The sequence below is a fragment of the Streptomyces sp. NPDC028289 genome, from assembly GCF_055565975.1.
This window is the reverse complement of record NZ_JBVHTI010000001.1, coordinates 1,040,311-1,096,327: the sequence shown is the minus strand read 5'-3', so window position 1 is coordinate 1,096,327 and position 56,017 is coordinate 1,040,311. Positions and strand designations below refer to the sequence as shown.

The window sequence follows — 56,017 nt, the reverse complement described above, 5'->3', positions numbered from 1 at the left end:
CCAGCCGCCCTTCTCCTGCAGGGCCACCGGCAGGTCCCAGTGGAAGAGGGTCGGGACCGGGCGGATGCCGGCCGCGCACAGCTCGTCCACCAGGCGGTCGTAGAAGTCCAGGCCGCCCGCCGAGCGGACCCGCGGCCAGGAGATCGAGAAGCGGTACGCGTCCACGCCGAGGCCGGCCAGGAGCGCCACGTCCTCGCGGTGGCGGTGGTAGTGGTCGCAGGCCACCGCCGCCGTGGAGCCGTCCTTGATCCGGCCCGGCTCCGCCTCGAACACGTCCCACACGGACGGCTCCCGCAGGTCGGCCGCGCCCTCGATCTGATGCGCCGAGGTCGAGACGCCCCAGAGGAAGCCGTCGGGGAACCGAGGGAAGGGGTGCAGCGGATGGACCGCGTCTGTCGCCATGGCCGGGATCATCCTTACCCCCGGTAACGTAAGTCAACGCCCGCGCGTGAACTACCCGTTACCGGGCCCGGTCACGCCCCTTCCTTCAAGACCCGTGAGATCAGTTCGCGTTGGTCCTCGGACAGCCGCGGGTCGGCCGCGTACACCGTCCGTCCGTCCACGGTGATCTCGTACGCGAACCCGTCCGGCACGCCGGGCGGTGGCGTGCCCCGGCCGGCCGCGAGCGCGCGCTCGGCCAGGGCCTGCCACTCAGGGGCGTCGGGCCGGGCCGAGGTGTCCACCTCGGCCCGGCGCTCGATGCCCGCGAACCCGCCCGTGCGCCTCACCTGAATACGCATGGGTCCCTGTGTAGTACGGATCCGGGCGGTGTGCACCCCCGCCCCCGCACGGTCAGGAGGCCTGCACCCCCACCTGGGACCAGGCCTTGAGGGCCGCCTCGCTCTCCTCGCCCGTCTGGTAGCGCGCCTTGGCCGCGGCGACCGTGAGCTTCGCGAAGTCCGTGAACGTGGCGTCCGACGGCAGTTCGCCGCCGGTGAGGACGTCGTACCAGATCTGTCCGGCCCGCTCCCAGGCGTTGCCGCCGAGGGCGGTGGCGAGCAGGTAGAAGGCGTGGTTGGGGATGCCGGAGTTGATGTGTACACCGCCGTTGTCCCGGCTGGTCTTCACGTAGTGCTGCATGGTCGCCGGCTGCGGGTCCTTGCCGAGGCGCGGGTCGTCGTACGCCGTGCCCGGGGCCTTCATCGAGCGCAGCGCCACGCCGTGCACGCCCGGGGCGAGCAGGCCCTCGCCGATCAGCCAGTCGGCCTGGTCGGCGCTCTGGCCGAGGGAGTACTGCTTGATGAGGGACCCGAAGACGTCGGAGACCGACTCGTTCAGGGCGCCGGACTGGCCGTAGTACTCCAGGTTCGCGGTGTACTGGGTGACGCCGTGCGTGAGTTCGTGGCCGATGACGTCGACGGAGGTGGTGAAGTCGACGAAGATCTCGCCGTCGCCGTCGCCGAACACCATCTGGTCGCCGTTCCAGAAGGCGTTGTCGTAGTTGACGTCGTAGTGGACGCTCGCGTTCAGCGGCAGCCCGTTGCCGTCGATGGAGTTCCGCTCGTACGCCTTCAGGTACAGCTCGAAGGTGGCGCCGAGGCCGGCGTAGGCGCGGTTGACGGTGGCGTCCTGACCGGGCTCGGTCCCCTCCGCGCGGACCTCGGTGCCGGGGAGGTCGGTGCGGTGCTCGGCGTCGTAGATCGTGCGGTGCGGAGCGGTGTCGGGCGCCGCCGGGGCGGCGACGGCGGCGAGGGTGCGGACCGCGGTGACCCGGCGGCGGACGCGGGCCGCGGAGTCGTGCTGCAGGGTGCGCAGCGCCGCGTCGGAGAGTGCCTGGTCCTCGTGCTGGGCGAGGTGGTCGAGGATATGCGGCGGCACGATCCCGCAGAAGACGGGCGTGCGGCGGATGACGGGCTCAGAGCCCCCGTTGGTCGTCATGCACCGCACCTTCGCATTGAGTCACTCGACTGTCACTACCTGCAACCGTGATTGGTGAAATACCGTGACAATTGGCCACTCTCCGTGAGGGGGAGTGGTATGGCGCACGTTTTGTCCTGTTTCTCCTCACGGTCCCGCATACTGATACGGCGCCCCGCGTCCGAAGGGGCTCGGCTAGCATGCGGAGCATCATGCGTTTCGGGCTGCTTCTTCTTAGCTGCCGCGGCGAGGGCCTGTAGTCCAGGTCGACTCCCTCCCCGCGGAGCTTCGCGTTGCGTCGTCGGCCGTCCTTCCGGACACCCACTAGGAGCCCCGCAATCATGGCCAACCGCCAGCAGCCCAGCACCATGCCGATCCACAAGTACGGTCGCTACGAGCAGGTGGACATCCCGGACCGCACCTGGCCCGGGAAGCGGATCACCGAAGCCCCCCGCTGGCTCTCCACCGACCTGCGCGACGGCAACCAGGCCCTGATCGACCCGATGTCGCCCGAGCGCAAGCGCCGGATGTTCGACCAGCTGGTCAAGATGGGCTACAAGGAGATCGAGGTCGGCTTCCCCGCCTCCGGCCAGACCGACTTCGACTTCGTGCGCTCGATCATCGAGGAAGAGGGTGCGATCCCCGACGACGTGACGATCTCCGTACTGACCCAGGCCCGCGAGGACCTGATCGAGCGGACCGTCGAGTCGCTGAAGGGCGCCAGGCGGGCCACCGTCCACCTGTACAACGCCACCGCCCCGGTCTTCCGCCGGGTCGTCTTCCGCGGCTCCAAGGACGACATCAAGCAGATCGCCGTCGACGGCACCCGCCTGGTCATGGAGTACGCCGAGAAGCTGCTGGGCCCCGAGACCGAGTTCGGCTACCAGTACTCGCCGGAGATCTTCACCGACACCGAGCTGGACTTCGCGCTGGAGGTCTGCGAGGCGGTGATGGACGTCTACCAGCCCGGCCCGGGCCGCGAGATCATCCTCAACCTGCCCGCCACGGTGGAGCGTTCGACGCCGTCCACGCACGCGGACCGCTTCGAGTGGATGCACCGCAACCTGTCGCGCCGCGAGCACGTCGTGCTCTCCGTCCACCCGCACAACGACCGCGGTACGGCCGTCGCCGCCGCCGAGCTGGCGCTGATGGCCGGCGCCGACCGCGTCGAGGGCTGCCTGTTCGGGCAGGGCGAGCGCACCGGCAACGTCGACCTGGTCACCCTGGGCATGAACCTGTTCTCGCAGGGCGTCGACCCGCAGATCGACTTCTCCGACATCGACGAGATCCGTCGCGTGTGGGAGTACTGCAACCAGATGGAGGTCCACCCGCGCCACCCGTACGTGGGCGACCTGGTCTACACGTCCTTCTCCGGCTCCCACCAGGACGCCATCAAGAAGGGCTTCGACGCCATGGAGGCCGACGCGGCCGCCAAGGGCGTCACCGTCGACGACATCGAGTGGGCGGTGCCGTACCTGCCGATCGACCCGAAGGACGTCGGCCGCTCCTACGAGGCGGTCATCCGGGTCAACTCGCAGTCCGGCAAGGGCGGTATCGCCTACGTCCTGAAGAACGACCACAAGCTGGACCTGCCGCGCCGGATGCAGATCGAGTTCTCCAAGCTCATCCAGGCCAAGACGGACGCCGAGGGCGGCGAGGTCACCGGCGCCGACATCTGGGCGGTCTTCCAGGACGAGTACCTGCCGAACCCGGAGAACCCCTGGGGCCGCATCCAGGTGCGGACGGGCCAGTCGACGACGGACACGGACGGCGTGGACACCCTCACCGTCGAGGCCACCGTCGACGGCGTGGACACCGTGCTGACCGGCTCCGGCAACGGACCGATCTCCGCGTTCTTCGACGCGCTGCAGGGTCTGGGCGTCGACGTACGCCTCCTGGACTACCAGGAGCACACGATGAGCGAGGGTGCCTCCGCGCAGGCCGCCTCCTACATCGAATGCGCGATCGACGGCAAGATCCTGTGGGGTATCGGCATCGACGCGAACACGACGCGTGCGTCGCTGAAGGCGGTCGTCTCCGCCGTCAACCGCGCGACGCGATAACCTCTCTGACCGGCGGTTTCGAGGCCCTGATCAGCTCTCGTGGCGATCAGGGCCCCGTCGTTTCCCGGCCATCCCGCCGGGCAGGTCACGGACTGGTCTCGTACGGGGTACTGACTCAGGCTCCTCCATGTGGCTAACATCACGCCAGCGGTGGCGATGTTGCCACGGCGTTACGGAGGTGCGACGTGCTGCCAGTACGGGGACGAGACTGCCGAACCGCCAGGCCTGCCCGCATTCTGGGCACCCGCACCGCCTGGACACCCGTCGGCGACGGGGAGTTCTTCTGCCCCGGCTGCGGCGGTGACCGCAACTACCAGCGGCTGACCGGCCGTCGCCGCTTCACCCTGCTCGGCGTGCCCGTGCTGCCGCGCGGCACCACCGGGCCGGTCGTGGAGTGCGCCGCCTGCCGCCACCACTACGGCACCGACGTCCTCGACCACCCCACCACCTCCCGCTTCTCGGCGATGCTCCGCGACGCGGTGCACACCGTCGCCCTGGCCGTCCTGGCGGCCGGCGGCACCTGTGCCCGTACGGCCCTGGAGGCGGCGGCGGGCGCGGTCCGCGCCGCCGGTTTCGAGGAGGCCACGGAGGACCAGCTGAGCGCGCTGGTCGAGGCCCTCGTCGCCGACACCGGGCGGGTCTTCGAGCAGCCGTACCGCGCCAGCCTGGCGATAGAGCTGCACGAGGCCCTCGACCCGCTGGCCCCGCATCTCGCCCCCGCCGGACGGGAGGCGGTGCTCCTGCAGGGCGCCCGGATCGCGCTCGCCGACGGCCCCTACACCAACGCCGAACGCGAGGTACTCGGCACCGTCGGTGCGGCCCTGACCATCTGCGCCGACGACGTGAGCCGGCTGCTGGCGGCGGCGCGCATGCCGTCCTGAACCGTTCACCCGGGTGGCCGTACGGGGCCTGGCGGATCGTCACCGACCCCGCCTTTGCCCACCGTTGGCGCTCCCGGTACCGGTCGCCCTCGCGATTCACGACGTCAGCGCGGTGCGCGGGAGCTCGACATGACCCGCTCCGCGGTCTGACGGCACGCCAGACCGGCCGACCCGTTCGGTCGTTGTGGAGATGCGGTGAAGGCGGCCGGGAGCACCATGGGAAGAGTGAGTCATGTGTCTCCTGTGACCCGGGCGAGCCGGATCTCCCTCGCCGCCGCCCTGCTGGTCGGGGCGTTCACGGCCGAGCCCCGGGCCTGGGCGGCCGGCTGCGGGTCCTCCGTGCCGTACGTCTCCGGCGAGGGCGGCTACGCCCAGTTCCGCATCCCGGCCGTCGTCCGCTCCACGCACGGCACCCTGCTCGCGTTCGCCGAGGGCCGGCACACCACCACCGGGGACAGCGGTGACATCGACGTCGTACTGAGACGTTCCGGCGACGGCGGCTGCACCTGGGACCCGCTCCGGGTGGTGGCCCGCGGCGGCGGGAACACCCGCGGCAACCCGGCGCCGGTGGTGGACCCGAAGAGCGGCGAGGTCGTCCTGGTGACCTCGTACAACGACGGCTCGGTGAGCGAGGACCAGATCATGCGCGGCCGGGTCACCGAGGCGCAGAGCCGCCGGGTGTACGTGCAGCGCAGCGGCGACGACGGACGCCGCTTCACCCGCCCGCGCGAGATCACCGCCCAAGTGAAACCTTCCGGCTGGCGCTGGTACGCCACCGGCCCCGGGCACGCCGTCGCGCTCACCCGGGGACCGCACCGCGGGCGCCTGATCGTCGCCGCCGACCACTCCGCCGCCCCGCGCGCCGGCTCCGCCGACACCGGCCGGGAGGCCAGGTACTACGGCGGCCACGCGATCTACAGCGACGACGGCGGCCGCAGCTGGCACCTCGGCTTCGTCGACGACTCCTACACCGGCCACGACAACGCCAACGAGACCACGGCAGCCCAACTCCCCGACGGCCGCGTCTACTTCAGCGCCCGTGACCAGAACGGCTCCAGCCCCGGCAACCGCCTGGAGGCCTGGTCGAGCGACGGCGGCGAGACCCTGGACGCCCCCTACAGCGTCCAGCCGACGCTGTCCAAGGTCCCGGTGGTCGAGGGCTCCGTACTCCAGCTCCCGGGCCGCGACGGGCCGTTGCTCTTCTCCGCCCCCTCGGTCCCGACCGCCCGCAGGTCCATGGCCCTGTGGACCAGCACGGACCAGGGCGTCACCTTCGCCAGGTTCCGCACCCTGTCCGACCTGAAGGCCGCCTACTCCGACCTGGTAGAGGTGGACAAGGACACGGTGGGGGTGCTGTACGAGACGGGCACGAAGACGGCGTACGACACGATCGAGTTCCGCCGCATCGCGGCCCCCTGAGCGGGACCGCTTCTCCCGGCCGGGCAACCGAATCCACGGGTTAGGTGGTCTGGAGGGCGAGGGGGTGGCTGATGCAGGCCGAACTAGAGTCCCAGTTCCAGGAGTTCGTCAGAGCACGGTGGTCGCATCTGGTGCGGACCGCCTATCTGCTCACCGGTGACCCGCACCACGCGGAGGACCTGACGCAGACCGCGCTGGCGAAGGCCTACCGGTCCTGGCGGCGCGTCTCCCGGACCGACCATCCGGAGGCGTACGTCCGCCGCATGCTGGTCAGCTGCAACAGCGACCGGTTCCGCAAGCGCCGGGTCGCCGAGTCGCTGACCGACGCACCGCCGGAGCGCGCGGGGTACGACGACGCCGTGTCCCGGGCCGACGAGCGCGGCACGCTGCTCGCGGCCCTGGCCGGGCTGCCGCCGAGGCAGCGCGCGGTGGTGGTGCTGCGGTACTGGGAGGACCTGTCCGAGGGGGAGGTCGCCGAGGTGCTCGGCTGCTCCCAGGGCACGGTCAAGAGCCAGGCGTCCAAGGGCCTGGCGAAATTGCGTACGGTTCCGGGGCTCGCGCAGGCCATGAGCCACGCGGCGCCCGTGCAGGGAGGCAGCAGGTGAGCGGTCAGAAGCAGGGCGGGGCGCCCGAGCCGGAGTTCGAGGACCGGGTGCGGGTGCTGCTGGCGGGGGACGCGTCCCTGGTCCGGCCGTCACCGGTGCCGTACCCGGAGATCCGGCGCCGGGGCGTGCTGGAGCGGCGGCGGCGCCTGGCCGTGGGCGGGGCGGCGCTGGCGGCGCTGGCGGCGGTGCCGGTCGGCGCGTACGCGCTGGGCGGCGGCAGCACCACGACGAGCCCGGCCGGGCCCAGCCCCACCGTGCTGGCCAGCGAGAGCCCGGCCCCGACCCTGTCGCCCACCGCGACGGCCCCGGCACCGTCCGGGTCCCCGACGGGCCCCGCGGCACCTACGTCCCCCTCGGCCCCTTCGGCCTCGACACCGTCGGCCACCGCCACGGCGCCGGCGCGCCCGGTGTCCGCGGCGCACCAGCTGCTGGACGGGATCACCTTCGACCAGGCCGCCGCCGGACTCGGCAAGTGCCTCGACTACAACAAGGCGCAGCGCCAGGACCCGGCCTACACCGACCTCGGCAAGCCGGCCGACTACCGGATCATCCTGGCGATGCGGAGCACCGGGGACTCCAACGCCCCCGGCGACGGCTACTTCGTGGTCGCGGTGCGGGAGAAGCCGGTGGCGGCCCGGCTCATCTGCAGCGTCAAGGACGGCGCGGCATCCGGCCTGAACACCAGCATCGGGGACCCCTTCGGCGACGCGGGGACACCCGTGGTCCCGGACATCAACAGCGGCAAGCTCTACCAGCAGTCGGTCATCGACAAGGGCAACTGGAAGCTGCCGTTCCGCTGGGGGATCATCGGCGGCTACCGCGCCTCGGTGGCCGCGATGACGGTCTCCTACGGCGACAGTGCGGGCGAGGTGGTCCTCGACCACGGCTGGTTCGTCGCCACCGGCACCCTGGCCAAGCAGGTCACCGCGGCCCCGCACCTGAAGGGCTACGACGCGGCGGGCAAGCTCGTCTACGACTCCGACCAGGACGCGTCGTACGAGAAGACGCTGCCCTAGCCGACGGCTCAGCCGGTGCCGACCCCGTGCAGCAGGTTGGCCACCAGCCGGTCGGCGAACTCCTCGGTGAGGGGTTCGTCGGGCAGCAGCAGGCGGTGGTAGCAGGCCCCCCAGAGCTGGTCGACCAGGATCTGGGGGTCGGCGTCGGCGCGCAGCTGCCCGCGGTCCTGGGCGCGCCGCATCGCCGCCACGGCCAGTTCGCGGCGCGGCCCGGAGTAGCGCTGGAGGAGGGCGGCGGACAGGTCGGGGTCGGTCTGCGCCTGGCCGATGAGCCCGCCGATGACCCGCCCGGCCGGTGTCCCGGTGAGCAGCCGGACGAACGCGCGGACCTGGGCCGTCAGGTCGGCTCCGATGTCGCCGGTGTCGGGGAAGGCGAGGACGGACTCGACGGCGTGGAAGTAGCCGTCGAGTGCGAGTGTGCCGCGCGAGGGCCACCACTTGTGCAGGGTCGTCTTGCTGACCCCGGCCTCCTGGGCGACCCGCTCGAAGGTGAAGGCCGCCATGCCGTCGCGCAGGAGCAGCGCCCCGGCGGCGGCGAGCACGTCCGCCCGCACCTCGTCCGCGGGCCGCCGCCCGCGCCCCCGCCGCACCGGCGTCCCTTCCGTCCGCTGCTCCACGTGCCGCCTCCCGACCGTGTTCCCGGCCGTGTTCCCGGCCGTGTCCGTCGAGCACTCACTGTGACATATGGACGCCGCGTCCACCATTCACCGTCTGCCGTCTGCCGTCTGCCGTCTGCCGTCTGCCGTCTGCCGTCTGCCGCATGTCGTCTGTCGGCTGCGGCGCCGTCGTGGCTGGTCGCGCGGTCCCTCCCCCAGCCTTCGGCCGGGGGTGCCCCCAGCGCCCCTTCGGGCGCGTCCGCCCCAGGTGGGTGTCAACTCCCGGGCTCCCGCGGGGTCGTGGGGTTCCGGGGCGGCGTCATTGGTCCCACCTCTGGCGGTTTACGCCATTCGCGCGCCTTGCCTTGACCGCCCCCGAACCCCCTCTTATGGTCGCGCTAACACCGGACGTCCGACGTCTCCTTTCCCCCACGCTGGAGGCACCGTGCGCGACGAGGCGACCCACGGCCGCAGGACGTTCCTGAAGCACGCCGGGGCCCTGGGCGCGGCCGCCTCGCTGACGACACTGACGGCGTGCGGCCCCAAGTCCACGATCGACCTCGGCGGCAGCGGCTCCGACCGTACCCTCACCGCCGTGATCGGCTACGGCAACGACGGCAGCTGGGACCCCACCCAGACCGCGTCCGCGTTCGCGATGGCCGCCAACAACCACATCTACGAGGGCCTGGCCGACACCGACCCGATCACCCGCGCCCCCTACCCGGCGTTGGCGACCCGGCTGCCCGCCGACGCGAACGCCACCACCTGGCGGTTCACCCTGCGCCAGGGCGCCACCTTCCACGACGGGAAACCGGTCACCGCCGACGACGTGGTCTTCGTCTTCGACCGGATCCTCGACCCGGGCACCCAGACCCTCGCCCAGGGCTTCTTCGCGAGCTGGCTGAAGGAGGCCCGGAAGATCGACACCCGAACCGTCGACCTGGTGCTGAGGTTCCCCTTCCCGGACGGCGTCGCCCGCCTCACCCTCGCCAAGATCATGCCGGCGCACGTGTTCTCCCGGCCCGGCGCCTGGGACGACGCGATCAAGGGACTGGCGGTCGGCTCCGGACCGTACCGGCAGACCGGGCACCACCCGAAGTCGAACACCACCTTCGCCGCGTACGACCGCTACAACGGCCCCCGCAGACCCGCCTTCCGGCAGATGAACTGGCTGACGATCGTCGACGCCGCCTCCCGCGTGGCGCGGATCTCCGGGGCCGACGCCGGCGCCCAGATCTCCGACAACATCCCCTACGCCAACATCCCCCGCCTCGAACAGGGCGGCCTGTCGGTCGGCGGCGGCGCCGGGATGAACAACGCGTTCCTGATGTTCAACACGCAGCACAGGCCCTTCGACGACGTCCGGGTCCGCCAGGCCCTGCACTACGCCATCGACAAGGCGAAGATCGTCGAGGTCGCCCTCAAGGGCCGCGGAAAACCGGCGAGTTCGTTCCTGAACGAGACCAACCCCGCCTACCGTCCGGCGAAGACGGTCTACGACCACGACCCCGACAGGGCCAAGGCGCTCCTGAGGGCCGCCGGAGTCAGCGGCCTGCGGGTGAACATCCTCGCGGCCAACGTGAGCTGGCTCGTCGACTGCCTGCCCACCATCAAGTCGTCCTGGGACGCGATCGGCGTCGCCACGACCCTGTCCCCGCAGGAGACCACGGCCGTGTTCACCAAGATGGACCAGAAACAGGACTACCAGGTCGTCGCCGCCGTCTCGAACCCCAACCAGTTCGGCCTCGACGCCGACCTGATCATGCACTACAACTACGGCCCCCGGAACCTGTGGATGGGCTACGCCCGCTGGGCCGACAACGCTGTCGCGAAGCAGCTCTTCAAGGACATGGACGCGGCCACCCGCGAACCGGACCCGGACAAGAAGAGGACGATGATCCAGGAGTACATCGACGTCGTCGCCGAACAGGCCGTCCTCTACCCGGTAGTCCACAACGAGCTGATCACCGCCTGGGACCCGCGCAGGCTCACCGGCATAAGGGCCCAGCCCTACCCGGGCATCAACGTCCTCACCGCCAAGTGGGCCTGACCGCATGACCGCCGTCCTGCGCATCCTGCTGCGCCGTACCGCCCTGCTGGTGCCGCTGCTGCTCGGCATCGCCCTGTTCGTGTTCCTGGTGATGCGGTTCTCCGACGTCGACCCGGCGTCCGCGTTCTTCCAGGGCGCCAACCCCACCCCGCAGCAGCTCCACGACTTCCGTGAACGCAACGGCCTCCTCGACCCCCTGCCCCTGCGCTACGTCCACTTCGTCGGCGGCCTGCTCCACGGCGATCTCGGCACCAGCGCCCTCACCCGCACCCCGGTCCTCGACCAGGTCCTCACCGCCCTGCCGCTCACCCTCCAGCTGACCTTCCTGGGCCTTGGCATCGCCGTCGTCCTGGCCCTCGCCGGAGGCGTCACCGCGGCCATCCACCGCGACCGCTGGCCGGACCAGACCATCCGCGTGCTCTCCCTGGTCGGCGTCGCCGCCCCCGCCTTCTGGCTGGCCCTGCTGATGATCCAGTACCTAGCCGTCGACCGCGGCTGGTTCCCGTCCGGCGGCTACATCAACCCCGAGGACTCCGTCACCGGCTGGCTGAGGACCATGGCCCTGCCCGCCCTCGCGCTCTCCCTCCCGGTGGCGGCCCAGCTCACCCGGATCGTCCGCACCTCGGTGGTCGAGGAACTCGACAAGGACTACGTCCGCACCGCGATCGGCAGCGGCCTGCCACCCCACGTCGTCGTCGGCCGCAACGTCCTGCGCAACGCCCTGGTCAACCCCCTGACCGTGCTGGGCCTGCGGGTCGGCTACCTGCTCGGCGGCGCCGTCGTCATCGAGACCGTCTTCGCCCTGCCCGGCATGGGCAAGCTGATGATCGACGCCGTCCAGAACGGCGACCCCGCCGTCGTCCAGGGCGTCGTCCTCACCACCGCGACCGGCTTCGTCGTCGTCAACCTCGTCATCGACATCCTCTACCTGCTGGTCAACCCACGGCTGAGGGAGGCCACATGACGACGTTCACCCGCGCGGCCCTCACCACCGCCCTCGCCCGCCCCGGCGTACGACTGCGCAGACTGCCACCGCTGTCGAAGGCGGCCCTCGCCTTCCTGACCGTGATCGTCCTGGTGGCGGTGTTCGCCCCCCTCCTGGCACCCGACGACCCGCTCGCCCAGCAGGCCCCCGCCGACGGCACCGGCCACCCCTCCGCCGGCCACTGGATGGGCCAGGACAGCCTCGGCCGGGACATCCTCAGCCGGCTGATGTACGGCGCCCGCTGGTCCCTCGCCATCGGCCTCGGCGCGACCGGCCTCGCCCTGGTCGCCGGCGCCCTCCTCGGGGCCCTCGCGGCCACCTCACGCAAGGCCGTCGACGAGACCCTGATGCGCTGCCTGGACGTGGTGATGGCGTTCCCCGGCATCGCCCTCGCCGCCGTCCTGGTAGCCGTATTCGGCGGCGGCATCACGGTCCTGATCTGCGCGATCGCCTTCCTCTTCACCCCGCCGGTGGCCCGGGTCGTCCGCGCGAACGTCCTCGACCAGTACGGCGAGGACTACGTCACCGCGGAACGCGTGATCGGCGCCCGCACCCCGCACATCGTCGTCCGCCACGTGGCGGTCAACTGCCTCGCCCCCGTCCTCGTCTTCTGCACCGTCCAGGTCGCCGAGGCCATCGTCTTCGAGGCGTCCCTGTCCTTCATCGGCGCGGGCGTACGGCCCCCCGACCCGTCCTGGGGCAGCGTCATCGCCGACGGCAAGAACATGGTCCTGACCGGCGGCTGGTGGGCCACCCTCTTCCCCGGCCTGCTCATCCTCCTCACCGTCCTCTCCCTCAACATGCTCTCCGAGGGCGTCTCGGACGCGTGGGCGTCACCGTCGGGGAGGGAGCCGGAGCCGGCCCCGGACCCCGTAGAGGCTCCCGAGCCGGGCGAGGCCCCGGAGCTGCCGTCCCTGACCGAGGCGGCCGACCGGCTACGACGGCGTGCCCGTCCCCTCCCCTCCCGAGAGGGCCCGCCGGTCCTGTCCGTGGAGAACCTCACGATCGCCTTCCCGGACCGCCACCGGGGCGTGAACATCGTGAACGGCATCAGCTTCGACATCCACCCGGGCGAAGTCCTGGGCCTGGTGGGGGAGTCGGGCTGCGGAAAGTCCCTGACGGCCCTGACGATCATGGGTCTGCAGCCGAAGACGGCAAGGGCGACAGGCCGGATCCTCTTCAGCGCCGTCGGCCGAAGCGCCCCGTCAGGGGCGCGGGGCCGTACCGAATATGCGGCTACCGCCGCGCGGGCGCGACCAGCCACAGACCACCCGCACCCGCCCGTCGACCTCACCACCCCCCACCGCCGCCTCCTCGGCCACGAGATCGCGATGGTCTACCAGGACGCGCTGTCCTCCCTGAACCCCTCCATGACGGTCAACGCCCAGCTCAGGCAACTCACCCGGCGCGGCGGCCACCGCCCACCCGCCGAACTCCTCACCCTCGTCGGCCTGGACCCCACCCGCACCCTGCGGAGCTATCCCCACGAACTCTCCGGCGGTCAGCGCCAACGCGTCCTCATCGCGATGGCCCTCTCCCGCGACCCCCGCCTGATCATCGCCGACGAACCGACCACCGCCCTCGACGTCACCGTCCAGGCCCAGGTGATGGAACTCCTCCTCCGCCTCCGCGAGGAACTCGGCTTCGCGCTGATCCTCGTCTCCCACGACCTCGCCCTCGTCGCCGACGTCACCGACCGGGTGGTGGTGATGTACGGCGGCCAGATCGCCGAGAGCGGCGTCACCGCCGAACTGGTCGGCGCCCCCACCCACCACTACACGCGCGGCCTGCTCGGCAGCGTGCTGTCGCTGGAGTCCGGGGCCGAGCGGCTCACCCAGATCAGGGGCGTGGTGCCGTCGCCCGCCGACTTCCCCGCAGGGTGCCGCTTCAGCGACCGCTGCCCGGCCGCGAGCGAGATCTGCCGTACGACACCACCCGGCCTCACCGGCACCCCCACCCACACCGCGGCCTGCCACCACCCGGCCGTCGACCTGGCGGCGAGCACGGAGGCGGTGACGTGAGCGCGGTGCAGCTGACCGGCGTCCACGTGGTCCACCGGGCCCGCGGCGGAGGCGTGTTCGGCCGGGACCGGGTGTACGCGCTGACCGGCGCCGACCTCACCGTGGCACCCGGCGAGACGGTCGGCGTGGTCGGCGAGTCCGGGTGTGGGAAGTCGACGCTGGCGAAGGTGCTGGTCGGCATCCAGCGGCCGACGGCCGGCACGGTCACCTTCCACGGCCGCGACCTGTGGGCGATGCCGCCGGGCGAACGCCGGACGACCGTCGGCGCGAGCACCGGCATGGTCTTCCAGGACCCGTCGACGGCCCTCAACCGCCGCCTGCCGGTACGCCGCATCCTGCGCGACCCGCTGGACGTCCACGACCGCGGCAGCAAGGCCGAACGGGAGGACAGGGTGCGGGAGCTGATGGGCCTCGTCGGCCTGCCCCGGGCGCTCGCCGAGGCGCTGCCCGGCCAGCTCTCCGGCGGCCAGCGCCAGCGCGTCGCGATCGCCCGCGCCCTCGCCCTGGACCCCGACCTGGTGGTGGCGGACGAACCGACCAGCGCCCTGGACGTCTCGGTCCGCGCCCAGATCCTCAACCTCCTGCTCGACCTGCGCGAACGCCTCGGCCTCGCCATGGTCTTCGTCTCCCACGACATCCAGACGGTACGGCGGATGAGCGACCGGGTGATCACCATGTACCTGGGCCGGATCGTCGAGGACGCCCCGGCCGCCGACGTCACCGACCACGCCCGGCACCCGTACACCCGGGCCCTGTTCTCGGCCACCCCGGGCCTGCTGAACCCGATCGACCCCATCCCGCTCACGGGGCCGGTGCCCTCGGCGACCCGGCCGCCGTCCGGGTGCCCGTTCCGCACCCGCTGCTGGCGGGCGGACGACGAGTGTGCCGTCCGCATGCCTGACTTCTCGGCCGCGCCACGGCCCGGTCACCGCTACCGCTGTCACCACCCGATGGATCCTGTGGAGGAGGACCAGCCGAGCCACAGCCTGCCCAGGGAGCCCTGATGACGCTGCCCACCCCGCTCACCGGTGTCGTACCGCCCGTCTGCACGCCCCTGACACCGGACCGCGAGGTGGACGTCGCCTCCCTGCGCAGGCTCGTCGACCATCTGGCGGCGGCCGGGGTGGACGGGCTGTTCGTGCTGGGGTCGACGTCGGAGGTGGCGTACCTGACGGACCGGCAGCGCAGGCTGGTCACCGAGACGGTGCTCGCCCACGTGGCCGGCCGGCTCCCGGTCCTGGCGGGCGTCATCGACATGACGACCCCCCGGGTCCTGGACCACGTCGCGTCCGTCACCGCGGCCGGCGCGGACGCGGTCGTCGTCACCGCCCCCTTCTACACCCGCACCCACCCCGCCGAGATCGCCCGCCACTACCGCCTGGTGGCCGGCCGGTCGCCGGTACCGGTGATCGCGTACGACATCCCGGTCGCCGTCCACAGCAAGCTCCCCGCCGGCCTGGTGCTCGAACTGGCCGCCGAGGGGGTGCTGGCCGGGCTGAAGGACTCCAGCGGCGACCTGGCGGGCTTCCGCGAGGTCGTCACGGGCAGCAGGGGCCTGGCCGGCTTCAGCGCGCTGACGGGGTCCGAGCTGACCGTCGACTCGGCCCTCGCGCTGGGCGCCGACGGGGCGGTGCCGGGGCTCGCCAACGTCGACCCGGACGGCTACGTCCGCCTGGACCGGCTCTGCCGGGCGGGCGGCTGGGAGCGGGCGCGGGCCGAGCAGGAGCGGCTGTGCGGCCTCTTCCGGATGACCGGCGTCGGCGACCCGGCCCGGATGGGCGGCAGCTCGGCGGGGCTGGGGGCGTTCAAGGCGGCGCTGCACCTGCGCGGGGTGATCGACTGCCCGGCCACCGCCGAGCCGCAGGTGCCGCTGTCGCAGGAGGAGACCGAGTGCGTGGCGAAGTACCTCGCGGGCGCGGGACTGATGTAGGAGCCGCCCCGGCCCTCCGCGCGTGACGTGACAGACTCCGGCCGAGTCTAGGCACGCAGCGCCACACCGGTGATGCGAAGCGTGAAATTCCCAGGGGCGGGGGAGCCAGGTGAGGTGAACGCGATGAACCTCCCCATCGGCTCCTGCGCCGTCGACACCCGTACCGGACGGCTGGGCATCGTCATGGGCCACGAGGGCCCCTACGTGCAGTTGCGGCCGTACGGGGGAGGACGGGAGTGGGACGCGCACCCGGACGCCGTACGCGTCGCCACCCAGGCCGAACGGCTCGGCGCGGCCACCGCCCACGCCAACGCCCGCAGCCGCGGCGAGGCGTCCTGAAGACCGCCTTGCCCGACGCCTCCTTCCGGCGGCAGGGCAGAATGGGCCCATGAGCCTGTTCCGCGACGACGGCATCGTGCTGCGCACCCAGAAGCTGGGTGAGGCGGACCGGATCATCACGCTGCTCACCCGTGGGCACGGCCGGGTGCGGGCGGTGGCCCGTGGGGTTCGGCGGACGAAGTCGAAGTTCGGGGCCCGCCTGGAGCCCTTCTCCCATGTCGACGTGCAGTTCTTCGCCCGCGGCAGCGAGCTGGTGGGGCGCGGGCTGCCGCTGTGCACGCAGAGCGAGACCATCGCGCCGTACGGCGGCGGGATCGTCACCGACTACGCGCGGTACACCGCCGGGACGGCGATGCTGGAGACCGCCGAGCGGTTCACCGACCACGAGGGCGAGCCGGCCGTGCAGCAGTACCTGCTGCTGGTGGGGGGCCTGCGGACGCTCGCCCGCGGGGAGCACGCCCCGCACCTCGTCCTCGACGCCTTCCTGCTGCGCTCCCTCGCCGTCAACGGCTACGCGCCCAGCTTCGAGGCCTGTGCCAAGTGCGGCATGCCCGGACCGAACCGCTTCTTCTCGGTCGCCTCCGGCGGCAGCGTCTGCGTCGACTGCCGGGTGCCCGGCAGCGTCGTACCCTCGCCGCAGACCCTGGTTCTGCTCGGCGCGCTGCTTACGGGAGACTGGGAGACCGCGGACGCGGCCGAGGCCCGGCACGTCCGGGAGGGCAGTGGGCTGGTGTCCGCCTATCTGCACTGGCATCTGGAGCGCGGGCTGCGCTCGCTCAGGTACGTAGAGAAAAGCTAGCGGGAAAAGCCAGAGGGAGACGAGAAGCACATGGTCGTACGCGGGATCCTGGGGCGTCAGCGCCGCGAGTACCAGGCGCCGGAACCGCACCCGTCCGGTGCCCGTCCGCCGAAGCTCCCGGGCGAACTGGTCCCCGGCCATGTGGCGATCGTCATGGACGGGAACGGCCGCTGGGCGAAGGAACGCGGCCTGCCGCGCACCGAGGGCCACAAGGTCGGCGCCGAGCAGGTCCTCGACGTGCTCCAGGGCGCGATCGAGATGGGCGTGCGCAACATCTCGCTGTACGCGTTCTCCACCGAGAACTGGAAGCGCTCGCCCGAAGAGGTCCGCTTCCTGATGAACTTCAACCGCGACTTCATCCGCAAGTCCCGCGACCAGCTCGACTCGCTCGGTGTCCGGGTGCGCTGGGCGGGCCGGATGCCCCGGCTGTGGAAGTCGGTCGCCAAGGAGCTCCAGGTCGCCCAGGAGCAGACCAAGGACAACGACCTGCTCACCCTGTACTTCTGCATGAACTACGGCGGCCGGGCCGAGATCACCGACGCGGTGCAGGCGATCGCCGAGGAGGTGAAGGCGGGCCGGCTCGACCCGTCGAAGATCACCGAGAAGACCATCCAGAAGCACATGTACTACGCCGACATGCCGGACGTGGACATGTTCCTGCGGCCCAGCGGCGAGCAGCGCACCTCCAACTACCTGATCTGGCAGAGCGCTTACGCCGAGATGGTCTTCCAGGACGTGCTGTGGCCCGACTTCGACCGCCGCGACCTGTGGCGGGCGTGCGTCGAATTCGCCTCCCGCGACCGGCGGTTCGGCGGGGCCATCCCCAACGAGGAGCTGCTGGCGATGGAGGGCCGCACGGAGGAGAACCCGTCGGGCATCTGACGGTCATCCCTGGTTCATGAGGGCCGTCGAGGATGCGGGGAAGATCCATCGTCGGCCACCCCCCGGTCTCCCGCCTCTGGAACGGTCCTCATGAAGCGCGTCATCCCCGTCCTCTCCCTCGGCGCCCTGCTCCTGACCGCGCTGCCCGCGCACGCCGCGGACACCGGGCTCACCCACCGCGACAGCTACGGCACCAAGGCCGTCTACGCCCCTGGCCAGAGCCCGCGCAGCTACCAGCAGCCGCCGGCCGGCTACACCGCCGTCTTCACCGAGAACGTCTCCCGGCACGGCTCCCGCTCCGCGACGGACGGCGAGGACGGCGACATCGTCCTCGCGCTCTGGAACCAGGCCGAGGCCGACGGCCAGCTCACCGCGCGGGGCAAGAAGTTCGGCCCGGACGTCCAGGCGCTCGAAGCGGCCATGAGCGCGGTCGGGTACGGCAATCTCAGCGGCCGCGGCAAGGACGAACTCCGCGCCACCGCCGTCCGCCTGGAGAAGCGCCTGCCGTCCCTCTTCTCCTCGATCGCCGAGAACGGCGAGAAGATCGACGTCGTCAGCTCCGGCCAGGGCCGCGCGGTCGACAGCGGTACGGTCTTCTCCACCGCCCTCACCGACGCCGACCCGGCGCTGAAGTCCTCCCTCGGCGCCGCCCGCGTCGACAAGAACCTCCTCTACTTCCACAAGTCCTCCGGCGGCGCCGACTACCAGAAGTGGCTGGCGAGCGACGAGCGCCTCGCCTCGACCCTGAAGTCGATCACCGACCAGCCGGCCACGCACCGGGCGGCCGCCCGGGTCCTCGGCAGGATCTTCAAGCCGGCGTTCGTCCAGCGCATCGTCGACGGCGAGTTCGCCTCCACCGCCGACGACATCACCGCCGCCACCGCGGTCTACAACCTCTACGCCATCGCGCCCGCCATGAGCGAGGAGAGTCCGGACGGCAAGGGCTGGGACTTCGACCGCTACATCGCCCCGCGCGACGCGGCCTGGTTCGGCTACCTCGGCGACGCCGAGGACTTCTACGAGAAGGGCCCGAGCTTCTCCGACAGCGACATCACCTACAAGATGGCCCAGCCCCTCCTCGACGACCTCTTCAAGCAGGTCGAGGCCAAGCGGGACGGCACCAGCACGCTGGGCGCGGAGCTCCGCTTCACCCACGCCGAGGAGATCATTCCGCTGGCCGCGCTGATGCGGCTGCCCGGCAGCGAGGAGGCCGCCACTCCGGGCGCCGACTACACCTACGCCGACAACCCGTGGCGCGGCGCCGAGGTCGCCCCCCTGGCCTCCAACATCCAGTGGGACGTCTTCAAGAAGGGCGACGACTACCTGGTGCGGATGCTCTACAACGAGAAGGAGATCGCCTTCAAGGCGGGCTGCAAGCCCATTTCCAAGGGCAGCAGGTTCTACGACCTGAACGAGCTGGAGAAGTGCTTCGACCGTAGCTGACCCGCGTCGCTACGATCCGCCCCATGGCCATGGACATGGGGCGGGACGCCGGACCGGGCGTGGTGGAGCTGGCTTACCAGCCGGTCGTGGAAGATTTCCTGGGGGCGCTGCGGGAACGCGAGCGGTTCCGGCGGCAGAGGTGGAGGCGGCACTGGGCCACCGGTGCCATGGTGTTCGCGTTCGTGCTGAACGCCTGGCTCACGGCGGCGGGGAGCGAGAAGCCCAACTGGTTCCTGCTGGTCTGGACGCCCTTGGGTGCGGCCCTGCTGTTCTTCGCGCCCTGGTTCCAGGCCCACGCCTGCCTCCGGGTCGCCGCCCGCAACGGCAGGTTCCGCGCGACCGTCGCCGACGCCGGGCTGACGATGGTCACCGACAACAGCACGACGTCTGTCAACTGGGCGGCGCAGCCCCGTTATCGGGAGACGAAGCACGCCTTCATCACCTACAGCGACGACAAGAACGCCTCGTGCTTCACAGTGCTGCCCAAGCGCGCCCTTCCGGACCCCGCCGACGCCGACCGGCTGCGCGCGATCCTCGACCGGCAGCTCACGCGCGCGTAGCTCAGCAGCCCTGCGCCGCGGCTCCGGCGCAGTCCGCGCACGTCCCGAAGATCTCGACGGTGTGGGCGACGTTGACGTACCCGTGCTCGGCGGCGATGGCCTCGGCCCACTTCTCCACCGCCGGGCCCTCGACCTCGACCGCCTTGCCGCACACGCGGCAGACCAGGTGGTGGTGGTGTTCCCCGGTGGAGCAGCGGCGGTACACCGACTCGCCGTCGGACGTGCGCAGGACGTCGACCTCGCCGGCGTCGGCGAGGTTCTGGAGCGTGCGGTAGACCGTGGTGAGGCCGACCGAGTCGCCCTTGTGCTTGAGCATGTCGTGCAGTTCCTGCGCGCTGCGGAACTCCTCGACCTCGTCCAGGCACGCCGCCACGGCTGCCCGCTGACGGGTCGAGCGGCCCTTCACGGGCGGTCCAGCGGTCGTCACCGGTTGCCTCCTCACATCACTGCTTCTGCCGGGCCATTGTGCCAGCCCGGGCTGAGGACGGTCAGACGCCGGCCTCGTCCGCGGCCCCCCTGGTGGCCGGAATCGCGCACTCCGCCGGGTCGCCGGCGGGCCGTCGCGCGGCGGCCGCGCGGGCGCGTCGCCTGGCCAGCGGCGCGGCCAGCACGCTCAGCACGATGAAGGCGGCGATGGTCAGCAGGACGATCGTCGCGCCCGGCGGGACGTACTGGTAGTACGACGTGATCGTGCCCCCGATCGTCACCGTCACACCGATCGCGACGGCGATCGCGAACGTGGCGGCGAAGCTGCGGCTCAGCTGCTGGGCCGCGGCCACCGGGACGACCATGAGCGCGGAGACCAGCAGCAGGCCCACCACGCGCATCGCGACCGTCACGGTCACCGCCGCCGTGATCGCGGTGAGCAGGTTGAGCGCCCGCACCGGCAGGCCCGTCACCCGCGCGAACTCCTCGTCCTGGCTCACCGCGAACAGCTGTCGGCGCAGGCCGAGGGTGACCAGGAGGACGAAGGCCGCCAGCAGGCAGATCGCGGTCACGTCCGACTCCGACACCGTCGACAGCGAGCCGAAGAGGTACGACATCAGGTTGGCGTTGGAGCCTCCCGGCGCGAGGTTGATCAGCATCACCCCGCCGGCCATCCCGCCGTAGAAGAGCATCGCGAGGGCGATGTCGCCGCGGGTGCGGCCGTACCAGCGGATCAGCTCCATCACGATCGCGCCCAGCACCGAGACCGCGGTCGCCATCCAGACGGGGGAGGTCGAGAGCAGGAAGCCGAGGCCGACGCCGGTCATCGCGACGTGGCCGATGCCGTCGCCCATCAGGGCCTGGCGGCGCTGGACCAGGTAGATGCCGACGGCGGGGGCGGTGATGCCGACCAGGACGGCGGCGAGCAGGGCCCGCTGCATGAAGGCGTAGTTCAGGAAGTCCATCAGCTCAGCAGTCCCGTGCGCAGTGGCGTGTGCTCGTCGTGGGGGTGGACGTGGTCGTGGCCGGGCAGCGCGTGCTGGCCGAGGGCCCGCGGGGGCGGGCCGTCGTGCAGGACGCAGCCGTCGCGGAGGACGACCGCGCGGTCGATCAGCGGCTCCAGCGGACCCAGTTCATGCAGGACGAGGAGGACCGTGGTGCCCTGCGCGACCTGCTCGCGGAGGGTCCCCGCGAGGATCTCCTGGCTGGCCAGGTCGACGCCCGCCATCGGCTCGTCCATGATCAGCAGCTCGGGCTCGGTGACCAGCGCGCGGGCGATCAGCACCCGCTGGTGCTGGCCGCCGGAGAGCGCCTCCACGTTGTCCTTGGCCCGGTCCGCCATGCCGACGAGATCCAGGGCGTGCCGTACGGCCGCGTGGTCGGCCCTGCGGAAGAGGCCGAAGCGGGTGCGGGAGAGGCGGCCGGCGGAGACGACCTCGGTGACCGTCGCCGGGACGCCGCCCGCCGCGGTGGTGCGCTGCGGGACGTAGCCGACCCGCGACCAGTCCCGGAAGGCACGGCGGGGGGTGCCGAACAGGGCGATCTCGCCGCCGCTCGCCGGCACCTGGCCGATGATCGTGCGGATCGCGGTCGACTTGCCGGAGCCGTTCGCGCCGAGCAGCGCGACGACCTCACCGCGGTGCACGGTGAGGTCGATGCCGCGCAGGACGGGGCGCGAGCCCAGCTCGGCGGTCACACCGCGCAGGGATATGACGGGCTCGCCGCTCATCTCGTCGTCTCCTGTCCCGTGGCGTGTCACTCGGCGCCCAGTGCCTGCTGGAGCGCCTTGAGGTTGGCTTCCTGGACCGCGAAGTAGTCCCTTCCGCGGGACTTGGCGGTGATGCCCTCGATCGGGTCGAGGACGTCCGTTTTCAGTCCGGCGTCGGCGGCGATGGTCTTCGCGGTCTTGTCGCTGACGAGCGTCTCGTAGAACACGGTGGTGACGCCGTCGGCCTTGGCCATGGTCTCCAGGTCCCGGACGCGGGCCGCGCTCGGCTCCGACTCGGGGTCGAGGCCGTTGATGGCCTCCTCGGTCAGGCCGTAGCGCTCGGCGAGGTAGCCGAAGGCCGCGTGGGTGGTGATGAAGACCTTGGACCTCGTGTGCGCGAGGCCGTTCTTGAACTGCGTGTTCAGGTCGTCCAGCTTCTTCACCAGGGCCGCGGTGTTCTTCCGGTAGTCGGCCGCGTGGTCCGGGTCGGCCTTCTCGAAGGCCTTGCCGACGCCCTCGGCGACCTGGGCGTAGCGCACCGGGTCGAGCCAGATGTGCGGGTCGAGGCCGGACAGCTCCTCGTTCTTCGAGGTGTCGTGCGAGGCCGCGTGCCCGCCGACCTCGTTGCCGTGCTTCTCCAGCGTGGTCAGGGAGGCCGCGTCGATCTTCGTCCCGACCGACGACTGGGCGACCGCGTCGTCGACGGAGGGCTGGAGGTTCTTCAGGTAGAGGACCGCGTCGGACTTCTCGATCCCGATGATCTGCTTGGGGCTGATCTCCAGGTCGTGCGGCTCCTGGCCGGGCTGGGTGAGACTGGTGACGTGGACGTGGCTGCCGCCGATCCGGTCGGCGAGGAAGGCCATCGGATAGAACGACGCGACGACGTCGAACTTCCCGGTCTGGGCCGCCGTGGCGTCGCCGCCGCAGGCAGTGAGGGTCGCTATGCCGAGTGCGGTGACGGTGGTCGCGGCGGCCGCGGGTATGAGGCGGCGTCGTACGTTCATGAGAGTCATTTTCAACAAACATGGAAACCGTTGTCAACAAGCCTGGTGAGGGGAACCGATTTGGTTGAGGGGGAGGCCCCGCCGGTACCCTGAAGCATTCGCTCTGAAGCGTCTTTGCTTCGTCGCCCGTCGTCGTAATGAAGAGAGCACCGTGGCCGCCGACAAGATCGACACCATCGTCAGCCTGAGCAAGCGCCGTGGCTTCGTATTCCCGTGCAGTGAGATCTACGGCGGCCAGAAGGCCGCCTGGGACTACGGACCGCTGGGTGTCGAGCTCAAGGAGAACCTGAAGCGCCAGTGGTGGCGCTACATGGTGACGTCGCGCGAGGACGTGGTCGGTCTCGACTCGTCCGTCATCCTGGCCCCCGAGGTCTGGGTGGCCTCCGGTCACGTCGCCACCTTCACGGACCCGCTGACCGAGTGCACCGCGTGCCACAAGCGGTTCCGCGCGGACCACCTGGAGGAGCACTACGAGGCCAAGCACGGCCGCCTCCCGGAGAACGGCCTGGCGGACGTGAACTGCCCGAACTGCGGCAACAAGGGCCAGTTCACCGAGCCCAAGCAGTTCTCGGGTCTGCTCTCCACCCACCTTGGCCCGACCCAGGACAGCGGCTCCGTCGCCTACCTCCGCCCCGAGACCGCGCAGGGCATCTTCACCAACTTCGCCCAGGTGCAGGTCGCCTCGCGCCGCAAGCCGCCGTTCGGCATCGCGCAGATGGGCAAGTCCTTCCGCAACGAGATCACGCCCGGCAACTTCATCTTCCGCACCCGCGAGTTCGAGCAGATGGAGATGGAGTTCTTCGTCAAGCCGGGCGAGGACGAGAAGTGGCAGGAGTACTGGATGGAGCAGCGCTGGAACTGGTACACCGGCCTGGGCCTGCGCGAGGAGAACATGCGGTGGTACGAGCACCCGAAGGAGAAGCTCTCCCACTACTCCAAGCGCACCGCTGACATCGAGTACCGCTTCCAGTTCGGCGGCAACGAGTGGGGCGAGCTGGAGGGTGTCGCCAACCGCACCGACTACGACCTGAACGCCCACTCCAAGGCCTCCGGCCAGGACCTCTCCTACTTCGACCAGGAGGCCCAGGAGCGCTGGACGCCGTACGTCATCGAGCCGGCGGCGGGCGTCGGCCGCGCCATGCTGGCCTTCCTCCTGGACGCGTACGTCGAGGACGAGGCGCCGAACGCCAAGGGCAAGCTGGAGAAGCGGACGGTGCTCCGCCTGGACCACCGGCTGGCCCCGGTCAAGGTCGCGGTCCTGCCGCTGTCCCGTAACCCCGAGCTGTCCCCGAAGGCCAAGGGCCTCGCCCAGGCGCTGCGCGGCCACTGGAACATCGAGTTCGACGACGCCGGTGCGATCGGGCGCCGCTACCGCCGCCAGGACGAGATCGGTACGCCGTACTGCGTGACCGTCGACTTCGACACGCTCGAGGACAACGCGGTCACGGTCCGCGAGCGTGACTCTATGAAGCAGGAGCGGGTGTCCCTGGACCAGATCGAGGGTTACCTCGCGGGCCGCCTGCTGGGCTGCTAGGTCCGCGACCCTTCCGCCTTCCTCGCCCACCCTCCCACCCGACTCGGTCGGCTGGAGGGTGGGCGTTATGGGTCGGGGCGGCGCGGCGGTGCGCCATGAGCGCCGGGGAGCGCGGGGAACTGCGCGATCGGTCCCCACCGGCCTGGGGGGTCCACCGGCCGGTCCCGTGCGGTCAGCGGTGTGGCGGCGGTTGTTGTGAGTGCCGGGGAGGTGGCCGACCTCAGGGGCGCGGGGAACTGCGCGACCGGCCCCCACCGGCCTGTGGGGGTCCACCGGCCGGTCCCGTGCGGTCAGCGGTGTTGCAGTGACTTGACGTTGTCGCCGAACGTCCAGTTCTTCGAGCCGTCCCAGTTGATCGACCAGGTCATCAGGCCCTTGAGGGACGTGCCGTAGTGGTTCCAGGCCTGGGAGACCAGGGACGGGGACAGGTAGCCGCCGCCCGCGCCGGACTGTGCGGGCAGGCCCGGGACCTGTTTGTCGTAGGGCACCTTGACCGTCGTACCCTGCACGACCAGCCCCTTGTTGAGGCAGTCGGTCTGCGCGGTGAAGCCGGCGACCGTGCCGGCCGCGTACGAGTCGCCCGAGCAGCCGTACATGCTGCCGTTGTAGTACTGCATGTTGAGCCACCACAGGCGGCCGTTGTCGGCGTACTTCTTGATGATCGGCAGGTAGGCGCCCCAGATCGAGCCGTAGGTGATGCTGCCTCCGGTGACGTACGCCGTCTCCGGGGCCATCGTGAGGCCGAAGTTGGACGGCATCCGGGCGAGGATGCCGTCGATGATGCGGACCAGGTTGGCCTGGGACGTGGACAGTTGGGTGATCGAGCCGCTGCCCACCAGGCCCGTCTCGATGTCGATGTCGATGCCGTCGAAGTTGTACTTCTGCAGGATGGGGACGATCGTCGAGACGAACCTGTCGGCCACGCCGGCCGAGCTGAGGTCGATGCCCGCCGCCGCGCCGCCGATCGACAGCAGGATCGTCTGGCCGGACGCCTTGGCCGCGCACATCTCCGCGGGCGTGGCCACCTTCACGCCCGTGTCCATGCCGTCCTCCCAGAGCGCGGTTCCGTCGGAACGGATCACGGGGAAGGCCGCGTTGACGACGTTGTAGCCGTGCGCGGCGATCCGGGAGTCGGTGATCGGGGTCCAGCCGAAGGGCGGGTGGACGCCGTTGGCGGAGCCGTCCCAGTTCTCCCAGTAACCCTGCAGCACCTTGCCCGCGGGACGGGACTTGACCGCGCAGGTGTCGGCCGCCGCTGCGGGGGCGGCGGCGGGGAGCTGGGTGAGCGCCGCCGTCGCGAGCGCGGCGGCGAGCAGGGCGAAGGTGCGGCGGATCATGCGGGGCCTCCCGGTGGGGTCGGGGCGCGGCGCGCGAATGTCGTAGACATGACAGTGCTCGCGGACCAGCCCTTCCGTCAATAGGTCTGGACCAATCCGAACGGGAGTGTGGCGGGTATGGAATGACAGATATTGAAATCTGTCAGCTGTCATGCCAAGGTGGAGTCATGACGACGCACACCCGCTCCCTCGGGTCCACCGGCCCCCGGGTCTCCGCCCTCGGCCTCGGCTGCATGGGCATGTCCGCGCTGTACGGCGAGGCCGACCGAACCGAGTCGATCGCCACCATCCACGCCGCCCTCGACGCCGGCGTGACCCTGCTCGACACCGGCGACTTCTACGCCATGGGCCACAACGAGATGCTGATCGGCGAGGCCCTGCGCACCGCCCCCGCCGAACTCCGCGAAAAGGCGCTGACCAGCGTCAAGTTCGGCGCCCTGCGCGACCCGGACGGCGGCTGGAACGCCTACGACGGCCGCCCGGCCGCCGTGAAGAACTTCGCCGCCTACTCCCTCCAGCGCCTCGGCGTCGACCACATCGACGTCTACCGGATCGCCCGCGTCGACCCGGACGTGCCGATCGAGGAGACGGTCGGCGCCATCGCCGAACTGGTCGAGAAGGGGCACGTCCGGCACATCGGCCTCAGCGAGGCGGGCGCCGTCGACATCCGGCGGGCCGCCGCCACCGCGCCCATCTCCGACCTCCAGATCGAGTACGCGATCATCACCCGCGACATCGAGCGGGAGATCCTGCCGACCACCCGTGAGCTGGGCATCGGCATCACCGCGTACGGCGTGCTCTCCCGGGGCCTGATCTCCGGCCACTTCACCCGTGACCGGCAGTTCGGCGCGGGCGACTTCCGGGCCTTCTCGCCGCGCTTCCAGGGCGACAACCTCCAGCACAACCTCGACCTCGTCGAGGCGCTGCGCAAGGTCGCCGACGAGAAGGGCGTGACGGTCGCGCAGATCGCCATCGCCTGGGTGCTCTCCCGCGGCGACGACATCGTGCCGCTCGTCGGCGCCCGCACCCGCGAGCGGCTCGCCGAGTCGCTGGGCGCGCTGGACGTCACCCTGGACGCGGCCGACCTGGCGGCGATCGAAGAGGCCGTACCGGCGGACGCGGCGGCGGGCACCCGCTACCCGGCCGCGCAGATGAGCCATCTCGGCACCGAGCACTGACCGCGGCGCCAGGTACCGTCTAGGCCATGGCAGCGACGTCCCCGACCCCGACCCCGGCCCTGACCGCCGAACGCATCCTCGAGGCGACCGAGGAGGTGCTGCGCCGGCACGGCCCGGCCAAGGCCACCGTGGTGGACGTGGCCCGTGCGCTCGGCGTCAGCCACGGCAGTGTCTACCGGCACTTCCGCACCAAGGCGGCGCTGCGCGAAGCGGTGACGAAGCGCTGGCTGGACCGCACCTCGGAGCAGCTGTCCGGCATCGCGGCCGGCGACCGGGACCCTCAGACCCGGCTGCGGGACTGGCTGCGGGCCCTGTTCGAGGCGAAGCGCCGCAAGGCGGGCGCCGATCCGGAGCTGTTCGCCACCTACATGGTGCTGGTCGACGAGAACGGCCCGGCGGTCACCGAGCACATCGCCGACCTGACCGGACAGCTGACCGCGATCATCGCGGACGGGGCCGGGTCCGGTGTCTTCACCGTGCCCGACCCCGCCGCCGCGGCCCGGACCGTCTTCCAGGCCACCGGCCGCTTCCACGACCCGGGCTACGCGCGGGAGTGGGTGCGGCCGGAGGCCGAGGCGGACTTCGGGGCGCTGGTGGAGCTGCTGCTGCGGGGTCTCAGCCCACGTTGACCGTCACGGTCGGGGAGTAGACCTTCTTGCCGACCGCCGAGACCCGCAGGTGCTCGGTGCCCGGGTTGTTGAGCTTCCCGGTCAGCGAGTAGGAGCTGCCGTTCCTGACCTTCGCGGTCGCCTTGAGCGGGATCCACTTGCCGCCCTTCTGGTGCTGGAGCACCAGCGGCCAGCCGACCTTCAGGCCGGAGGTGCGGCCGGTGAAGGTCACCGAGTCACCGGCCTTGACCGAGGCCGTGCTCGCCTTGATCGAGATCGAGGCCATGGTGGTCGGGCTGGGCTTCGGCTTCGGCATGCCACTCATGGTGGGCGACGGGGCCGGTTTGGCCGCGGTGCCGAAAGCCCCGGCGGAACCGGCCGACAGCAGGGCCACGGAGAGCGCACCGGCGGCGAGGGCCCGGGAGATCTGGCGCTTGGTGTGCATGGAAGTACTCCTGTCGAGGGACGGGGGGACCTCTCAAGGCTTGGCCGGGTCGTCCCGGGCGGCGACCCGGGCGGCCCCGGGAAGCGGTGCGCACCGCCTTCGCATTCGGTAAAGACCGCAGGTGGTAACGGGTGCCCTGACCTTGTGATTCCTCCCCGGAAGCTCACCCGAACGGCGTAACGCGCGAGCTAGGCGGCGACCCGCCAGAAGTCCCGCATCAGCGCGTTCGGCGTCGGGCCCGTCATGGCCGTCTGTGTCAACAGGACCGTGACCGTGCCGGTGGCCGGGACGACGTGCGCGGTGGTGCCGGTGCCGCCGACCCAGCCGTAGCGGCCGGGCACCGACCAGGGGTCCGTGGGGGCGACGTCGACCGAGCCGCCGTACCCCCAGCCCTGGCCCTCCAGGAAGAGCGTGGCGCTCTCGCGCTGGGCCGCCGTCAGGTGGTTGGTGGTCATCCGGCTCACCGACGTGGCGGTCAGCAGACGGCGGCCGTCCGGGGCGGCACCGGCGTTCAGCAGCAGCCGGCCGAACGCCAGCCAGTCGTCGGCCGTGGAGACGAGGCCGCCGCCGCCCGAGGGGAAGCGCGGCAGGCTGCTGTACGCGCCGTCCGGGGTGTCCGTCAGGCGCAGGGTGCCGTCCGCGGCGGGGGCGTAGGCGGAGGTGAAGCGGTGCCGTTTCGGCGCGGGCACCTCGAACGCCGTGTCCCGCATGCCCAGCGGCTCGAAGATCCGCTCCGCCAGGAAGTCGGGGAAGGCGCTGCCGGACACCCGGGCGACCAGGATGCCCTGGAGGGCGGACGAGGTGCCGTACAGCCAGGCCTCGCCCGGCTGGTGCAGCATCGGCACCTGGGCGAGCAGGCCCAGCCAGGTGTCCGGGTCCGGCCAGTCCCGGAAGGGGCGGCCGTGGTCCTGCACCGCGAACAAGGCCTGCGCGGCGGGCAGGGAGAAGTCGGCGGGCAGACCCCAGCCGGCGCGGAAGCTGAGCAGGTCCTCGACGGTGACCTGGCGGACCGCCGGCACCACGTCGTCGACGGGACCCGTGGGCGTACGGACCACCATCGGCTTCGCCAGCTCCGGGAGCCAGTCGGCCACCGGGTCGCCGAGTCCGATCCGGCCCTCGTCCACCAGCATCAGCAGCGCGGCGGCGGTGACCGGCTTGGTGACCGACGCGATGCGGAAGACCGAGTCCCGGGCCATCGGGGCGGACCCCTCGACGTCGGTGTGCCCGACGGCGACCACCTCGACGTCGTCGCCGCGGGCCACGAGGCCCACGGCTCCCGGGGACGGTCCCGGCCTCGACGTGGCGGCGCAGGGTGGCGTGCAGCGGGGAGACGGTCATCGGTCGTCCTTCCGGTGGGCGCGGTGTCGGGTGGTACGACTCCCACGCCCGCGGAAAGTCATCGCGAGGGCTGGGTGCCCGCGGGGTCCACGGTGGCCTGGTGGGCCTCGGCCAGATGCTCCTCCGCCTTCAGCCAGGGCAGGAACTGGGCGCCCTTCCGCCAGCCGCAGGTGTCGCATTTGATCGTGCGCTGCACACCCGTGCGCTGCACCCGGACCACGTGTTCCCGGCCGTGCTGGTCCCAGCGGCTGACCTTGCTCTCGTCGATCTGCGACATTGACGCCTCCGGAGTCTGTGCCCGGTCTGCTGTCCGGCACGTGTCGACGGCGGGCCGACGGCAAGGAGTGTGCAGCAAGACCAACATCAACGGGGATTTCTTCACCGGGTTTTGTCGAGGATGCCCCCGGAGTTCACACGGCGGACGAGGCCCGGTCGCGCGCGCCGAGGAGGAGGTCAGGGCGGACCGGGGGTGCCTTCCGGAACGTCCCCGGCCCAACCTCCGGATCAAGAGCCGGACTTGGTCTACCGGCGGAAACCCTGGACAGGGAATTGACCCTGGCTCAAGATGAAAGCGACCTTGTGAAGCGGCCACCGGCACGGAGAGGCGATGCTGCCGGATCCTCAACGTTTCCTGGCCGTTGCCGGCCGCCGGATCGCGCGCGCCGAGGGCGCGGCCCAGGCCGTCCGTGAGCTGTACCGGGTGACGGTCCCGGACCTGGCGGACGGGATGTTCGTCTACCTCGGCGACCACCCGGCGGACGGATCGGAGCCGGAGCGCCTGGAGTTGGACGGGGCGTCCGCCGAACTCGGCGGCGCCATGGGCGGATCGCCGCCACCGTCGAGACCGGTGGCGCCCGACGGCGCGCTGGCCGCGCTGCTGCGCTGCGGCCGGGCACGCGGACGCGGCCCGGACGACGTGGACGAGGCCCTGCGCGAACTCCTGGGGACGGCACCGCGGCTCCCGCTGGGGAACCGGGTCCTGCTCGCCCCGCTGCGCGCCCCCGACGCCGTCGTGGGCGTGGCGGTGTTCCTGCGGCGCCCGGACCGGGAGGACTTCGTGGACGACGACATCGCCCTGGCCGACGCGCTGTCGGCGCAGACCGCGCTCGGCGTGCGCGAGGACGCCCTCGCCGCCGCGCCGCCCGCCGCGCCCAAGGCCCCGGACGAGGACCGCCTGCGCTACGTCGGCGCCGCCACCCGGCGGATCGCCCGCGGCTTCGACACCGACGAGATCGTGCTCGGCCTGTGCCGGGCCGCCGTACCGACGTACTCCGACGCGGCCCTCGTCTACCTGCGCGACCCGCTCCCGGTCGGTGACGAACGCCCCAACGGCCCGGCCGTGCTGCGGCTGCGTCGCACCGACCGGCTCAAGGGCCCCGGCGCCGAGCTGGTCTGGCCCGTGGAGACGGTGGACGACGAGCAGGACGACCTGGACGCCTCCGACTGGAGCGAGGTGGTGCCCGGCGGCGCCCTCGCCGAGGTGCTGCGCGGAGTCCGGCCGGTCTTCGCCGACACCCCGCCGAACCGCGCCGCACTGGGCGAACTCGTCGGCACGGACAGCGCGTTGAACGACTGGGTCGGCTCGCACGCGATCCTCGCCCCGCTGCGCGGCCGCCGGCGGGTCACCGGCGCCGTCGTCTTCCTGCGCCGTCCCGAGCGCCCGGCGTTCGAGCCCGCCGACCTGCTGGTCGCCGCCCAACTGGCCACCCACACCGCGCTCGGCGTCGACAAGGCCGTCCTGTACAGCAGGGAGGCCTTCATCGCCGACCGGCTGCAGCGCGCCATGCTCCCGCAGACGCTGCCCCGGCCCACCGGCGTCCGGCTCGCCTCCCGCTACCTGCCCGCCGCCGAGACCGCGCGGGTCGGCGGCGACTGGTACGACGCGATCCCGCTGCCCGGCAGCCGGGTGGCGCTGGTCGTCGGCGACGTCATGGGCCACTCCATGACCTCGGCCGCCGTCATGGGCCAGCTGCGCACCACCGCGCTGACCCTGGCCGGCCTCGACCTGCCCCCGCAGGAGGTCCTGCACCACCTCGACGAGCAGGCCCAGCGGCTCGGCACCGACCGCATGGCCACCTGCCTCTACGTCGTCTACGACCCCGTCTCGCACCGCATGACCGTCGCCAACGCCGGCCACCCGCCGCCCATCCTGCTGCACCCGGGCGGCAAGACGGAGGTCCTCACGGTGCCGCCGGGCGCCCCGATCGGCGTCGGCGGCATCGACTTCGAGGCGGTCGAGCTGGACGCCCCCACCGGGGCCACCCTGCTCCTCTACACCGACGGCCTGGTCGAGTCCCGGCTGCGCGACGTGTGGACCGGCATCGAGCAGCTGCGCGAGAAGCTCGCCGCCACCGCCCAGCTGACCGGGCCCGACCGGCCGCCGCCGCTCGAAGCCCTGTGCGACGAGGTGCTCGACATGCTCGGCCCGGGCGACCGGGACGACGACATCGCGCTGCTCGCCGCCCGCTTCGACGGCATCGCGCCGAGCGACGTGGCGTACTGGACCCTGGAGCCGGAGGTCGGCGCCCCCGGCCGGGCCCGCCGGCTGACCCGGCAGGCCCTGGCCGGCTGGGGCCTGGAGGACCTCACGGACACCGCGGAGCTGCTGGTCAGCGAGATCGTCACCAACGCCGTACGGCACGCCTCCCGCCCGATCAGCCTGCGGCTGCTGCGCACGGACGTGCTGCGCTGCGAGGTCGGCGACGACGTGCCGCAGCTGCCGAGGCTGCGGCAGGCCAAGGCCACCGACGAGCACGGCCGCGGGCTGTACCTGGTGCACCGGCTGGCGCGGAGGTGGGGTACCACCCGGCTGGGCACGGGCAAGATCGTGTGGTTCGAGCTGGGCGGCAGCGCCGGCTGAGTGCGCCGCTGGTGGTGCCGCGACATGCCGTCTGGCGACTGCGGCGCCGTCGTGGCCGGTCGCGCAGTTCCTCCCCCGGCCTTCGGCCGGGGGAACCCCAGCGTCCCTACGGGGCGCTTCACGGGACCGTCAGTTCACCGTGCGGGGCAGGCGCAGGCTGAGGAGGCCGGTCAGGACCACCAGGGCCAGCTGCACCAGGAGGGTGGTGACCAGGGCGTCCCGCATGCCCTGGTGCGGGACCAGGGAGAGGAACAGGGTGCCCAGGGTGGCCACGCCGAGGGCGAGCGCCGACTGCTGGGTGGTGACCATCACGCCGCTGCCCACCCCGGCCCGCGACGGCGGTATCTCCGACATCACGAGGCGCAGCACGTTGGGCAGTTGCAGGGCCTGGCCGGCACCGGCGACCGCGACCCCGGGCAGCAGCCCGGCGAAGTTCAGGTGCGGCCAGTCCCGCCGGGCGGCGAGCACGATGAGGACCAGCCCGACCGCCTGGATCACGGACCCGGCGGTCACCACCCGGCTGCCGTACCGGGCGATCAGCCGCGGCCCGGCCAGCGAGACGAACAGGAAGACGACCGCCATCGGGGCGAGCGCCATCCCGGCCGGGACCGGACCGAGGTGCTCCCCGCTCTGCAGGGCCACGGCGATCACGAACATGAACCCGCTGAACCCGATCGAGAACGGCAGCATCAGCACCAGCCCCCGGCGCAGCGAGGCGAGTTCGAACAGGCTCGGCGGGACCAGCGGCGTACGGCCCGCGCGGTCGGCCCGGCGCTCCACGGCGTAGAAGGCGACGGCCACGCCCGGGAACGCGGCCAGCGACAGCCAGGTCCACAGCGGCCAGCCCGCCGCCCGGCCCTCGGTGAGCGGGGCGAGGAGGGCGAGCAGGGAGACGGCGAGCAGCACGGTCCCGGGTCCGTCGACCGGCTCCGGCCGCTGCGACCGCGTCTCCGGCACGAACCGCGCCCCGAGCACCAGTCCGACGAGCACGACCGGCACGTTGACCAGGAACACGGACCGCCATCCCGTCCCCGCGATGTCGGCGGCGACCAGCACCCCGCCGAGGATCTGCCCGGCCACCATGGAGAGGCCGGCGGTGGCGCCGTACAGGCTCATGGCCCGGGCCCGGCGGCCGCCGCTGGTGGCGGCCTGGATGGTGGCGAGGACCTGCGGGAGCATCGCGGCGGACGCGGCGCCCTGGGCGACCCGGGCGGCCACCAGCGTCCAGGCGCTGGGCGCGAGTCCGCAGGCCAGCGAGGTCAGTCCGAACGCGGCCATGCCGCCGAGGAAGAGCCGGCGGCGCCCGAACAGGTCGCCGAGCCGCCCGCCGAGCACCAGCAGCACGGCGTAGGCGACGCCGTACCCGGCGACGACGAGTTCCAGGACCGCCTCGCCCGCGTGCAGGTCGGCGCCGATGGTGGGCAGGGCGACGTTGACGATGAAGAAGTCGATGAGAGGAAGTGCGGCGGCCAGCAGGACGGTGAACAGCCCGGGGCCGCCGAGCGCCGGTGGCGCGGACGGGGACCGTACGGTCGCGGTGGTGACGGTTTCGGTCATGCACCGAGCCTGCGCCGTCACTCAGACTGGTACCAGAGTCTCTTCATCCTGGTAGCAGAAGTACCTGGCAACAGGATCCGCGGGGCGGCACGCTGGAGGGATGACGAGCACCGCGAGTGAGACGAAGGCTTCGCCGGTACGGAGCGCGTGCATCCGGCGGCAGGAGCTGGCCGCGTTCCTGCGCAGCCGTCGGGAGCGGATCACCCCGGAGGAGGTGGGCCTGCCACGCGGCACCCGCCGCCGCACCCCCGGCCTGCGCCGCGAGGAGGTCGCCCAGCTCTCCGCGGTCGGCGTCACCTGGTACACCTGGCTCGAACAGGCCAGGGACATCCAGGTCTCCGTCCAGGTCCTGGACGCCCTCGCCCGTACGCTCCTGCTCGACGCCAGCGAGCGCGCCCATCTCTTCCAGCTGGCCGGAGCCGTCGACCCGACCCCGGCCGCGAGCTGCACCGGCGTCACCCCGGCGATGCACGAGATGCTCCGCGCCCTGGAGCCCCTCCCGGCCTGCGTCCAGAACAGCCGTTACGACATCCTCGCCTACAACCGCACCTACGCCCGCCTGCTGTGCGACCTCGACGCGGTGCCGCCCGAGGACCGCAACTGCATGATCCTCGTCTACACCCACCCCGAGTGGCAGCGCTCCATCGTGCACCTGGAGGAGACCCGCCGCCTGATGGCCGCGAAACTCCGCGCCTCCATGGCCGGTCACCTCGGCGAGCCGGCCTGGAAGATGCTGGTCAAGCGTCTGACGGCTCAGTCCTCGGAGTTCCGCGCGAACTGGGAGCGGTATGAGGTGGTGGGCATCCGCACCAGGACCAAGCAGTTCGTCAACCAGCACGTGGGCTTCCTCTCCCTGGACCACACGGACCTGTGGCTGAAGCCCGAGACCGGGGCGCGGATGGTCACGTACGTACCGACGGACGAGGAGTCGCGGGAACGCCTGGCACAGCTGTACGACCTGGCGCGGGCGGTGTCCCCGAACTCCTGACCGGCTCACGGCAATTCGTTCGCGCAACTGAGTACGCATACTCAGGACCCGGGCGCCGTCCTCCCCGAGGATGCGGGAGGGGAGACGAAACGACGAGGAACCGACGACCGGCCACGGGGGAGAAGACGATGGAATCCGGCCCGGCCCGCACCGTTGTCCGGCTGATGCTGACCAACCGTCTTTCGGCGGCCTACCTGGTCCTGGTCGCCGTCGTCATCGCCAAGGCCGCCGTCGACTCCGTCCACGCGGACGAGCACGGCTCTGACTACGCCTGGCTCTGGCCGCCCCTGGTCACCTTCCCGGTCTTCCCGCTGCTCTCGGCGCTCGGCAGGACGGCCTGGCGCACGGACACCCCGAACTGGTTCTTCATCGGCACCGTCGTCGTCTCGGCGCTGCTCCAGTCCCTGGCCCTGGGCGCCCTGCGCCACGCGGTCCTGGCCCGCCACCGCCGCTCGGTCCGCTCCTGCTGAGTCAGGCCCGCCCCGCCGCCCCCACGGCCTGCCGCACCTCGGGCGACTCCAGCCGGGCCGCCGTGCGGTCGGCCGTCGCGCGGGCCCAGCTGCCGTTCGTCACGGCGCCCAGCAGCAGGACCGCCAGCCCGCAGCCGGCCAGGATCCACCAGCCGGGGCGGGCGGCGCCCACGAACCTGCCGGCGTACGACGACGAACCGATCCCGGAGGCCAGCACCGCGCCGATCACCGCGACGCCCAGGGTCTGGCCCAGCTGTCGGCTGGTGGAGGCGACCGCGGCCGCGACGCCCGCCTGGGACCTCGGCATGCCGGAGACCGCCGTGTTGGTGATCGGCGCGTTCACGAAGCCGAAGCCGATGCCGAACAGGACGTAGCCGAGGAAGAGGGTGGTGTCCGAGGTCTCCGCCTCGAACGCGGCGAACAGCACCGCGCTCGCGGTCATCGCGACGCCGGCGATCACCAGCGGCAGACGCGGGCCCCGGCTGCCGACCAGACGGCCGGCCAGCGGGGCGCACAGGAACATCGGGACCGCCATCGGCAGCATCCACAGGCCCGCGTGCAGGGCGTCCAGGCCGCGTACGTTCTGCAGGTACAGCGTGGAGAGGAACAGGAAACCGCCCAGGGACGCGAACGCGCTGATCGCGATCACCGTCGCGCCGCTGAACGGCGCCGAGCGGAAGAAGCGCAGGTCGATCAGGGGCTCCTCGCGCCGCGGTTCGAACCAGAGGAGGCCGGCCAGGGCGACGAGGGCCACCGCGGCGAAGGGCAGGACCGTGCCCGCGCCCGCCGTCGGCGCCTCGATGATCGCGTACGTCAGCGAGCCGAACAGGGCGATGACCAGCACCTGGCCGACCGGGTCGGGGCGGCGGGCCTTCGGCGCCCGGGACTCCGGCACGAAGCGCAGCGTCAGCAGGACGGCCGCCAGGCCCACCGGGATGTTGACCCAGAAGATCGCCCGCCAGCCGACCGACTCCACGAGCAGGCCGCCGACCAGCGGTCCGGCGGCCATGGATATGCCGACCACCGCACCCCACACGCCGATCGCCCGGGCCCGCTCGCGCGGGTCGGTGAAGGTGTTGGTGATGATCGACATGGCGACCGGGTTGAGCATGGAGCCACCCACCGCCTGGACCATGCGGAACGCGATCAGCGAGTCCAGGTTCGGCGCGAGGGAGCAGAGCAGGGAGCCGATCGAGAAGACGACCAGGCCGGTCATGAAGACCTTCTTGCGGCCGACCCGGTCGCCCGTGGAACCGGCGAGCATCAGCAGCGAGGCCAGGACGAGGGTGTACGCGTCGATCGTCCACTGCAGGCCGGCCGTCGAGGCGTGCAGTTCGCGCTGCATGGACGGCAGGCCGACGTTGAGCGCGGTCGTGTCGAGACTGACGATCAGCAGGCTCATACAGCAGATGGCGAGGACGAGCATGCGACGGCGGGGGCTGAGCTCGGGCATGGGGACCATCGTACGCCCATTTCGATAGTGCGTCTAACTAATGAGTCATACATGATCAGCGCGGAGGGTGACGGGAGCGGCCGTTGTCCACAGGCCGGACGAGCACCGCGCGGCGTACGGGACAATGGGGGAATGCCCGAGCCCACGTCCCCCCTCCAGGTCGGCCCGCACACCGTCCGGCCGCCGGTCGTCCTCGCCCCCATGGCGGGAATCACCAACGCGCCCTTCCGGACCCTGTGCAGGGAGTTCAGCGGGGGCAAGGGGCTGTTCGTCAGCGAGATGATCACGACCCGGGCGCTGGTCGAGCGCAACGAGAAGACCATGCAGCTGATCCGCTTCGACGAGAGCGAGAAGCCCCGGTCCATCCAGCTGTACGGCGTCGACCCGGCCACCGTGGGCAAGGCCGTCCGCATGATCGCGGAGGAGGGACTGGCCGACCACATCGACCTGAACTTCGGCTGCCCGGTCCCGAAGGTGACGAGGAAGGGCGGCGGATCGGCCCTCCCGTACAAGCGGAACCTGCTCCGCGCCATCCTCCGCGAGGCGGTCTCCGGCGCCGGCGACCTCCCCGTCACCATGAAGATGCGCAAGGGCATCGACGACGACCACATCACCTACCTCGACGCGGGCCGGATCGCCGTCGAGGAGGGCGTCACCTCCATCGCCCTGCACGGCCGCACCGCCGCCCAGCACTACGGCGGCACCGCCGACTGGGAGGCCATCGCCCGCCTCAAGGAGCACGTCCCGGAGATCCCCGTCCTCGGCAACGGCGACATCTGGTCGGCGCAGGACGCGCTCAGGATGGTCCGGGAGACGGGCTGCGACGGAGTGGTCGTCGGCCGCGGCTGCCTGGGCCGGCCGTGGCTCTTCGCGGACCTGGTCGCCGCCTTCGAGGGGCGCCCGGAGGACGTCCTGAAGCCGTCCCTCCGCGAGGTCGCCGACGTCATGGTCCGGCACGCGACCCTGCTCGGCGAGTGGCTCGGCGACGAGTCCAAGGGCGTGGTCGACTTCCGCAAGCACGTCGCCTGGTACCTCAAGGGCTTCGCGGTCGGAAGCGAGATGCGCAAGAAGCTCGCCATCACGTCCTCGCTGGCCGACCTCCGCGCCGGCCTGGACGAACTGGACCTCGACCAGCCCTGGCCCACCGGCGCCGACGGCCCCCGCGGCCGGACGTCCGGCAACAACCGGGTGGTGCTGCCGGACGGCTGGCTGAAGGACCCGTACGACTGCGCGGGCATCGGCGAGGACGCGGAACTGGACACGTCCGGGGGCTGAGCGCCGCGCCCCGCAAGAGGCGCGGCGCCGTGTCCGCGGGCGGCTCGGCCGCTCAGTTCGTCTTCGGGTGCGGGGTGGAGCCGTACGCCGTCAGGAACTTGTCGCGGAACGCGCTCATCTTCCACACCGGGGCGTTGTGCGCCGGACGCAGTCCGTCGGTCCAGTTCCAGGAGTCGATCGCGTCCAGCACCTTCGGGTCCTTGGCGACGATCGAGATCGGCACGTCACGGCTGGCGTGGTTGCCGCTGACCCGGGCGATCGGCTGGTGGTCGCCGAGGAAGACGAGCACCGTGTTGTCGTTGCCGTAGCGCTCCAGCCACTCGGTGAGCGCGGTCACCGAGTACTGGACCGACTTGCCGTACTCCTGGCGGGACTTGGTGGTGTCGGCGATGACGTCGGACGCCTTGTTGCCGGCCTTCTGGATGGCGTTGAAGATCGAGCCGTCGCCCAGCTGGTCCCACGGCACCATCTTCGGGATCGGCGCCCACGGCTGGTGGCTGGAGGTCAGGATCAGGAACGACATCCGGGACTTGCCGTCGGCCGGCTTCTTGCTGTGCACCCGGTCCTGGAACTGCTGCAGCGCGTACTGGTCGGGCATCGTCGACCAGCTGAACTTCGGTCCCTCGTAGCCGAGCTGGAAGGCGTTGTAGACCTTGTCGAGGCCGTAGTAGCTCTGCTCGGGCCAGCCCTTCTGGATACCGGGCATCACGCCGACGGTGTCGAAGTCGCCGGTCTTCTGGAACGCCTTGGTGATGCTGAGGTGGTTGCTCGCCATGACGGTGCGGTAGCGCTGCTGGTTGCTCACCCACAGCCCCGACATCGTCGTGGAGTGGCCGAGCCAGCTGCTGCCGCCGTAGGTCGCCGAGGTCAGCCAGCCGCTCTTCGCGTGGTAACCGGCCTTGGCGAGCGCCGCGGTCCGGACGGCGAGGGTGTTGTCGACGCCGGGTGCCTCGATCGGGTCCTCGATGGCGCTGCGGCCGTAGCTCTCGATGAACGTGAAGACGACGTCCTTGCCGCGCAGGCTGGTCAGCAGCTGGTCGGGCGGGGTGTTCCCGAAGGCGTCCACCTTGGCGACCTTCCGGAACTCCGCCTCGTCGTGCAGGGTGTCCTTCACCTGCCGGGCCTTGACCTCCAGCGTGGTCGCGGTGCTGTCGGCGGCGAGCGGCACACCGCCGGCGAGCTGGACGCCGAAGGAGGAGCAGGTGATCCAGACGACACCGGCTATCAGCGTGCCGCGGGTGGCCCGCCCGGGATGCCGGGCGAGCAGATTGCTCAGCCGGACCGTCGCCAGCGCGAGCAGCACGAAGACCAGCAGCACGAGGACGACGGCACCGATGCTGACGGCGAGGGTGGCCGTCCGGCCCATCGTGTCCTCCAGGTACGACTCCGCGTCGCCGAGCAGGCTCCAGTCCAGGATGGCGTTGAAGCTCCGGCCCAGGTACTGCTTGAACCCCATGTCGAGGGCGTTGACCAGGGTCAGCGCGCCGAGTACGACACCGAACACCGCGGCCAGCACGATCCGGGGCCGCCGGGGCAGCGCCAGCGCGACGGCGGCCGCGATGATTCCCTCGGAGGGCAGCCGCACGAACTTCGCAGGCCCGAGCTCGACGACGGTGTTCGGCATCACCAGCGCCCCGATCACGAGCGCCGCGCAGAGCACGGTGACACCGATCGACAGCACGGAGGCAGCGGTGGGATGCGCGTGGCGCCACACCTCCCGCCGCTCCCGAACCCGCCCACTCCAGGCGGCCCAGCCGCGCCGCCGGGGTCGGGGGGTGTCGTTGGCGGGAGTGGGTTCGGATCCGGATTCCTGCCCGACTCCGGCGACGGCCTCGGCTCCGGTCTCGCCGGCTGCTTCGGCCTCGGATCCGGCTTCGGTCTGGGGAGCGGCTTCGGCTTTGGAGGTGGCTTCGGCCTTGGGAGCCGCTTCGGGCTCGGTGCCGGCTTCGGCTGCGGCCTCGGGACCGGTTTCGACGGCGGCTTCGGACTCGGTGGTGGCGTCGGCTTCGGATCCGGAATCGGCCTCGGTGGTGGTGTCGGCCTTGGATCCGGAGCCGGTCTCGGAGACGGCTATGGACTCGGGTTCGGCCTCAGAGGTGGCTCCGGCCTCGGGCGCTGCCTCGGCATCGGGCTCGGGAGTCCCGGGCGCCGCTTCCCGCTCGGACTTCAGTACCTCGGACTCCTCCGGCGGGGCTTCGCGTTCGGACGGCCCGGACGGCGTGTCCGATGGCTGGCGAATGCTCGTGTGCTGAGACAACCCGGAGGTCCTTCCGTGCGCGACCCGTGAAACGGAAGCGGGCCCACGCTCGGAGGCCGAACCCGCCACATTTCCGTACGGCCCTCTTTAGGTCCGTGTTCAGGCCATTCGGCAAACACCGGGCAAACACAGCATCCGGCTGCGGCAGCGCCCCGTGAGGGGCGCTGGGGGTATCCCCAGCCTTCGGCTGGGGGAGGAACTGCGCGACAAGCCCCCACCGACCCGCAGCCGAACGCGATGCTAGGCGCCCCCCACCGCAGTGAGCAGCGCCAGCGGAGCCGCCGCCGACCGGGACTCCCGCACGCACGCATGCGGATACGGCACCGGCTCCGGATGCGAATCCCTCCCGTACCCGGCCAGCACCTCCGGCAACCGGTGCCCGCCCGCCGTCGCCGCGTCCACCAGCCCGTGCGCCACCGCCCGCGCCTCGTCGTGCAGCCCGTACCGGGCCAGCCCCAGCGCGATCAGCGCGTTGTCGTGCGGCCACACCGACCCGCGGTGGTACGACAGCGGGTGGTACGCCGCCTGCCCCGCGGCCAGCGTCCGCACCCCCCACCCGGAGAAGAAGTCCGGCTCCAGCAACCGCCGCCCGACCACCTCCCCGTACTCCTTGTCCAGCAGCCCGGACCACAGCAGATGCCCGGCGTCCGAGGCGAGCGCATCGACCTGCCGGCCCTCCCCGTCAAGGGCCAGCGCGGGGAAGGACGCCTCCCGCATCCAGAAGTCCTGCTGGAACCGGTCCCGCAGATCGGCGGCGGCCTGCTCCAGGAGCGCCGCGTACGTCTCGTCGGCCCACGCGGTCCGCGCCAGCCACGCCGTCCGGCGCAGCGCGTCGTACGCGTACCCCTGGGCGCCCGCCGCCATCACGGTCCCCATCGGCCGGGTGCCGTCGGCGGAGCAGATCGCGCCGGGGGAGTCCTTCCAGTTCTGGTTGGCGAGGCCGCCCTTGTCCGCGCGGTAGACCAGGTAGCCGCGCGAGGTCAGCCCGCCGTGGTCGAGCATCCAGCCGACGGCCGCGCGGGCGTTGCGTTCGAGCCGCCGGGCCGTCTCCGCGTCCCCGGTCTGCTCCACGTACGCGCCGAGCAGGATCAGGAACAGCGGTGTCGCGTCCACCGATCCGTAGTAACGCCCGTACGGCACCTGCCCGAAGTGGGCGAGTTCGCCGTGGCGCACCTCGTGGACGATCTTCCCGGGCTGGGCCACGGAGTGCGCGCCGGTCTCGGTGGCCTGGGTGGCGGCGAGGGCCGGCAGGGTGGCGGCGGCCAGGCGCGGGCGGTAGGGGAGGGCGAAGAGAGAGGTGAGGAGGGCGTCGCGGCCGAGCAGGGTGAGGAACCAGGGGGCCCCGGCCGCCGGGACCCTGAGCTCCTCGCCGTCCGGTCCGGTGGCCGGCACCTGGAGCGCGGCGAGGTCGGAGAGGCCGCGGGCGCACGCCGCCGCCAGCTCCGGCCAGCCTGTCGGGAAGGCCACGCCCTCCACGAACTCGCCCTCCAGAGCGAGAAGCTGTTCGTTCAGTGCGGCCGGGTCGCGGGGCACCCGCAGCGCCCGCCGGTCGCCGTGCGGGCGCGCCATCACCCGGACCAGCAGCTCGGTGGTGCCGTGCGGTTCCAGCTCCAGCGTCCACACCATCCGCCGGGCGCCGGTCCCGGTCTCCTCCACGCTGTCCGGGGCCGGCTCGGCGGTGATCGTCGTACAGGACCGCCACTCGCCCCGGCGGTAGCCGAACTCCAGCCCGTCGTCGAGGACCTGGCGGGAGCGGACGGCGCCGGACTTGGTGTAGGTGCGGTGGTCGGCGCGGAGCTCGAACTGGTCGGTGAAGTCGGCGTCGGCGGTGATCGCGAGCCGGATCGTGGTCGGCACCGGGCGGTTGCTGGTGACCCGCAGGGACTCGGCGAACGAGCCGTCGCCGACGGCCTGTTCCCGGAAGAGCGTGTGCGCGGGCGGTTCCTGGCGGCCGCCGCGCGGGACCAGCACACAGCGCGTGCCGTCCCCGTCGGCGACCGGCGTGAGCACCTCCGGCAGCGCCCCGTCGACCGTCAGCTGCCAGCGGCTGAGGTGCCGGGCGTCCCGTACGAATAACCCGTCCGGGGAGCCGCCGCCCCGCACGCCGCTGATGTCGCCGCGGTCGTCCACTGCCGCGAACGTCGTGCCGTGCACGAGCAGATGATGCCGGTCCGTCATCCCCGGTCCCCTCCTTCGTCCCTCTGGTCGAACGTGCGGTGTCCGCCGAAGACACCCCGTTTTGTCAGCTCTTGTGCAGGTTTTGACGTTCGTCATGCGGCTCTTCGCGCGGTGCGGCGTGCCGCCGGTGGTGCAGGTCCAGCGCGAGCGCCGCGGTCCAGCCGAACCCGGTCGCGCCGCACGCCTCGCCGGTGTACGGGTCGACGTACTCGGCGAACCCGCTCGCGTCGGCCGTCCGTACGACCGCCCCGGCGAGCGCGTCCGCCCGCTCCCGCTCGCCCTGCTCGCGCAGCCCCCGCTCCAGCAGCCAGCCGGTGTTGAACCAGGCGGGGCCGCGCCAGTAGCGGTGCGGGTCGAAGGCCTCGCCGAGCAGGTCGTAGCTGGGGACCAGGCCGGAGCCGGTGCCGAAGTGCGGGCCGTCCAGCGTGCGGACGAGCGCGGCGGCGATCTCCGGGGGCAGGCCGGGCAGGAGCAGCGGGACCAGCCCGGAGACCCCGCGTTCGGGGATGAGCGAGCCGCCCGTGCCGTCCCGCAGGTCCCGGCAGAGGAAGATCTCCTTCTCCGGGTCCCACAGCCGGTCCACCAGCGCCTCCGTCAGCCGTTCCGCCCGCGCGTGCCGGGCCGTGCCGGGCGCGCCCAGTTCCCGCGCGATGCGGGCGAGGGCGTGCTCGGAGGCGATGAGCAGCGCGTTGAAGGCGGGGTCCTCGACGGCGAAGTCCCTGGTCCGGTCGGCGTATCCGGCGTCCCGGTAGTCGGCCGCCAGCCGCACGTACCGCCCGTAGTCCAGGTCCGTCGGCCGGTCCTCGGCGGCGCCGTGGTCCAGGTCGGCGCGCCGGAAGGAGCGGGCCGGGGCGGGCGCGACCCGGGCGAGCGGGGCGTCCCAGCAGGGGCTGTTGTCCATACCCTGTTCCCAGGGGTGCACGACGGACGCCAGCCCGCCTCCGCCCAGGTCGCGCCGGTGCAGCAGGTAGCGGTGCCAGGCGGCGAGCCGCGGGTAGACGCCGGCCAGGAAGCCCCGTGCACGCGACAGGCCCGGGTCGGCGAGGTGCACCAGCCAGGCCGCCAGCGCGTGCACCGGCGGCTGCACGATCCCGGAGGTCTGTACGGTGCGCGGGGCGCCCGCAGCGCGCCCCGCGGTCGAGGAGCGCCAGAAGTCGGGGCTCGGGAAGTACGCGTCGAGGGGCACGGAGGGGTTGAACACAATGTGCGGGATCCGCCCGTCGCCCCACTGGGCGGCCAGCAGCGTCTCCAGCTCCGTCTGCGCGCGCAGCGGCGAGAGGTGCCTGAGACCGATCGCGATGAACGCCGAGTCCCACGACCACTGGTGCGGATACAGGCTCCGGGAGGGCACGGTCGAACTGCCGGTCCAGTTGTCGTCGAGCACCTGTGCGGCTCTGACGTGCAGCGACCGTCGTGCGCCGGCGCTGGGTACGGCGCGGGTGGACGGCGGATCGTATGCAATACCGCGATCGAGCGCATGGGTGGTGAGCTGGGCAGTGCGATCCACTCGGGACTCCCCGAAGACGTCCGGCCGGCCGGGTTTGGCAGTGGCTACCGTAGGGTTACGTCTATTTAACACGCAAAACTCAATATGTAATGCAAGCTTGAGAAACACAAGGGGGTGCGCATGACCGGACGTCCCGGCAGGACCGGCAAGGGCGGCGGACAGGCGAGCGCCGGAGATCTGCTCGAACTGGTGCGCAACGGGCGGGCCGTGACGCGCGGAGCGCTCCAGCAGGCCACCGGGCTCTCCCGCGCGACCGTCGGTCACCGCCTGGACCGGCTGTTCCGCGCCGGCTGGCTGCGCGAGGGCGCCGGCGGCCCGGTCGACTCCCCGCTGGGCGGACGCCCTTCCATCACCCTCGAGTTCGACGACTCCCACGCGGTCGTCCTCGCCGCCGACCTGGAGACCCGGCACGCCCGCGCCGCCGTGCTCACGCTCACCGGCGAGATCCTCGCCGAGCACTCCGGCACGCTGGTCATCCAGGACGGTCCGGACGCCGTGCTCGGCGAACTCGGGCGCTGGTTCGCCGAGTTGCTGGAGAAGGCCGGCCACCGTGCGACGGAGGTGTGCGGGATCGGCCTCGCGGTGCCGGGGCCGGTCGACATGGACACCGGCCGGGTGGTCCAGCCGCCGATCATGCCGGGCTGGGACGGCTACGACATAAGGGGCCGGCTGGCCAGGGCGTTCACGGAGCACACGGGCGGGCCGGCCGTCCCGGTCCTGGTGGACAACGACGCGAACCTGATGGCGTACGGGGAGCAGTGCACGGCATACCCGGACTGCTCCGCGTTCGTCCTGGTCAAGGTCTCGACGGGTATCGGCGCCGGGGTCGTGGTGGACGGCGCGATCTACCGGGGCGTCGACGGCGGCGCCGGGGACATCGGCCACATCCGGGTGGGCGCGGAGGCGCAGTGCCGGTGCGGTTCGTACGGCTGCCTCGCTGCGGTCGCCAGCGGCGGTGCCGTGGCCCGGCGGCTGACGGAGGCGGGGATTCCGGCCTCCTCCGGCTCGGACGTGCGCGACCTGCTCGCCTCGGGCCACCCGGAGGCGGCCGCGCTGGCGCGGGAGGCCGGCCGCATGGTCGGAGACGTGCTGGCGACGGTCGTGACCCTCCTCAACCCGGGCGTCCTGATGATCGCGGGCGATCTCGCGGGCACCCCGTTCCTCACCGGCGTGCGCGAACTGCTCTACCAGCGGGCGCTGCCGCGCTCCACCGCTCATCTGGACGTCGTGACGTCGCGGCTGGGGGAGCGGGCCGGGCTGGTCGGGGCCGGGGCAATGGTCGTGGAGTACCTGTACGCGCCGGAGCGGGTCGAGGAGCGGTTGCTCGCGCTGGGCGTGTGACCGGCGCGTTTCCGGCGCGTTCTGGTGTCCGCCCCCGCGTCCGCATGGTGAACTCCGGCGGTCTGTGGCAGCGTGATTCTCGCCACCCTTGATAAGGGTCACGCTCAGATGAGCGGATCATGGGCGACTGCACTTCTCCAAGGGGTGGCACTGGGTGCCACCCCTTGATCGTTCATCGATCGAAATCAGGTGTGCGGTATGGCTGCTCAAGTGAGCGGAAAGGTGCGGTGCTGAGCGGTCATGTGTTCAAGAAGTGAAAACACGAGCCGGTCTCCGCTTGCCAAGCTTTGACTTTCGATCCGGTGGCGGACGACTGGTTACGGGCGCATGACACACAAGTAGACGTACCCAGGCGCCTTCGATCTGGGTATGTTCCTGGCCGTCAGGGCAGCCACCGAGTCTTCCAGGGAGTCGAGACCCGTGTCGGAAAACAAAGAACCCCACGCGGCGAAGTTCGTTTACGACTTCACCGAGGGAAACAAGGACCTCAAGGACCTCCTGGGCGGCAAGGGCGCGAACCTCGCCGAGATGACCAACCTGGGGCTCCCCGTTCCCCCGGGCTTCACCATCACGACGGAAGCCTGCAAGGTCTACCTCGACAGCGGCGAGGAGCCGACGGCACTGCGTGACGAGGTGAGTGCGCACCTCGACGCCCTCGAAGAGCGGATGGGCAAGAAGCTCGGCCAGGCCGACGACCCGCTCCTGGTCTCGGTCCGCTCCGGCGCCAAGTTCTCCATGCCCGGCATGATGGACACGGTCCTGAACATCGGCCTCTCCGACAAGTCCGTGCAGGGCCTGGCCAAGCAGGCCGGCGACGACCGCTTCGCGTGGGACTCCTACCGCCGCCTCATCCAGATGTTCGGCAAGACGGTCCTCGGCGTCGACGGTGAGCTCTTCGAGGAGGCGCTGGACGCGGCGAAGGAGGCCAAGCAGGTCACCGTCGACACGGAGCTGGAGGCGGCCGACCTCAAGAAGCTCGTCACCAGGTTCAAGAAGATCGTCAAGGCGGAGGCCGGGCGGGAGTTCCCGCAGGACCCGCGCGAGCAGATGGACCTCGCCATCCGCGCGGTCTTCGACTCCTGGAACACCGACCGCGCCAAGCTCTACCGCCGCCAGGAGCGCATCCCCGGCGACCTCGGCACGGCCGTCAACGTCTGCTCCATGGTCTTCGGCAACCTCGGCCCGGATTCGGGTACCGGCGTGGCGTTCACGAGGGACCCCGCCTCCGGCCACCAGGGCGTCTACGGCGACTACCTCCAGAACGCCCAGGGCGAGGACGTGGTCGCGGGCATCCGCAACACGGTCCCGCTGGCCGAGCTGGAGAACATCGACAAGAAGTCGTACGACCAGCTGATGCAGATCATGGAGACGCTGGAGAACCACTACAAGGACCTCTGCGACATCGAGTTCACGATCGAGCGCGGTCAGCTGTGGATGCTCCAGACCCGGGTCGGCAAGCGCACGGCGGGCGCGGCCTTCCGGATCGCGACCCAGCTGGTCGACCAGGGCCTGATCGACGAGACCGAGGCCCTCCAGCGCGTCACGGGCGCCCAGCTCGCCCAGCTGATGTTCCCCCGCTTCGACGAGCAGGCCAAGGCCCAGCAGGTCGGCCGCGGCATCGCCGCCTCGCCGGGCGCGGCGGTCGGCAAGGCCGTCTTCGACTCGTACACCGCGGTGAAGTGGTCCCGCTCGGGCGAGAAGGTCATCCTGGTCCGCCGCGAGACCAACCCCGACGACCTCGACGGCATGATCGCGGCGGAGGGCATCCTCACCTCCCGCGGCGGCAAGACCTCCCACGCGGCCGTGGTCGCCCGCGGCATGGGCAAGACGTGTGTGTGCGGCGCCGAGGAGCTCGAGGTCGACACCAAGCGCCGCCGCATGACCGTCCCCGGCGGCCACGTGGTCGAGGAGGGCGACGTCATCTCCATCGACGGCTCCTCCGGCAAGGTCTACCTGGGCGAGGTACCCGTCGTACCCTCCCCGGTCGTCGAGTACTTCGAGGGCCGGATGCACGCGGGCGCCCAGGACGCCGACGAGCTGGTCGAGGCGGTCCACCGCATCATGGCCTTCGCGGACCGCAAGCGCCGGCTGCGGGTGCGCGCCAACGCCGACAACGCCGAGGACGCCCTGCGCGCCCGCCGCTTCGGCGCCCAGGGCATCGGCCTGTGCCGCACCGAGCACATGTTCCTCGGCGACCGCCGCGAACTGGTGGAACGCCTGATCCTGGCGGACACCCAGGAGGACCGCGAGGAGGCCCTGAACGCCCTTCTCCCGCTCCAGAAGAAGGACTTCGTCGAGCTCTTCTCGGCGATGGACGGCCTTCCGGTCACGGTCCGCCTCCTCGACCCGCCGCTGCACGAGTTCCTCCCGGACATCACGGAGCTCTCGGTCCGCGTGGCCCTCGCGGAGTCCCGCCAGGAACCCCACGAGAACGAGCTCCGCCTCCTCCAGGCGGTCCACCGCCTGCACGAGCAGAACCCGATGCTGGGCCTGCGCGGCGTACGCCTCGGCCTGGTCATCCCCGGCCTGTTCACGATGCAGGTCCGTGCCATCGCCGAGGCCGCCGCGGAACGCAAGAACGCCAAGGGCGACCCGCGGGCCGAGATCATGATCCCGCTGGTCGGCACGGTCCAGGAGCTGGAGATCGTCCGCGAGGAGGCCGACCAGGTCATCGCGGAGGTCGAGGCGGCGACGGGCACCAGCCTGAAGCTGTCGATCGGCACGATGATCGAACTCCCGCGGGCCGCCCTGACGGCGGCCCAGATCGCGGAGGCGGCGGAGTTCTTCTCCTTCGGCACGAACGACCTGACCCAGACCGTCTGGGGCTTCAGCCGCGACGACGTCGAGGCCTCCTTCTTCACGGCCTACCTGGAGAAGGGCATCTTCGGCGTCTCCCCCTTCGAGACGATCGACCGGGACGGCGTCGGCTCCCTGGTGGCAGCCGCGGCGAAGGCCGGCCGCGCCACCCGCCCCGACCTGAAACTCGGCGTCTGCGGCGAGCACGGCGGCGACCCGGAGTCCGTCCACTTCTTCCACGAGGTGGGCCTGGACTACGTCTCCTGCAGCCCCTTCCGCATCCCGGTGGCCCGCCTGGAGGCGGGCCGCGCGGCGACCGAGTCGGCGGGCAGCGACCACCGCTGAGGCCCTCGCAGGCCTCCCGCGAACCCCGGGTCCGCCGTCCGTCCCCGACCCTCAAGACCGATGGACGGCGGCCCCGGCACGCAAGAAGAGGGGCGGCACCCTGTGCGGGGGTGCCGCCCCTTCGGGCGTGTGAAAAGGGGGTTTGACGACCTGTTAGCGTGCGCGGATGGAAGATCTGAACCCCGTGGCGTGGCCGCCCGAGCCGATCCGGACCGAGCGGCTGGTGCTTCGTGAGTCCGAGGCCCGGGACCGTGCGGCGTTCGTCGAGCTGTTCGCCTCGCCCGAGGTGCACACCTACCTCGGCGGGCCGCGGCCGCGGGACGAGGTCGAGCGCGAGATGTCCGGGGTGCCCGAGCGGCGGCCCGGGAGCTTCGTCGTCGAGCTCGACGGGGCGATGATCGGCCAGATCCTGCTCAGGAGGGTGCCGGGACACGGCCGCCCGGCTGCCGCGGGCAAGGCCGATCTCGGCTACCTGTTCCTGCCGCGGGCGTGGGGACGCGGGTACGCCGCGGAGGCGTGCGCGGCGGCCCTCGGCTGGCTCGCCGGCGCGCTTCCCGGAGAGCCGGTGGTGCTCCACACCCAGACCGCCAACGTCGCCTCGATGCGTCTCGCGGCGAGGCTCGGATTCACCGAAGTGGAGCGGTTCGAGGCCTGGGGCGCCGAGCAGTGGCTCGGCATGCGGTCCCCGGTCGCGTCAGGAGGCGTCCTTTCGCAGTGACGTGATGAGGAGGTCGAGGTCCCCGCGTGCCGTGTACGTACGGATCGGGTCGATGTAGTCGCGTGACTCGACGATCCGGCCGTCCCGGACCCGCATGACGAAGACGCAGGGCACCTTGCTCGTGGCGCCGTCCGGCCCAGTGAACTCGTAGGCGAACTCCGCCACGATCACCTCGGGATCGGCGGTCTCGTGGACGACGACGTCGACGACCCGTCGCCTCGGCAGCGACTCCCGGCCCCCCGGCGGCAGCGTGAAGTGCTCCTGGAGCGCACGCCGGCTCGACAACGGCTCGGACTCCGGCGTCGCCATCGGATGCCGGACGTCGGTGGCCTCGGCGTACAGGCCGGGCAGCTCTTCGACGTTCCCGTCGGCGACGCCGTGGACAAGCCGGAGGAAGACGTCGCGCGGACTCGGTGTCACAGGACCTCCGTGAGGAATGCGCGGGCGGTCAGAGCAGCCCGAGGTCGTCGAGTTCCTTGTACAGGTCGGAGCGCGGGGAACCGGGGCCGGGCTGTGGGGCGTCGCCGCCGGCCGGCGTCCGGGGCGTGATGCCGCCGGTGGCCGCCCGTGGTGCGCGGCGGTCGCGGAAGAGCCAGGCTCCCAGCAGGCCCCCGAGCAGCCCGCCGAGGTGGCCGAGCCAGCTCACGCCGGGGGTGCCGGGTACGGCCACGGTGAGGAGGTAGGCGAAGGACGCGCCCATGACGATCCCGACCAGCGTGTCGATCAGGTGCCGGTCGAAGAGTCCCCGTACGACGACGTAGCCGAAGTACCCGAAGATCAGGCCGCTGGCGCCGACCGTCGCCACGTCCCCGTGCTCGAAGAACCAGACCACCAGGCCGCTGCTCAGCGCGATCAGCAGGGTGAGGCCGAGGAACCGCGCCACTCCCCGGTAGGCGGCGAGGAAGCCGAAGACGAACAGGGGGCCGGAGTTGCTCTCGATGTGCGCCCAGCTCCAGTGCAGCAGCGGCGCGACCAGGATGTCGGGCAGGGTGCCGACGTCGCCGGAGACCACCGCGTAGTCCCGGGAGAGGGCGTAGTGGTCGGAGAAGTTGGCCAGTTGCACCAGCCAGACGACCGCGAGCAGGCCGAACATCACGAAGAACGCCTTCCGCGCCTCCGCGATCATCTGCTCGGGGCTCATCGGTACCGGTACCGGCCGGTCCCTCTTCGGATCCTTCTTCGGGTCCTTCTTCGGCATGCCCACGGCAGGCTCCCCCCTCGAACGCCGTCGCGTCCCCACCACGGCGAACTCTACGACAGCCCGCCGACGGGCGCCGAGGCCCGGCTACACGGGCGGTTCCGCCCACAGGTCCGCCGGTACCACGCCCACGGAGCGGCCGTGCGCGTCCAGGAGGCGGCCGAGGAGCTTGTCCTGGCGCAGGGTGACGACCCGGTCCGCGATGTCGAGGGTCGGGTGGGCCGTCGCCAGCTGGGTCTCCAGGCGGAGGATGTCGCTGACCGAGTGCAGGCTGGCCTGGAGGACGAGGTTCTGCGGGCCGCTGACGGCGGCGCAGTTGCGGGTCTCGGGGAGGCGGATGAGGGACTGGCCGACCCCGGGGAGGTCGGCGGGCGGCACCCTGGCCCAGAAGGTGACGGCGACCGGCCAGCCGCCGAGGGGGCGGGCGAAGTCGCAGCGGAAGCGGAGCAGGCCGCGGCGGATGAGGGCCTCGACGCGGCGTTTGGCGGTGGAGAGACTGACGCCGAGGTCCCGTGCCAGGGACTGGTAGGGCGCGCGGCCGTCGTGGGCGAGGCGGAGGGAGAGGGCGCGGTCGAAGGAGGTGAGCTGCCGGTGGGCTGTCTGCCGCGCGACGGGAGCGGGTGTCCGCGCCGTCAGCCGGGCGCGCTGGGCCGGGGCCAGGGCGGCGATGCGCCAGTGGCCGCCCTCGGTGAACATGTGGGTGACGATCCGGGACCGTACGGCGGTGATGCCCGGCAGCCGGGGCAGCAGGTCGAGGGTGTAGCGGGACAGGGCCGGCAGGTCGCGGGTGGCGACCGTGGCGAGGATGTCGTGGCCCGAAGCCGTCCGCTCGATCGTCACCATGTGCGGGTGGGCGCCCAGGGCCCCGGCGACCCGGGCCGTGGTTCCCGGAGCGCAGTCGATCACGACGTACGCCACACAGATCTGCTCCAGCAGGCGCGGGCCGGGCGAGAACCCGACCCAGGCCGTGCCCTGCGCGGAGAGGCGGTGGAAGCGGCGGGCCACCGTGACCGGGTCGACGCCCAGGGCGTGTCCCAGTTCGGTCCAGGAGGCGCGCGGGCTCAGCTGCAGCGCGTTGATCAGCGCCAGCTCGTCCTCGCTCAGCAGGGCCGGTACGCCCGCGCTGGTGGCAGCATCCTGCGCTCTCTCGCCATCCGGGCCGGAATCCTGCGTTTCGAAGCCGTTGTGCGCCACTCTCCCATTGTGGACCTCCAGGGACCCGCACCCCGCGGGCGCAGTCGTGAAGAAGGGCGGGAACATGGCGTTCGCCGACTACCAGAACGAGATCTACCTCGACGGGCTGCGCGGAGTGGTGCCGCGGTTCCCGATGTCGTACGACGATCTGGAGCCGCTGGCCCTGGCCGCGATGCCCCCTGCGGTGCGGTCGTACGTCGCGGGCGGCGCCGGTGACGAGCGGACGCAGCGGGCCAACGTCGGCGCGTTCGACCGCTGGGGGCTGGTGCCGCGCATGCTGGTGGGGGCCACGGAGCGGGACCTGTCCGTCGAGCTGTTCGGGATGCGGCTGCCCTCGCCGCTGTTCATGGCCCCGGTCGGGGTGATCGGGCTGTGCGCGCAGGACGGTCACGGTGACCTCGCCGTCGCCCGCGCCGCGGCCCGTACCGGCGTACCGATGGTCGCCTCCACGCTGACCGTCGACCCGATGGAGCAGGTGGCCGCCGAGTTCGGGGACACCCCGGGGTTCTTCCAGCTCTACACCCCCACCGACCGCGAACTGGCCGAGAGTCTGGTGCACCGGGCCGAGAAGGCCGGCTTCAAGGGGATCGTGGTCACCCTCGACACCTGGATCACGGGCTGGCGGCCCCGCGACCTGAGCACCAGCAACTTCCCGCAGCTGCGCGGGAACTGCCTGGCCAACTACACCGGCGACCCCGTCTTCCGCGCCCACCTCGGCAAGAACCCCGAGGACGACCCGCAGGCCGCCGTCGCGCTCTGGGCGGGGATCTTCGGCAACCCGCTCACCTGGGACGACCTGCCCTGGCTGCGGTCGATCACCGATCTGCCGCTGATCCTCAAGGGCCTCTGCCATCCCGAGGACGTCCGCCGGGCCAAGGACGCCGGCGTGGACGGCGTCTACTGCTCCAACCACGGCGGCCGCCAGGCCAACGGCGGCCTGCCCGCCCTCGACGTGCTGCCGGAGGTGGTCGAGGCCGCCGACGGCCTGCCCGTCCTGTTCGACTCCGGTGTCCGCACGGGTGCCGACATCGTCAAGGCGGTCGCGCTGGGCGCCACCGCCGTGGGCGTCGGCCGTCCCTACGCGTACGGCCTCGCAGGCGGCGGTGAGCCCGGCCTCGTCCACGTCCTGCGGGCGCTGCTCGCCGAGGCCGACCTGATCATGGCCGTCGACGGCTACCCGACCCTCGCCGACCTCACCCCCAAGGCGCTGCGGCGCGTCGTCTGACCGGCACCGCGGCCGCTGCGACAGGCCGTCGGCAGCCGGCCCTGCGATGAACAGAATCAACGAAACGTGTACACCATGCCCCTTGGGTATGGTGCGCAGATGACCGCGCCCCGAGGGGACACCCGCCGCCGCGAGCAGGTGCTCGCGGCGGCGCTGACCGTTTTCGCCACGTTCGGCTATCGCAGGACGTCGATGGACGCGGTGGCCCGGGCCGCCGACATCTCCCGCCCCGGCCTGTACTTCCTCTTCTCCGGCAAGGAGGAGCTGTTCCGCGAGACCGTGCGGCAGGAGCTGGACCGGGCGCTGGCGGACGTCCGCACGGCACTGGACGCACCCGGCGCCGACCTCGGCACCCGTCTGGTGGCCGCGCTCGACGCGAGCCTCGGCCGGTACGTCGGCACGCACCTCGACGAGGGCGTCGACGACCTGCTGGAGCACGGGACCGCGCAGCTCCACGACCTCTACGACGACTACCGGGACGCCGTCCTCGACACGCTCGCGAAGGCGATCGCCGACTCCGGCCGGCCCGTCCCCGGCACCGTCACACCGCGGCAGATCGCCGAGGTCCTGCAGGCGGCCGGAGAGGGCTGGAAACACCGGGTCGCCGACCGCACGGAGTTCGTGCGCAGGCTGGGCGTGGCGGTGGGGGTGGCGTTGCGGCCGTAGGGCCGCCTGGGCCTCAGGCGGCGGCCGGAGCGGTGAGCAGGTCGGCGGAGAGCCGCCACAGGAGGGCCGCGTGGTCGGGATCCAGGGCGTGGGCGGCGACCCCCCGGCGGACGCCGGGCCGGTGGGGGCCGGCCTCGTCGCAGTCCTCGAAGTACCGGCCGGTCACGCCCTCGACCAGGGGGGAGGCGGCGAGCAGCACCGACGTGGCGGCGCCCTGCTCGATGTTCTTCCACGACACGTCGGTGCTGGTGGCGCCGAACGAGGCCGGGCTGTTGGAGATGTCCCCGACGTGGCGGCCGAGCCGGGTGCTGGTGATACGGCCGGGGTTGAGTGCGTTGACGGTGATCAGGTCCGGGGCCCAGCGGCGGGCCGCCTCGACGGTGAACAGGACGTTCGCCGTCTTGGACTGGCTGTAGGCCGCCCACGGGTCGTAGGGGCGCCGCTCGAAGCCGATGTCGTCGAAGTCGATGTCGCCGTTGACGTGGCCGACCGAGCTGACCGCGACGACGCGCGCGCCGTGGGCCGAGGCGAGGGCCCCGTGCAGGCCGGTGGCGAGGGCGAAGTGGCCGAGGTGGTTGGTGGCGAACTGCATCTCCCAGCCCTCCCGCGTCCGCTGCAGCGGCGTGGCCATGACCCCGGCGTTGAGCACGAGGATGTGCAGCGGGCCCTGCCAGGCGTCGGTGAAGGCGCGCACGGAGCGCTGGTCGGCGAGGTCGAGGAGGGCGGCGCGTACGCTGCCCGGTCCGCTCGCAGGGGCGATCTCCTCGGCGGCCCGGATGCCTGCCGCCAGGTCGCGGACGCCGATGGTGACCTCGGCGCCGGCGGCACCGAGCACGCGGGCGGTCTCGCGTCCGATGCCGGAGGCGCCGCCGGTGACGACGGCACGCCTGCCGCTGAGGTCGACGCCCGAGAGCACCTCGGCGGCGGTGCTCAGGGCTCCGAAGGGGGTGGTGAAGAGGGGGCGGGACATGAGGTTCTCCAGGCGGGTGGTGGGAGGGGACTCGTGCGGGCGCGGCCGGTGGCGGGTGGGCAGGGGCCGTCGTACCCTCGTATCCGGAACTGGTTCCGGTTCGCGCTTCGACGGTAAGCGGAACTGGTTCCGGTTGCAAGCGGCGGTGACGGGGAGGGGTCTGGGTTGAGCGGCACCGACGGGGGCGCGGCGGCGTCCCGCAGGCCGTTGCGCGCGGACGCGCAGCGCAACGAGGACCGGCTGCTGGAGGCGGCGGCAGCGGCGTTCGCCCGGGAGGGGGCGGGCGCCTCGGTCAAGGACATCGCCGGCCGGGCGGGCGTCGGCGTCGGCACGCTCTATCGCCGGTTCCCGTCGAAGGAGCTGCTCATCGAGGCGGTCTACCGGCACGAGGTGCAGCGCCTGTGCGAGGCGGCGGACGAACTGGCGGCCGCGCTGCCGGCGGTGGAGGCGCTGCGGACGTGGATGGAGCGCTTCATCGACTTCATGGCGGCGAAGCAGGGGATGGCCGACGCGTTGCGGGTGATCCTGACCGACGAGAGCGAGAAGCTGCACACCCGGACGCTCCTGGTCGATGCGATCGCCCGCCTGCTGGGCGCGGCGGAGGGGACGCCGGTGGCGCGGCCGGGGGTGGACGCGCGTGATGTGCTGATGGCGCTCGGGGGGATCAGCCTGATGGCGGCGCACGAGGGACAGCGCGAACTGGCCCTCCGGCTCGTCGACCTGCTGTTGCGCGGGGTCGTGAGGGGTTGACGGCGCCCGCCTCGGGCAAGGCCGGGGAAACCGTGTTGAGGGGCTGGGCCGTCCTGCGGAAGGCTCCGCGGTCATGGAGTTCTTCTGTTACCACCGTGACCGTGCCGGCTCTGTCGCGTTGCGTACGGAGCTGGTGGAGGACCACTGGGCCTACATGGACGGCTACGCGGCCGAGCTGATCGCCCGGGGGCCGACGTTCGCGGCCGACGCCGAGGTGCCGAGCGGGAGTGTGCACGTCGTCGACCTGCCCGGACCCGCCGCCGCCCGCGCGTTCGCCTTCGACGAGCCCAACTACCAGGCCGGCGTGTACCGGGACGTGCTGCTGCGGCGGTGGCGCAACCTGCTGGGGCGCACCATGTGGGAGTTCCCCGGCGGCCGGAGCGACGGCAACCGGTACCTGGTGCTCGGCCTGGGCCCGGCGCACGACGGCACTGACGGCACCCTCCCCGGCCCCGGTGGCCTGCCGGCCTGCACCGGCCACGACGACCTGATCGCCTTCGGCCCGCTGCTGTCCGACGACGGCACCACCTGGATCGGCACGGCGGCGCTGGTCCGGGCCACGGACCGGGACGAGGCGCTGGGGGTGCTGGCGCCGGTGCGGTACGCGGACGTCGAGGTGCACGACTGGGAGTTCGGCGGGCGGCGGTGACGGGAGAGCGAGCCGAGGGGCGACCGCCTCCGGCTAGACGGCCAGTGCCTCCGCCAGTCTGTCGGCGCACTGGGTGATGCGGTCGAGCCGGGGGCCCGACCGTGCGATGCGGAAGCCGTGCCGGCGGCCCCAGAACGCCGCCTGGACGGCGTGCAACTGGGCCCAGCGGCGCACGCGTTCGCGGTCGAGCTCCGCGGCCTCGGCGAACACGTCCAGGAGGCGGCGCGCGGTCTTCGGGAGGTCGTCGGACCGCATGAGGTTCAGCGCGCGGGACTTGAGGAGGGTGCCGCCGTCGTACGCCGGGTCCCCCGCACAGCCCTTCGGGTCGACCGCCAGCCACGGTTCCCGGTCCGCCCGCAGGATGTTGCGTGCGTGCAGGTCGCCGTGGACGAGGGTGTCCGGCTGGGCCCGGCCCAGTTCGCGGGTGGTGGCGACGGCCGCCTCCAGCGCGCGGGGCGGCAGTGCGTGGGGCAGTTCGGCGGCGTTCTCGCGCAGCTCCGCCGCCCATCCGTCGGCGCGGTCCCGCAGCCGGGGCAGGCCCGGTGGTGCCGGGACGGCGAGGCGGTGGTTCAGGCGGCCCGCGATCGTCATCACCG

The 56,017-nt window shown here is 71.9% G+C and carries 50 protein-coding genes and 1 pseudogene (2 of these 51 running past the window's edge); 29 read left to right on the top strand and 22 right to left on the bottom strand.

Annotation, left to right across the window (positions count from 1 at the left end; genetic code table 11):
• The 3 genes in view from ACZ4UV_RS04805 to ACZ4UV_RS04795 are tightly spaced (at most 59 nt apart) and all read right to left on the bottom strand, a layout consistent with a single transcriptional unit that may run on beyond the window.
• Positions 1-414, bottom strand: the start of a protein-coding gene (locus tag ACZ4UV_RS04805) for a GH1 family beta-glucosidase (RefSeq protein ID WP_467835824.1). 933 nt of this gene lie to the left of the window's left edge; the window shows 414 of its 1,347 coding nt (coding positions 1-414); the start codon lies at positions 412-414; its stop codon lies beyond the left edge, outside the window.
• Between the two features lie 59 nt (positions 415-473).
• Entirely contained in the window at positions 474-740 is a 267-nt protein-coding gene (locus ACZ4UV_RS04800) for a protealysin inhibitor emfourin (RefSeq protein WP_351490539.1), read from the bottom strand.
• 52 nt (positions 741-792) lie between these two features.
• Positions 793-1,878: a M4 family metallopeptidase gene (locus ACZ4UV_RS04795; RefSeq protein WP_467835823.1), complete on the bottom strand. Its 1,086-nt coding sequence runs from the start codon at positions 1,876-1,878 to the stop codon at positions 793-795.
• A gap of 320 nt (positions 1,879-2,198) precedes the next feature.
• Here ACZ4UV_RS04795 and leuA point away from each other — a divergent pair, with 320 nt between their 5' ends.
• The 5 genes from leuA (at position 2,199) to ACZ4UV_RS04770 (ending at position 7,841) form a co-directional block, all read left to right on the top strand.
• On the top strand, positions 2,199-3,920 hold the full coding sequence (leuA, locus tag ACZ4UV_RS04790) for a 2-isopropylmalate synthase (protein WP_451019935.1): 1,722 nt from the start codon (positions 2,199-2,201) through the stop codon (positions 3,918-3,920).
• Between the two features lie 185 nt (positions 3,921-4,105).
• Positions 4,106-4,801 (top strand): TerB family tellurite resistance protein, encoded by a 696-nt coding sequence (locus ACZ4UV_RS04785; protein WP_390040231.1) that lies wholly within the window; start codon positions 4,106-4,108, stop codon positions 4,799-4,801.
• Between the two features lie 243 nt (positions 4,802-5,044).
• Positions 5,045-6,220, top strand: a complete 1,176-nt coding sequence (locus ACZ4UV_RS04780) for a sialidase family protein (protein WP_451019940.1) — start codon at positions 5,045-5,047, stop codon at positions 6,218-6,220.
• A gap of 71 nt (positions 6,221-6,291) precedes the next feature.
• The gene (locus tag ACZ4UV_RS04775) at positions 6,292-6,825 is read left to right on the top strand and encodes a SigE family RNA polymerase sigma factor (RefSeq protein ID WP_351490529.1); all 534 of its coding nucleotides are present in this window, start codon (positions 6,292-6,294) and stop codon (positions 6,823-6,825) included.
• Positions 6,822-7,841 carry a hypothetical protein gene (locus ACZ4UV_RS04770; protein WP_467835819.1) on the top strand — a complete coding sequence of 340 codons (1,020 nt, stop codon included), beginning with the start codon at positions 6,822-6,824 and terminating at the stop codon, positions 7,839-7,841. Before ACZ4UV_RS04775 ends, ACZ4UV_RS04770 begins: the two co-directional genes overlap by 4 nt.
• Positions 7,842-7,849: 8 nt before the next feature.
• On the opposite strand, the gene ACZ4UV_RS04765 is transcribed toward ACZ4UV_RS04770, so the two are convergent.
• Entirely contained in the window at positions 7,850-8,458 is a 609-nt protein-coding gene (locus ACZ4UV_RS04765; protein ID WP_451019937.1) for a TetR/AcrR family transcriptional regulator, read from the bottom strand.
• Positions 8,459-8,882: 424 nt separating this feature from the next.
• On the opposite strand from ACZ4UV_RS04765, the gene ACZ4UV_RS04760 reads away from it, so the two are divergent.
• From ACZ4UV_RS04760 to ACZ4UV_RS04715, 10 genes are all read left to right on the top strand, one after another.
• A complete protein-coding gene (locus tag ACZ4UV_RS04760) occupies positions 8,883-10,487 on the top strand; it encodes an ABC transporter substrate-binding protein (protein WP_467835817.1) in 1,605 nt (534 codons plus the stop codon).
• A gap of 4 nt (positions 10,488-10,491) precedes the next feature.
• Complete coding sequence (locus tag ACZ4UV_RS04755) at positions 10,492-11,451, top strand: ABC transporter permease (protein WP_351490519.1); 960 nt, start codon at positions 10,492-10,494, stop codon at positions 11,449-11,451.
• A complete protein-coding gene (locus ACZ4UV_RS04750; RefSeq protein ID WP_451020866.1) occupies positions 11,448-13,493 on the top strand; it encodes a dipeptide/oligopeptide/nickel ABC transporter permease/ATP-binding protein in 2,046 nt (681 codons plus the stop codon). The genes ACZ4UV_RS04755 and ACZ4UV_RS04750 overlap by 4 nt, the downstream gene beginning before the upstream one ends.
• Entirely contained in the window at positions 13,490-14,497 is a 1,008-nt protein-coding gene (locus tag ACZ4UV_RS04745) for an oligopeptide/dipeptide ABC transporter ATP-binding protein (protein ID WP_390040242.1), read from the top strand. The genes ACZ4UV_RS04750 and ACZ4UV_RS04745 overlap by 4 nt, the downstream gene beginning before the upstream one ends.
• Positions 14,497-15,423, top strand: coding sequence for a dihydrodipicolinate synthase family protein (locus ACZ4UV_RS04740; RefSeq protein WP_467835815.1), 927 nt, complete (start codon positions 14,497-14,499; stop codon positions 15,421-15,423). Before ACZ4UV_RS04745 ends, ACZ4UV_RS04740 begins: the two co-directional genes overlap by 1 nt.
• A gap of 123 nt (positions 15,424-15,546) precedes the next feature.
• On the top strand, positions 15,547-15,762 hold the full coding sequence (locus ACZ4UV_RS04735; RefSeq protein ID WP_351490511.1) for a hypothetical protein: 216 nt from the start codon (positions 15,547-15,549) through the stop codon (positions 15,760-15,762).
• A 49-nt stretch (positions 15,763-15,811) separates the two neighbouring features.
• Positions 15,812-16,561, top strand: a complete 750-nt coding sequence (recO, locus tag ACZ4UV_RS04730; RefSeq protein ID WP_451020865.1) for a DNA repair protein RecO — start codon at positions 15,812-15,814, stop codon at positions 16,559-16,561.
• A gap of 30 nt (positions 16,562-16,591) precedes the next feature.
• A complete protein-coding gene (locus tag ACZ4UV_RS04725; RefSeq protein ID WP_390040250.1) occupies positions 16,592-17,443 on the top strand; it encodes an isoprenyl transferase in 852 nt (283 codons plus the stop codon).
• A gap of 90 nt (positions 17,444-17,533) precedes the next feature.
• Positions 17,534-18,886: a histidine-type phosphatase gene (locus tag ACZ4UV_RS04720; RefSeq protein ID WP_467835812.1), complete on the top strand. Its 1,353-nt coding sequence runs from the start codon at positions 17,534-17,536 to the stop codon at positions 18,884-18,886.
• A gap of 23 nt (positions 18,887-18,909) precedes the next feature.
• Positions 18,910-19,446, top strand: coding sequence for a YcxB family protein (locus ACZ4UV_RS04715; protein WP_390040254.1), 537 nt, complete (start codon positions 18,910-18,912; stop codon positions 19,444-19,446).
• 1 nt (position 19,447) lies between these two features.
• On the opposite strand, the gene ACZ4UV_RS04710 is transcribed toward ACZ4UV_RS04715, so the two are convergent.
• The 4 genes from ACZ4UV_RS04710 to ACZ4UV_RS04695 form a co-directional block, all read right to left on the bottom strand.
• Positions 19,448-19,873 (bottom strand): Fur family transcriptional regulator, encoded by a 426-nt coding sequence (locus ACZ4UV_RS04710; protein WP_390040256.1) that lies wholly within the window; start codon positions 19,871-19,873, stop codon positions 19,448-19,450.
• A gap of 61 nt (positions 19,874-19,934) precedes the next feature.
• A complete protein-coding gene (locus ACZ4UV_RS04705) occupies positions 19,935-20,837 on the bottom strand; it encodes a metal ABC transporter permease (protein ID WP_390040258.1) in 903 nt (300 codons plus the stop codon).
• On the bottom strand, positions 20,837-21,601 hold the full coding sequence (locus tag ACZ4UV_RS04700; protein WP_451020863.1) for a metal ABC transporter ATP-binding protein: 765 nt from the start codon (positions 21,599-21,601) through the stop codon (positions 20,837-20,839). Before ACZ4UV_RS04700 ends, ACZ4UV_RS04705 begins: the two co-directional genes overlap by 1 nt.
• A 26-nt stretch (positions 21,602-21,627) precedes the next feature.
• Complete coding sequence (locus ACZ4UV_RS04695; protein WP_451020862.1) at positions 21,628-22,584, bottom strand: metal ABC transporter substrate-binding protein; 957 nt, start codon at positions 22,582-22,584, stop codon at positions 21,628-21,630.
• Positions 22,585-22,735: 151 nt separating this feature from the next.
• Between ACZ4UV_RS04695 and ACZ4UV_RS04690 the strand changes: the two genes are divergently transcribed.
• Positions 22,736-24,118 carry a glycine--tRNA ligase gene (locus ACZ4UV_RS04690; protein ID WP_351490488.1) on the top strand — a complete coding sequence of 461 codons (1,383 nt, stop codon included), beginning with the start codon at positions 22,736-22,738 and terminating at the stop codon, positions 24,116-24,118.
• A 290-nt stretch (positions 24,119-24,408) separates the two neighbouring features.
• Here the strand turns inward: ACZ4UV_RS04690 and ACZ4UV_RS04685 are convergent, their stop codons facing one another.
• Positions 24,409-25,455: a chitinase gene (locus ACZ4UV_RS04685; RefSeq protein ID WP_467835809.1), complete on the bottom strand. Its 1,047-nt coding sequence runs from the start codon at positions 25,453-25,455 to the stop codon at positions 24,409-24,411.
• Between the two features lie 167 nt (positions 25,456-25,622).
• Here ACZ4UV_RS04685 and ACZ4UV_RS04680 point away from each other — a divergent pair, with 167 nt between their 5' ends.
• Both ACZ4UV_RS04680 and ACZ4UV_RS04675 read left to right on the top strand, forming a co-directional pair.
• Positions 25,623-26,633, top strand: a complete 1,011-nt coding sequence (locus tag ACZ4UV_RS04680; RefSeq protein ID WP_390040266.1) for an aldo/keto reductase — start codon at positions 25,623-25,625, stop codon at positions 26,631-26,633.
• A gap of 26 nt (positions 26,634-26,659) precedes the next feature.
• Positions 26,660-27,262, top strand: coding sequence for a TetR/AcrR family transcriptional regulator (locus ACZ4UV_RS04675; protein ID WP_467835807.1), 603 nt, complete (start codon positions 26,660-26,662; stop codon positions 27,260-27,262).
• On the opposite strand, the gene ACZ4UV_RS04670 is transcribed toward ACZ4UV_RS04675, so the two are convergent.
• From ACZ4UV_RS04670 to ACZ4UV_RS04660, 3 genes and pseudogenes are all read right to left on the bottom strand, one after another.
• A complete protein-coding gene (locus ACZ4UV_RS04670; RefSeq protein ID WP_451019593.1) occupies positions 27,249-27,686 on the bottom strand; it encodes a hypothetical protein in 438 nt (145 codons plus the stop codon). The two genes, ACZ4UV_RS04675 and ACZ4UV_RS04670, sit on opposite strands and share 14 nt — an antisense overlap.
• A gap of 188 nt (positions 27,687-27,874) precedes the next feature.
• Positions 27,875-29,024 (bottom strand): annotated as a pseudogene (locus ACZ4UV_RS04665) (serine hydrolase domain-containing protein).
• A gap of 58 nt (positions 29,025-29,082) precedes the next feature.
• On the bottom strand, positions 29,083-29,301 hold the full coding sequence (locus ACZ4UV_RS04660) for a hypothetical protein (protein ID WP_390040274.1): 219 nt from the start codon (positions 29,299-29,301) through the stop codon (positions 29,083-29,085).
• A gap of 330 nt (positions 29,302-29,631) precedes the next feature.
• Here ACZ4UV_RS04660 and ACZ4UV_RS04655 point away from each other — a divergent pair, with 330 nt between their 5' ends.
• Positions 29,632-31,884, top strand: a complete 2,253-nt coding sequence (locus tag ACZ4UV_RS04655) for a SpoIIE family protein phosphatase (protein WP_467835805.1) — start codon at positions 29,632-29,634, stop codon at positions 31,882-31,884.
• Positions 31,885-32,013: 129 nt separating this feature from the next.
• On the opposite strand, the gene ACZ4UV_RS04650 is transcribed toward ACZ4UV_RS04655, so the two are convergent.
• Entirely contained in the window at positions 32,014-33,441 is a 1,428-nt protein-coding gene (locus tag ACZ4UV_RS04650) for an MFS transporter (protein ID WP_467835803.1), read from the bottom strand.
• Between the two features lie 100 nt (positions 33,442-33,541).
• Between ACZ4UV_RS04650 and ACZ4UV_RS04645 the strand changes: the two genes are divergently transcribed.
• A complete protein-coding gene (locus ACZ4UV_RS04645) occupies positions 33,542-34,429 on the top strand; it encodes a helix-turn-helix transcriptional regulator (RefSeq protein WP_451019597.1) in 888 nt (295 codons plus the stop codon).
• 128 nt (positions 34,430-34,557) lie between these two features.
• Positions 34,558-34,899, top strand: coding sequence for an SCO4225 family membrane protein (locus ACZ4UV_RS04640; protein ID WP_351495147.1), 342 nt, complete (start codon positions 34,558-34,560; stop codon positions 34,897-34,899).
• Position 34,900: 1 nt separating this feature from the next.
• Here ACZ4UV_RS04640 and ACZ4UV_RS04635 read toward each other — a convergent pair whose 3' ends face one another.
• Complete coding sequence (locus ACZ4UV_RS04635) at positions 34,901-36,352, bottom strand: MFS transporter (RefSeq protein WP_351495146.1); 1,452 nt, start codon at positions 36,350-36,352, stop codon at positions 34,901-34,903.
• A 132-nt stretch (positions 36,353-36,484) separates the two neighbouring features.
• On the opposite strand from ACZ4UV_RS04635, the gene dusB reads away from it, so the two are divergent.
• Positions 36,485-37,627 (top strand): tRNA dihydrouridine synthase DusB, encoded by a 1,143-nt coding sequence (gene dusB, locus ACZ4UV_RS04630; protein ID WP_451019598.1) that lies wholly within the window; start codon positions 36,485-36,487, stop codon positions 37,625-37,627.
• A 52-nt stretch (positions 37,628-37,679) separates the two neighbouring features.
• On the opposite strand, the gene ACZ4UV_RS04625 is transcribed toward dusB, so the two are convergent.
• From ACZ4UV_RS04625 to ACZ4UV_RS04615, 3 genes are all read right to left on the bottom strand, one after another.
• Positions 37,680-39,251: a sulfatase-like hydrolase/transferase gene (locus ACZ4UV_RS04625; RefSeq protein ID WP_451019603.1), complete on the bottom strand. Its 1,572-nt coding sequence runs from the start codon at positions 39,249-39,251 to the stop codon at positions 37,680-37,682.
• A gap of 873 nt (positions 39,252-40,124) precedes the next feature.
• The gene (locus ACZ4UV_RS04620) at positions 40,125-42,062 is read right to left on the bottom strand and encodes an amylo-alpha-1,6-glucosidase (protein ID WP_467835800.1); all 1,938 of its coding nucleotides are present in this window, start codon (positions 42,060-42,062) and stop codon (positions 40,125-40,127) included.
• Positions 42,063-42,126: 64 nt separating this feature from the next.
• A complete protein-coding gene (locus tag ACZ4UV_RS04615) occupies positions 42,127-43,569 on the bottom strand; it encodes an MGH1-like glycoside hydrolase domain-containing protein (protein ID WP_467835798.1) in 1,443 nt (480 codons plus the stop codon).
• Between the two features lie 120 nt (positions 43,570-43,689).
• Between ACZ4UV_RS04615 and ACZ4UV_RS04610 the strand changes: the two genes are divergently transcribed.
• The 3 genes from ACZ4UV_RS04610 to ACZ4UV_RS04600 all read left to right on the top strand — a co-directional run bounded on the left by ACZ4UV_RS04610 (position 43,690) and on the right by ACZ4UV_RS04600 (position 48,769).
• Positions 43,690-44,910: an ROK family transcriptional regulator gene (locus ACZ4UV_RS04610; protein ID WP_390040289.1), complete on the top strand. Its 1,221-nt coding sequence runs from the start codon at positions 43,690-43,692 to the stop codon at positions 44,908-44,910.
• 420 nt (positions 44,911-45,330) lie between these two features.
• A complete protein-coding gene (gene ppdK / locus ACZ4UV_RS04605) occupies positions 45,331-48,051 on the top strand; it encodes a pyruvate, phosphate dikinase (RefSeq protein ID WP_467835795.1) in 2,721 nt (906 codons plus the stop codon).
• A 166-nt stretch (positions 48,052-48,217) separates the two neighbouring features.
• The gene (locus ACZ4UV_RS04600; RefSeq protein ID WP_467835794.1) at positions 48,218-48,769 is read left to right on the top strand and encodes a GNAT family N-acetyltransferase; all 552 of its coding nucleotides are present in this window, start codon (positions 48,218-48,220) and stop codon (positions 48,767-48,769) included.
• Here ACZ4UV_RS04600 and ACZ4UV_RS04595 read toward each other — a convergent pair.
• The 3 genes from ACZ4UV_RS04595 to ACZ4UV_RS04585 form a co-directional block, all read right to left on the bottom strand.
• Positions 48,746-49,189 carry a nuclear transport factor 2 family protein gene (locus ACZ4UV_RS04595; protein WP_451016453.1) on the bottom strand — a complete coding sequence of 148 codons (444 nt, stop codon included), beginning with the start codon at positions 49,187-49,189 and terminating at the stop codon, positions 48,746-48,748. The genes ACZ4UV_RS04600 and ACZ4UV_RS04595 overlap by 24 nt on opposite strands.
• Positions 49,190-49,217: 28 nt before the next feature.
• Positions 49,218-49,967 (bottom strand): rhomboid family intramembrane serine protease, encoded by a 750-nt coding sequence (locus ACZ4UV_RS04590; RefSeq protein ID WP_467836551.1) that lies wholly within the window; start codon positions 49,965-49,967, stop codon positions 49,218-49,220.
• A gap of 87 nt (positions 49,968-50,054) precedes the next feature.
• Entirely contained in the window at positions 50,055-51,161 is a 1,107-nt protein-coding gene (locus ACZ4UV_RS04585) for an Lrp/AsnC family transcriptional regulator (RefSeq protein WP_467835792.1), read from the bottom strand.
• Positions 51,162-51,225: 64 nt separating this feature from the next.
• On the opposite strand from ACZ4UV_RS04585, the gene ACZ4UV_RS04580 reads away from it, so the two are divergent.
• Together ACZ4UV_RS04580 and ACZ4UV_RS04575 are read left to right on the top strand one after the other, a co-directional pair.
• Entirely contained in the window at positions 51,226-52,386 is a 1,161-nt protein-coding gene (locus ACZ4UV_RS04580) for a lactate 2-monooxygenase (RefSeq protein WP_467835789.1), read from the top strand.
• 99 nt (positions 52,387-52,485) lie between these two features.
• A complete protein-coding gene (locus ACZ4UV_RS04575; protein WP_451016449.1) occupies positions 52,486-53,052 on the top strand; it encodes a TetR/AcrR family transcriptional regulator in 567 nt (188 codons plus the stop codon).
• 13 nt (positions 53,053-53,065) lie between these two features.
• On the opposite strand, the gene ACZ4UV_RS04570 is transcribed toward ACZ4UV_RS04575, so the two are convergent.
• Positions 53,066-54,022, bottom strand: coding sequence for an SDR family NAD(P)-dependent oxidoreductase (locus ACZ4UV_RS04570; protein WP_467835787.1), 957 nt, complete (start codon positions 54,020-54,022; stop codon positions 53,066-53,068).
• A 165-nt stretch (positions 54,023-54,187) separates the two neighbouring features.
• Here ACZ4UV_RS04570 and ACZ4UV_RS04565 point away from each other — a divergent pair, with 165 nt between their 5' ends.
• On the top strand, positions 54,188-54,772 hold the full coding sequence (locus ACZ4UV_RS04565) for a TetR/AcrR family transcriptional regulator (protein ID WP_451016447.1): 585 nt from the start codon (positions 54,188-54,190) through the stop codon (positions 54,770-54,772).
• 73 nt (positions 54,773-54,845) lie between these two features.
• Positions 54,846-55,421: a YciI family protein gene (locus ACZ4UV_RS04560; protein ID WP_451016446.1), complete on the top strand. Its 576-nt coding sequence runs from the start codon at positions 54,846-54,848 to the stop codon at positions 55,419-55,421.
• Positions 55,422-55,454: 33 nt separating this feature from the next.
• On the opposite strand, the gene ACZ4UV_RS04555 is transcribed toward ACZ4UV_RS04560, so the two are convergent.
• Positions 55,455-56,017, bottom strand: the 3' portion of a protein-coding gene (locus ACZ4UV_RS04555; protein ID WP_451016445.1) for an aminoglycoside phosphotransferase family protein. 370 nt of this gene lie beyond the right edge of the window; only the last 563 of its 933 coding nucleotides appear in the window; its start codon lies beyond the right edge, outside the window; the stop codon is at positions 55,455-55,457.

Excerpts from the sequence above, each read along its gene's own strand:
- ACZ4UV_RS04800 (WP_351490539.1), bottom strand. The coding sequence starts at position 740 with ATGCGTATTCAGGTGAGGCGCACGGGCGGGTTCGCGGGCATCGAGCGC.
- ACZ4UV_RS04795 (WP_467835823.1), bottom strand. The coding sequence starts at position 1,878 with ATGACGACCAACGGGGGCTCTGAGCCCGTCATCCGCCGCACGCCCGTC.
- leuA (WP_451019935.1), top strand. The coding sequence starts at position 2,199 with ATGGCCAACCGCCAGCAGCCCAGCACCATGCCGATCCACAAGTACGGT.
- ACZ4UV_RS04775 (WP_351490529.1), top strand. The coding sequence starts at position 6,292 with ATGCAGGCCGAACTAGAGTCCCAGTTCCAGGAGTTCGTCAGAGCACGG.
- ACZ4UV_RS04755 (WP_351490519.1), top strand. The coding sequence starts at position 10,492 with ATGACCGCCGTCCTGCGCATCCTGCTGCGCCGTACCGCCCTGCTGGTG.
- ACZ4UV_RS04750 (WP_451020866.1), top strand. The coding sequence starts at position 11,448 with ATGACGACGTTCACCCGCGCGGCCCTCACCACCGCCCTCGCCCGCCCC.
- ACZ4UV_RS04740 (WP_467835815.1), top strand. The coding sequence starts at position 14,497 with ATGACGCTGCCCACCCCGCTCACCGGTGTCGTACCGCCCGTCTGCACG.
- ACZ4UV_RS04735 (WP_351490511.1), top strand. The coding sequence starts at position 15,547 with ATGAACCTCCCCATCGGCTCCTGCGCCGTCGACACCCGTACCGGACGG.
- recO (WP_451020865.1), top strand. The coding sequence starts at position 15,812 with ATGAGCCTGTTCCGCGACGACGGCATCGTGCTGCGCACCCAGAAGCTG.
- ACZ4UV_RS04725 (WP_390040250.1), top strand. The coding sequence starts at position 16,592 with ATGGTCGTACGCGGGATCCTGGGGCGTCAGCGCCGCGAGTACCAGGCG.
- ACZ4UV_RS04720 (WP_467835812.1), top strand. The coding sequence starts at position 17,534 with ATGAAGCGCGTCATCCCCGTCCTCTCCCTCGGCGCCCTGCTCCTGACC.
- ACZ4UV_RS04715 (WP_390040254.1), top strand. The coding sequence starts at position 18,910 with ATGGCCATGGACATGGGGCGGGACGCCGGACCGGGCGTGGTGGAGCTG.
- ACZ4UV_RS04705 (WP_390040258.1), bottom strand. The coding sequence starts at position 20,837 with ATGGACTTCCTGAACTACGCCTTCATGCAGCGGGCCCTGCTCGCCGCC.
- ACZ4UV_RS04700 (WP_451020863.1), bottom strand. The coding sequence starts at position 21,601 with ATGAGCGGCGAGCCCGTCATATCCCTGCGCGGTGTGACCGCCGAGCTG.
- ACZ4UV_RS04695 (WP_451020862.1), bottom strand. The coding sequence starts at position 22,584 with ATGAACGTACGACGCCGCCTCATACCCGCGGCCGCCGCGACCACCGTC.
- ACZ4UV_RS04685 (WP_467835809.1), bottom strand. The coding sequence starts at position 25,455 with ATGATCCGCCGCACCTTCGCCCTGCTCGCCGCCGCGCTCGCGACGGCG.
- ACZ4UV_RS04680 (WP_390040266.1), top strand. The coding sequence starts at position 25,623 with ATGACGACGCACACCCGCTCCCTCGGGTCCACCGGCCCCCGGGTCTCC.
- ACZ4UV_RS04675 (WP_467835807.1), top strand. The coding sequence starts at position 26,660 with ATGGCAGCGACGTCCCCGACCCCGACCCCGGCCCTGACCGCCGAACGC.
- ACZ4UV_RS04670 (WP_451019593.1), bottom strand. The coding sequence starts at position 27,686 with ATGCACACCAAGCGCCAGATCTCCCGGGCCCTCGCCGCCGGTGCGCTC.
- ACZ4UV_RS04660 (WP_390040274.1), bottom strand. The coding sequence starts at position 29,301 with ATGTCGCAGATCGACGAGAGCAAGGTCAGCCGCTGGGACCAGCACGGC.
- ACZ4UV_RS04655 (WP_467835805.1), top strand. The coding sequence starts at position 29,632 with ATGCTGCCGGATCCTCAACGTTTCCTGGCCGTTGCCGGCCGCCGGATC.
- ACZ4UV_RS04650 (WP_467835803.1), bottom strand. The coding sequence starts at position 33,441 with ATGACCGAAACCGTCACCACCGCGACCGTACGGTCCCCGTCCGCGCCA.
- ACZ4UV_RS04645 (WP_451019597.1), top strand. The coding sequence starts at position 33,542 with ATGACGAGCACCGCGAGTGAGACGAAGGCTTCGCCGGTACGGAGCGCG.
- ACZ4UV_RS04640 (WP_351495147.1), top strand. The coding sequence starts at position 34,558 with ATGGAATCCGGCCCGGCCCGCACCGTTGTCCGGCTGATGCTGACCAAC.
- ACZ4UV_RS04635 (WP_351495146.1), bottom strand. The coding sequence starts at position 36,352 with ATGCCCGAGCTCAGCCCCCGCCGTCGCATGCTCGTCCTCGCCATCTGC.
- dusB (WP_451019598.1), top strand. The coding sequence starts at position 36,485 with ATGCCCGAGCCCACGTCCCCCCTCCAGGTCGGCCCGCACACCGTCCGG.
- ACZ4UV_RS04625 (WP_451019603.1), bottom strand. The coding sequence starts at position 39,251 with ATGCCGAACACCGTCGTCGAGCTCGGGCCTGCGAAGTTCGTGCGGCTG.
- ACZ4UV_RS04620 (WP_467835800.1), bottom strand. The coding sequence starts at position 42,062 with ATGACGGACCGGCATCATCTGCTCGTGCACGGCACGACGTTCGCGGCA.
- ACZ4UV_RS04610 (WP_390040289.1), top strand. The coding sequence starts at position 43,690 with ATGACCGGACGTCCCGGCAGGACCGGCAAGGGCGGCGGACAGGCGAGC.
- ACZ4UV_RS04600 (WP_467835794.1), top strand. The coding sequence starts at position 48,218 with ATGGAAGATCTGAACCCCGTGGCGTGGCCGCCCGAGCCGATCCGGACC.
- ACZ4UV_RS04590 (WP_467836551.1), bottom strand. The coding sequence starts at position 49,967 with ATGCCGAAGAAGGACCCGAAGAAGGATCCGAAGAGGGACCGGCCGGTA.
- ACZ4UV_RS04580 (WP_467835789.1), top strand. The coding sequence starts at position 51,226 with ATGGCGTTCGCCGACTACCAGAACGAGATCTACCTCGACGGGCTGCGC.
- ACZ4UV_RS04575 (WP_451016449.1), top strand. The coding sequence starts at position 52,486 with ATGACCGCGCCCCGAGGGGACACCCGCCGCCGCGAGCAGGTGCTCGCG.
- ACZ4UV_RS04570 (WP_467835787.1), bottom strand. The coding sequence starts at position 54,022 with ATGTCCCGCCCCCTCTTCACCACCCCCTTCGGAGCCCTGAGCACCGCC.
- ACZ4UV_RS04560 (WP_451016446.1), top strand. The coding sequence starts at position 54,846 with ATGGAGTTCTTCTGTTACCACCGTGACCGTGCCGGCTCTGTCGCGTTG.